The organism is Pseudomonas sp. KH_024_B2, from assembly GCF_057839965.1.
The window spans coordinates 3,610,904-3,668,156 of the sequence record NZ_CM174502.1 but is presented as its reverse complement, the minus strand read 5'-3'; the positions used below and the strand labels follow the sequence as shown (position 1 = coordinate 3,668,156).

At 57.2% G+C, this 57,253-nt stretch carries 53 protein-coding genes, 1 tRNA gene and 5 pseudogenes (2 of these 59 cut by a window edge); 33 read left to right on the top strand and 26 right to left on the bottom strand.

Going from position 1 to position 57,253, the window contains the following annotated elements:
- The 13 genes and pseudogenes from AC3I0A_RS17025 to AC3I0A_RS16965 form a co-directional block, all read left to right on the top strand.
- Positions 1-154: the end of a magnesium chelatase ATPase subunit I gene (locus AC3I0A_RS17025; protein WP_489373290.1), read on the top strand. It extends 854 nt beyond the left edge of the window; 154 of the gene's 1,008 nt are visible here — the last part of the coding sequence; its start codon lies beyond the left edge, outside the window; it ends in the stop codon at positions 152-154.
- A gap of 53 nt (positions 155-207) precedes the next feature.
- On the top strand, positions 208-819 hold the full coding sequence (locus AC3I0A_RS17020) for a vWA domain-containing protein (RefSeq protein ID WP_489378525.1): 612 nt from the start codon (positions 208-210) through the stop codon (positions 817-819).
- 226 nt (positions 820-1,045) lie between these two features.
- Positions 1,046-2,692: a phospholipase D-like domain-containing protein gene (locus AC3I0A_RS17015; protein ID WP_489373288.1), complete on the top strand. Its 1,647-nt coding sequence runs from the start codon at positions 1,046-1,048 to the stop codon at positions 2,690-2,692.
- Between the two features lie 264 nt (positions 2,693-2,956).
- A complete protein-coding gene (locus tag AC3I0A_RS17010; RefSeq protein ID WP_489373286.1) occupies positions 2,957-3,205 on the top strand; it encodes a type II toxin-antitoxin system Phd/YefM family antitoxin in 249 nt (82 codons plus the stop codon).
- Positions 3,195-3,477: pseudogene (locus tag AC3I0A_RS17005) on the top strand (type II toxin-antitoxin system RelE family toxin). The gene AC3I0A_RS17010 and the pseudogene AC3I0A_RS17005 overlap by 11 nt, the downstream one beginning before the upstream one ends.
- 287 nt (positions 3,478-3,764) lie before the next feature.
- Positions 3,765-4,614 (top strand): annotated as a pseudogene (locus tag AC3I0A_RS17000) (transporter substrate-binding protein).
- 54 nt (positions 4,615-4,668) lie between these two features.
- Positions 4,669-5,331 carry an amino acid ABC transporter permease gene (locus AC3I0A_RS16995; protein WP_489373284.1) on the top strand — a complete coding sequence of 221 codons (663 nt, stop codon included), beginning with the start codon at positions 4,669-4,671 and terminating at the stop codon, positions 5,329-5,331.
- A 12-nt stretch (positions 5,332-5,343) separates the two neighbouring features.
- Positions 5,344-6,006, top strand: a complete 663-nt coding sequence (locus AC3I0A_RS16990; RefSeq protein WP_489373283.1) for an amino acid ABC transporter permease — start codon at positions 5,344-5,346, stop codon at positions 6,004-6,006.
- Entirely contained in the window at positions 6,003-6,815 is an 813-nt protein-coding gene (locus tag AC3I0A_RS16985; protein ID WP_489373282.1) for an amino acid ABC transporter ATP-binding protein, read from the top strand. Before AC3I0A_RS16990 ends, AC3I0A_RS16985 begins: the two co-directional genes overlap by 4 nt.
- A 23-nt stretch (positions 6,816-6,838) precedes the next feature.
- Positions 6,839-7,228, top strand: coding sequence for a RidA family protein (locus AC3I0A_RS16980; protein ID WP_489373280.1), 390 nt, complete (start codon positions 6,839-6,841; stop codon positions 7,226-7,228).
- Between the two features lie 83 nt (positions 7,229-7,311).
- Entirely contained in the window at positions 7,312-8,076 is a 765-nt protein-coding gene (locus tag AC3I0A_RS16975; protein ID WP_489373278.1) for an IclR family transcriptional regulator, read from the top strand.
- A 39-nt stretch (positions 8,077-8,115) separates the two neighbouring features.
- The gene (locus AC3I0A_RS16970; RefSeq protein ID WP_489373276.1) at positions 8,116-9,333 is read left to right on the top strand and encodes an amino acid deaminase; all 1,218 of its coding nucleotides are present in this window, start codon (positions 8,116-8,118) and stop codon (positions 9,331-9,333) included.
- 173 nt (positions 9,334-9,506) lie between these two features.
- Positions 9,507-10,442, top strand: a complete 936-nt coding sequence (locus AC3I0A_RS16965) for a sugar kinase (protein WP_489373274.1) — start codon at positions 9,507-9,509, stop codon at positions 10,440-10,442.
- Between the two features lie 156 nt (positions 10,443-10,598).
- Here AC3I0A_RS16965 and AC3I0A_RS16960 read toward each other — a convergent pair whose 3' ends face one another.
- From AC3I0A_RS16960 to AC3I0A_RS16895, 14 genes and pseudogenes are all read right to left on the bottom strand, one after another.
- Entirely contained in the window at positions 10,599-10,874 is a 276-nt protein-coding gene (locus AC3I0A_RS16960; RefSeq protein ID WP_489361230.1) for a peptidylprolyl isomerase, read from the bottom strand.
- A 55-nt stretch (positions 10,875-10,929) separates the two neighbouring features.
- Positions 10,930-11,319, bottom strand: a pseudogene (locus tag AC3I0A_RS16955) (response regulator); the annotation flags it as partial.
- 12 nt (positions 11,320-11,331) lie between these two features.
- Positions 11,332-13,287, bottom strand: coding sequence for an acetoacetate--CoA ligase (locus AC3I0A_RS16950; protein ID WP_489373272.1), 1,956 nt, complete (start codon positions 13,285-13,287; stop codon positions 11,332-11,334).
- Between the two features lie 136 nt (positions 13,288-13,423).
- Positions 13,424-14,197 (bottom strand): 3-hydroxybutyrate dehydrogenase, encoded by a 774-nt coding sequence (gene hbdH, locus AC3I0A_RS16945; protein WP_489373270.1) that lies wholly within the window; start codon positions 14,195-14,197, stop codon positions 13,424-13,426.
- Between the two features lie 7 nt (positions 14,198-14,204).
- A complete protein-coding gene (locus AC3I0A_RS16940; RefSeq protein WP_489373268.1) occupies positions 14,205-15,596 on the bottom strand; it encodes a GntP family permease in 1,392 nt (463 codons plus the stop codon).
- Positions 15,597-15,910: 314 nt separating this feature from the next.
- Positions 15,911-17,326 carry a sigma-54 interaction domain-containing protein gene (locus tag AC3I0A_RS16935; RefSeq protein ID WP_489373266.1) on the bottom strand — a complete coding sequence of 472 codons (1,416 nt, stop codon included), beginning with the start codon at positions 17,324-17,326 and terminating at the stop codon, positions 15,911-15,913.
- A 17-nt stretch (positions 17,327-17,343) separates the two neighbouring features.
- Positions 17,344-17,583 (bottom strand): hypothetical protein, encoded by a 240-nt coding sequence (locus AC3I0A_RS16930; protein WP_489373264.1) that lies wholly within the window; start codon positions 17,581-17,583, stop codon positions 17,344-17,346.
- A 41-nt stretch (positions 17,584-17,624) separates the two neighbouring features.
- On the bottom strand, positions 17,625-19,214 hold the full coding sequence (locus AC3I0A_RS16925) for an ABC transporter ATP-binding protein (protein ID WP_489373263.1): 1,590 nt from the start codon (positions 19,212-19,214) through the stop codon (positions 17,625-17,627).
- 14 nt (positions 19,215-19,228) lie between these two features.
- Positions 19,229-20,251 carry an ABC transporter permease gene (locus AC3I0A_RS16920; RefSeq protein ID WP_489373262.1) on the bottom strand — a complete coding sequence of 341 codons (1,023 nt, stop codon included), beginning with the start codon at positions 20,249-20,251 and terminating at the stop codon, positions 19,229-19,231.
- Positions 20,251-21,309: a microcin C ABC transporter permease YejB gene (locus AC3I0A_RS16915; RefSeq protein ID WP_489373260.1), complete on the bottom strand. Its 1,059-nt coding sequence runs from the start codon at positions 21,307-21,309 to the stop codon at positions 20,251-20,253. Before AC3I0A_RS16915 ends, AC3I0A_RS16920 begins: the two co-directional genes overlap by 1 nt.
- Positions 21,309-23,177, bottom strand: a complete 1,869-nt coding sequence (locus AC3I0A_RS16910; RefSeq protein ID WP_489373258.1) for an extracellular solute-binding protein — start codon at positions 23,175-23,177, stop codon at positions 21,309-21,311. Before AC3I0A_RS16910 ends, AC3I0A_RS16915 begins: the two co-directional genes overlap by 1 nt.
- A 138-nt stretch (positions 23,178-23,315) precedes the next feature.
- Entirely contained in the window at positions 23,316-23,597 is a 282-nt protein-coding gene (locus tag AC3I0A_RS16905) for a peptidylprolyl isomerase (RefSeq protein ID WP_489373256.1), read from the bottom strand.
- Between the two features lie 140 nt (positions 23,598-23,737).
- Positions 23,738-24,619, bottom strand: coding sequence for an esterase/lipase family protein (locus AC3I0A_RS16900; protein WP_489373254.1), 882 nt, complete (start codon positions 24,617-24,619; stop codon positions 23,738-23,740).
- Positions 24,620-24,895: 276 nt separating this feature from the next.
- Entirely contained in the window at positions 24,896-25,987 is a 1,092-nt protein-coding gene (locus tag AC3I0A_RS16895) for a 3-deoxy-7-phosphoheptulonate synthase (RefSeq protein ID WP_489373253.1), read from the bottom strand.
- Positions 25,988-26,613: 626 nt separating this feature from the next.
- On the opposite strand from AC3I0A_RS16895, the gene AC3I0A_RS16890 reads away from it, so the two are divergent.
- Positions 26,614-27,372, top strand: coding sequence for a carbon-nitrogen hydrolase family protein (locus AC3I0A_RS16890; protein WP_489373252.1), 759 nt, complete (start codon positions 26,614-26,616; stop codon positions 27,370-27,372).
- Between the two features lie 11 nt (positions 27,373-27,383).
- Entirely contained in the window at positions 27,384-27,824 is a 441-nt protein-coding gene (locus tag AC3I0A_RS16885) for a GNAT family N-acetyltransferase (RefSeq protein WP_489373251.1), read from the top strand.
- Between the two features lie 28 nt (positions 27,825-27,852).
- On the opposite strand, the pseudogene AC3I0A_RS16880 reads toward AC3I0A_RS16885, so the two are convergent.
- Positions 27,853-27,939 (bottom strand): annotated as a pseudogene (locus AC3I0A_RS16880) (helix-turn-helix domain-containing protein); the annotation flags it as partial.
- 82 nt (positions 27,940-28,021) lie between these two features.
- Here AC3I0A_RS16880 and AC3I0A_RS16875 point away from each other — a divergent pair.
- The 6 genes and pseudogenes from AC3I0A_RS16875 to AC3I0A_RS16850 all read left to right on the top strand — a co-directional run.
- On the top strand, positions 28,022-28,387 hold the full coding sequence (locus AC3I0A_RS16875; RefSeq protein ID WP_489373249.1) for a helix-turn-helix domain-containing protein: 366 nt from the start codon (positions 28,022-28,024) through the stop codon (positions 28,385-28,387).
- Between the two features lie 141 nt (positions 28,388-28,528).
- Entirely contained in the window at positions 28,529-29,170 is a 642-nt protein-coding gene (gacA, locus tag AC3I0A_RS16870; protein WP_489373247.1) for a response regulator transcription factor GacA, read from the top strand.
- Positions 29,171-29,172: 2 nt separating this feature from the next.
- Positions 29,173-30,996: an excinuclease ABC subunit UvrC gene (gene uvrC / locus AC3I0A_RS16865; RefSeq protein ID WP_489373245.1), complete on the top strand. Its 1,824-nt coding sequence runs from the start codon at positions 29,173-29,175 to the stop codon at positions 30,994-30,996.
- Positions 30,997-31,029: 33 nt separating this feature from the next.
- Complete coding sequence (pgsA, locus tag AC3I0A_RS16860; RefSeq protein ID WP_489373243.1) at positions 31,030-31,590, top strand: CDP-diacylglycerol--glycerol-3-phosphate 3-phosphatidyltransferase; 561 nt, start codon at positions 31,030-31,032, stop codon at positions 31,588-31,590.
- Positions 31,591-31,653: 63 nt separating this feature from the next.
- A tRNA-Gly gene (locus AC3I0A_RS16855) sits at positions 31,654-31,729 on the top strand.
- Between the two features lie 214 nt (positions 31,730-31,943).
- A pseudogene (locus AC3I0A_RS16850) lies at positions 31,944-32,168 on the top strand (histone-like nucleoid-structuring protein, MvaT/MvaU family); the annotation flags it as partial.
- A gap of 69 nt (positions 32,169-32,237) precedes the next feature.
- Here AC3I0A_RS16850 and AC3I0A_RS16845 read toward each other — a convergent pair.
- The 10 genes from AC3I0A_RS16845 to AC3I0A_RS16800 form a co-directional block, all read right to left on the bottom strand.
- Positions 32,238-33,176, bottom strand: coding sequence for an ornithine cyclodeaminase family protein (locus AC3I0A_RS16845; RefSeq protein ID WP_489373242.1), 939 nt, complete (start codon positions 33,174-33,176; stop codon positions 32,238-32,240).
- Positions 33,163-33,804, bottom strand: coding sequence for a dimethylsulfonioproprionate lyase family protein (locus AC3I0A_RS16840; protein WP_489373240.1), 642 nt, complete (start codon positions 33,802-33,804; stop codon positions 33,163-33,165). Before AC3I0A_RS16840 ends, AC3I0A_RS16845 begins: the two co-directional genes overlap by 14 nt.
- Positions 33,805-33,943: 139 nt before the next feature.
- A complete protein-coding gene (locus AC3I0A_RS16835) occupies positions 33,944-35,095 on the bottom strand; it encodes an MFS transporter (RefSeq protein ID WP_489373239.1) in 1,152 nt (383 codons plus the stop codon).
- 43 nt (positions 35,096-35,138) lie between these two features.
- Entirely contained in the window at positions 35,139-36,230 is a 1,092-nt protein-coding gene (locus tag AC3I0A_RS16830) for an IS630 family transposase (RefSeq protein ID WP_489372455.1), read from the bottom strand.
- A gap of 152 nt (positions 36,231-36,382) precedes the next feature.
- Positions 36,383-37,417 carry a GlxA family transcriptional regulator gene (locus AC3I0A_RS16825; RefSeq protein WP_489373238.1) on the bottom strand — a complete coding sequence of 345 codons (1,035 nt, stop codon included), beginning with the start codon at positions 37,415-37,417 and terminating at the stop codon, positions 36,383-36,385.
- A 48-nt stretch (positions 37,418-37,465) separates the two neighbouring features.
- Positions 37,466-38,815 carry an MmgE/PrpD family protein gene (locus tag AC3I0A_RS16820; RefSeq protein WP_489373236.1) on the bottom strand — a complete coding sequence of 450 codons (1,350 nt, stop codon included), beginning with the start codon at positions 38,813-38,815 and terminating at the stop codon, positions 37,466-37,468.
- 85 nt (positions 38,816-38,900) lie between these two features.
- On the bottom strand, positions 38,901-39,884 hold the full coding sequence (proX, locus tag AC3I0A_RS16815) for a glycine betaine/L-proline ABC transporter substrate-binding protein ProX (protein ID WP_489373234.1): 984 nt from the start codon (positions 39,882-39,884) through the stop codon (positions 38,901-38,903).
- The gene (locus tag AC3I0A_RS16810) at positions 39,859-40,887 is read right to left on the bottom strand and encodes an IS30 family transposase (RefSeq protein WP_489372379.1); all 1,029 of its coding nucleotides are present in this window, start codon (positions 40,885-40,887) and stop codon (positions 39,859-39,861) included. Before AC3I0A_RS16810 ends, proX begins: the two co-directional genes overlap by 26 nt.
- A gap of 240 nt (positions 40,888-41,127) precedes the next feature.
- A complete protein-coding gene (gene proW / locus AC3I0A_RS16805) occupies positions 41,128-42,093 on the bottom strand; it encodes a glycine betaine/L-proline ABC transporter permease ProW (protein ID WP_489373233.1) in 966 nt (321 codons plus the stop codon).
- Between the two features lie 48 nt (positions 42,094-42,141).
- Complete coding sequence (locus tag AC3I0A_RS16800) at positions 42,142-43,179, bottom strand: quaternary amine ABC transporter ATP-binding protein (RefSeq protein WP_489373232.1); 1,038 nt, start codon at positions 43,177-43,179, stop codon at positions 42,142-42,144.
- A 261-nt stretch (positions 43,180-43,440) separates the two neighbouring features.
- Here AC3I0A_RS16800 and AC3I0A_RS16795 point away from each other — a divergent pair, with 261 nt between their 5' ends.
- Both AC3I0A_RS16795 and AC3I0A_RS16790 read left to right on the top strand, forming a co-directional pair.
- On the top strand, positions 43,441-44,469 hold the full coding sequence (locus AC3I0A_RS16795) for an IS30 family transposase (RefSeq protein WP_489372379.1): 1,029 nt from the start codon (positions 43,441-43,443) through the stop codon (positions 44,467-44,469).
- 274 nt (positions 44,470-44,743) lie between these two features.
- Positions 44,744-45,697: a LysR family transcriptional regulator gene (locus AC3I0A_RS16790; RefSeq protein WP_489373230.1), complete on the top strand. Its 954-nt coding sequence runs from the start codon at positions 44,744-44,746 to the stop codon at positions 45,695-45,697.
- A 162-nt stretch (positions 45,698-45,859) separates the two neighbouring features.
- On the opposite strand, the gene AC3I0A_RS16785 is transcribed toward AC3I0A_RS16790, so the two are convergent.
- Positions 45,860-47,095 (bottom strand): aromatic ring-hydroxylating oxygenase subunit alpha, encoded by a 1,236-nt coding sequence (locus AC3I0A_RS16785; RefSeq protein WP_489373229.1) that lies wholly within the window; start codon positions 47,093-47,095, stop codon positions 45,860-45,862.
- A 647-nt stretch (positions 47,096-47,742) separates the two neighbouring features.
- Here AC3I0A_RS16785 and AC3I0A_RS16780 point away from each other — a divergent pair.
- The 10 genes from AC3I0A_RS16780 to AC3I0A_RS16735 all read left to right on the top strand — a co-directional run.
- Complete coding sequence (locus tag AC3I0A_RS16780) at positions 47,743-48,456, top strand: GntR family transcriptional regulator (protein ID WP_489373228.1); 714 nt, start codon at positions 47,743-47,745, stop codon at positions 48,454-48,456.
- Positions 48,453-49,364 carry a dihydrodipicolinate synthase family protein gene (locus tag AC3I0A_RS16775; RefSeq protein ID WP_489373226.1) on the top strand — a complete coding sequence of 304 codons (912 nt, stop codon included), beginning with the start codon at positions 48,453-48,455 and terminating at the stop codon, positions 49,362-49,364. Before AC3I0A_RS16780 ends, AC3I0A_RS16775 begins: the two co-directional genes overlap by 4 nt.
- Positions 49,357-50,874: an aldehyde dehydrogenase gene (locus tag AC3I0A_RS16770; protein WP_489373224.1), complete on the top strand. Its 1,518-nt coding sequence runs from the start codon at positions 49,357-49,359 to the stop codon at positions 50,872-50,874. The genes AC3I0A_RS16775 and AC3I0A_RS16770 overlap by 8 nt, the downstream gene beginning before the upstream one ends.
- Positions 50,871-52,217, top strand: a complete 1,347-nt coding sequence (locus AC3I0A_RS16765) for an NAD(P)/FAD-dependent oxidoreductase (protein WP_489373223.1) — start codon at positions 50,871-50,873, stop codon at positions 52,215-52,217. Before AC3I0A_RS16770 ends, AC3I0A_RS16765 begins: the two co-directional genes overlap by 4 nt.
- A 68-nt stretch (positions 52,218-52,285) precedes the next feature.
- Complete coding sequence (locus AC3I0A_RS16760) at positions 52,286-53,137, top strand: glycine betaine ABC transporter substrate-binding protein (protein WP_489373221.1); 852 nt, start codon at positions 52,286-52,288, stop codon at positions 53,135-53,137.
- 75 nt (positions 53,138-53,212) lie between these two features.
- Positions 53,213-54,331 (top strand): quaternary amine ABC transporter ATP-binding protein, encoded by a 1,119-nt coding sequence (locus tag AC3I0A_RS16755; protein ID WP_489373219.1) that lies wholly within the window; start codon positions 53,213-53,215, stop codon positions 54,329-54,331.
- A complete protein-coding gene (locus AC3I0A_RS16750; protein ID WP_489373217.1) occupies positions 54,328-55,176 on the top strand; it encodes an ABC transporter permease in 849 nt (282 codons plus the stop codon). The genes AC3I0A_RS16755 and AC3I0A_RS16750 overlap by 4 nt, the downstream gene beginning before the upstream one ends.
- A complete protein-coding gene (locus tag AC3I0A_RS16745) occupies positions 55,173-56,021 on the top strand; it encodes an ABC transporter permease (protein WP_489373215.1) in 849 nt (282 codons plus the stop codon). Before AC3I0A_RS16750 ends, AC3I0A_RS16745 begins: the two co-directional genes overlap by 4 nt.
- Positions 56,022-56,033: 12 nt before the next feature.
- The gene (locus AC3I0A_RS16740) at positions 56,034-57,032 is read left to right on the top strand and encodes a 4-hydroxyproline epimerase (protein WP_489373213.1); all 999 of its coding nucleotides are present in this window, start codon (positions 56,034-56,036) and stop codon (positions 57,030-57,032) included.
- A 102-nt stretch (positions 57,033-57,134) separates the two neighbouring features.
- Positions 57,135-57,253: the 5' end (the start) of a GlxA family transcriptional regulator gene (locus AC3I0A_RS16735; RefSeq protein WP_489373211.1), read on the top strand. The gene runs 895 nt beyond the window's last position; only the first 119 of its 1,014 coding nucleotides appear in the window; the start codon lies at positions 57,135-57,137; its stop codon lies off the right edge, out of view.

The window sequence follows — 57,253 nt, the reverse complement described above, 5'->3', positions numbered from 1 at the left end:
GCCGCCTGCGCCAGGCCAGGCCAACGCGCCGCAGGCTCAATCCGCACAGAATCCCGATCCGAGCGAAGGCCAGGGCCAATGGGGCGAAATGCCCGCGCACGCGCTGCCGGTCGGCGCTCGACGTGAAGTCCCGAGCTGGCCAAAAAAGCCCTAGGCATTCGCCCTCGATCTGATGCGGGGGCGGATGCCAAACCCCGTGCGGGACGGCTGGACAATGGCAGGCAGGGCAAGAGTCATGCAGCGCGTGGCGGTTCGATCAACTGGCCGGGCACCTTGCTCAACGGACGGCCGCGCCAGCGCGAGGACTTGCTTTACCGCCTGCGCAGTCGTTCGCCCCATGAGCTGTGGCTGATCATCGTCGATGCCTCGGCTTCGACTCGTCGTCATCGGGCCCTGAGCGACGCCAAAGGGTTGCTGGCGCAGCTGTTCGATGATGCTTATCGCCAGCGGGCGCGACTGGCATTGCTGACTGCCAGTGGTCACTCGCCGAAATGGCAGGTGCAAGGCCTCAAGGCTGCAAAAGGCTTGAGCCGTTGGCTCGATGCTCTGGGCGCAGGCGGTGGCACGCCGTTGCTGGCTGCGCTGGATGAAGCGGTCGAGTGGTTGGCGTTCAGGCGAAAGCGTTTTCCCGCGGAGCAGCAGCGGGTGTTGCTGTTGACCGATGGCCGCTTGAAAGACTGGCCTGTATTACCGACGCTCAGTTGCCCGGGGTTGCTGGTGGATATCGAGAGAGGTCCGATTCGATTGGGGCGGGCCAAAGAGTTGGCAACCGGGTTGCAGACGGATTATCGGCATATCGATGATTTGCTGCCGGGTTGAAATCTCTGTTGTCTGTTATGCCCTCATCGCGAGCAAGCTCGCTCCCACATTGCGTTTTTGGTGTACATGAAATTTGCGGCAATCCAGATCCAGTGTGGGAGCGACGGTGCGGCGATCCGACCTGCTCGCGATAGCATCACCTCGGTTATAGATAAAACCCGACATCTGGATCCCTGCTTAACCCACAGCACCTATGCTGTTGAGCAATCAATCAAGGGAATGAACCATGCGCGTACTCGCCCGCAACAGTCAGGACGACTTTCGAGTCAAAGCCTATGCCGGTACCAATGGGGTGTTACTGGCCATGGACCTCACCGAGTCTCGCCGCAAAGGCTTGCTGGGGTTTGCCATCGAGAAGCAGCAAGGCAACAAGCCCTGGCTGTTTCTGTTCAACAGCCTGACCTTCCCCGGCAAGGCTCACACCTTCCCTCAGTACCACGCCACACCGAGCGATATCGCGCCGTTGCAGAAGTTTCGCTGGGCCGACTACGCGGTCAATCCCGGCACCACCATCCACTACCGCGTTTATCCGGCCTACGGTAGCGCCGATGCGCCGCAATTGGGCGAACCGCTGGAAGTGACCATCACCTCGGACAACGGTCAACCGCAGGGCCAGCGGGTCATCTTCAATCGTGCGGTGGCCGCCAGTCAGGCGTTCTCGCGTAAATTCGCCGATCTCGACGCACTGCTCAGCGCTAACAAGAACCTACCCATCGAAGCCTGGCCCGACGCACCGCGCCAATGGCTGGAAAACGGTTTGCTGGGAGCGCTTTTGGGTTTTATCGAGCGCGCCGTCGACGCTCAATGGGCGCTGGATATCGCCATCTACGAGTACCAGTTGCAGTCGATCATCGAGGCGGTCAACGCTGCGTTCGCCCGTGGGGTGAAGCTGCGAGTGCTGTATCACGCGCAGCCGGATGACGACGACACCTTGATAAACGAAGCCAGCCTGGAACAGATCCCCGCAGCCAACAAGCGTGGGCGCGTCACCCATAACATTTTTCATAACAAATTCATCGTGCTGAGCAAACTTAACCCGTCGAATGAGTACGAGCCTGAAGCAGTGCTCTGCGGCAGCACCAACTTCACGCCCAACGGTGTTTATCGTCAGGCCAACGTCGTGCATGTGCTGGACGACGCTCGCGTGGCCACCAGCTATCTGCAAGTGTTCGAGCAGATCTGGGCCGCGCCGGCCGATGTCGGTGCCACCCGTAAATGGCTCACGAAAAACAATCCTATGGCGCCGACACAAGCGTTGTTCGCCGGTTTTTCCCCGCGCACAGGGCAAGGCGACTTGCATGAGTTCGTCGAGATCATCAACGCCGCGAAGAAGGATGTGTTGTTCGCCACTGCGTTCGCGCTGCCGGACGAGATCCTCAATGCCTTGCTCGGTCAGCCCCACGATGATGTGCTGCGCTACGGCCTGCAGAACACCGCCAGCCGGATCAGCGGTTTTCATGCTGACCGAACGGCGGAGTTCACTGCCGTCGCGTTACTGAACACCGGTATCGAAGGTTGGCTCAAGGAAGGCTTGAAAGGTCAGAAGGGCAACCTGCTGGTGCACACCAAAGCGGTCATCAGCGACTTCACCAGCGATACCCCGGTGATCATCAGCGGCAGCCACAACCTCAGTGCGGCTGCCAGCAACGGCAATGACGAAAACTTCCTGATCATGCGCGGCGATACCGATCTGGCCGATCGTTATGGGCTGGAACTGCTGCGTTTCTACGAGCATTACCGGTTTCGTTACTACGCTAAAAAACTCGCGTTGAAGCAGGTCAAGCCGTTGGCCGTGGATGATAGCTGGAGCGATGAGTATTACCTTGAGGGCAATTTGCGGATGCTCTCCAGGTTGCGTTTTTCTGGACGCTAGATATCCCTTGTGGGAAGGGCCGGGCGACGCTTCGCTTGCCGCGAATGCGATAGTTGCCATTACACCTTCTTCGCATGAAATGGTCTCTGTTACTTACCCATCGCCGCGCGATCTGACGTGTGCGTTTGATACTTCGTTGGGCAGGTACGGCCGAAGCGACATAGCCCACAAGCGACACCGACTCGTATGACAAAGGGTAGAAGCCGGATTTTCTGAGAAGTGCTATTTCAAGCCCTCTTAAAAGCACTCCAAAGGAGCGGTGCCATGACCCATATTGTGCTATCGCAAGTCGTCGCGAGCATTTCCGAACTCAAAAAGAATCCAATGGGCACCGTTGCTGCCGGCAGTGGACTGTCGGTTGCGATCCTCAATCGTAATGAGCCTGCTTTCTATTGTGTACCGGCAAAAGAATACGAAGCCATGATGGACCGCCTTGAAGACATGGAGCTTGTCGCCCTCTGCCGCGAACGGGAGAACGATCCGACGATCAAGGTTTCTCTTGATGACCTATGAGCTGGAGTTTTCCGATAAAGCCTGGAAGGAGTGGCACAAGCTTGGGGCCACATTGAGGGAGCATTGTAAAAACGAAACTTCAGGAGCGGCTCAGTAATCCCCATGTCCCCGGAGATCGACTGAGCGGGATAGACAACGCTTACAAGATCAAATTGCGTAGCGCCGGGTATCGGTTGGTTTACCGGGTGGTGGATGAAGTGTTGGTGGTGACGGTTATTGCCGATGGAAAAAGGGAACGGGGAGATGTTTATCACGAAGCGGGCAAGCGGTAATGTCCGTTGCTGCCCTGTATTTTATGAAGAGCAACATTGCACCTTTCGGAACCACCCCACGCCCCCTTTGTGGCCCAACTACACGTGGCCTGTAGCCAACGGTAGCGCTCATCCTGTGTGCCTTTCGTAACGCATTCGGGCGCGTTCTTTCATCCCGTTGATTCAAAACACTTTTCAATTCCACCCGTATTTCTCCCGCAACCTGTGGCACACTTTCTGCTGTCTATTCCGTTGTTACATACTTAGTTCCGGTATAGCGGAATATACATCATCCTGGAGTGCTTGCCATGCATCGCCGACCTTCCTTGTTTAAAGCGTGTGTTTTTCTCCTCGCCGCTGTGGCCTCTGCTGTGGGTGTCGCGCAGGCGGCGGACAGCAAGCTCGATAGCGTGTTGCAGCGCGGTCGTTTGATTGTGGGCACGGGCAGTACCAATGCGCCGTGGCATTTCCAGGGCGCGGACGGCAAGTTGCAGGGTTTTGATATCGATATTGCGCGGATGGTCGCCAAGGGTTTGTTCAATGACCCGAGCAAGGTCGAGTTCGTGGTGCAGTCGTCCGATGCGCGGATTCCGAACCTGCTGACCGACAAGGTCGACATGAGTTGTCAGTTCATCACCGTGACCGCCAGTCGTGCACAGCAGGTGGCGTTCACCTTGCCGTACTACCGCGAAGGTGTTGGCCTGCTGTTGCCGGCCAACAGCAAGTACAAGGAAATCGAAGACCTGAAAGCCGCTGGCGACGGCGTGACCGTTGCGGTGCTGCAGAATGTGTACGCTGAAGAGCTGGTGCATCAGGCGCTGCCCAAAGCCAAGGTCGATCAGTACGACAGCGTCGATTTGATGTATCAGGCGGTGAACTCTGGTCGCGCTGACGCGGCGGCTACCGATCAGTCGTCGGTCAAATACCTGATGGTGCAGAACCCTGGCCGTTATCGCAGCCCGACTTACGCCTGGAGTCCACAGACCTACGCGTGCGCGGTAAAGCGCGGCGATCAGGACTGGCTGAATTTCGTCAACACCACCTTGCATGAATCCATGACCGGCGTTGAGTTCCCGACTTACGCGGCGTCCTTCAAACAGTGGTTCGGTGTGGATTTGCCTTACCCCCACCATCGGTTTCCCTGTCGAATTCAAATGATCTGGTGAGAGTGGGGGCGCCCAGCTTGGCGCCCCGCTCAAGGTACTGCTGACCATGAACTATCAGTTGAACTTTGCCGCCGTATGGCGCGATTTCGACACCTTGCTGGCGGGGCTCGGATTGGGCCTGGAACTGGCACTGGTGTCGATCGCCATCGGTTGCGTGATCGGCCTGATGATGGCGTTCGCTTTGCTTTCAAAGCATCGAGCGCTGCGGGCCATGGCATCGGTGTATGTGACGGTGATCCGTAACACGCCAATTCTGGTGTTGATTCTGTTGATCTATTTCGCCTTGCCGAGTCTGGGCATTCGGCTGGACAAGATCCCGTCGTTCATCATCACCCTGTCGTTGTACGCTGGGGCCTATTTGACCGAAGTGTTCCGCGCCGGGTTGCTGAGTATTCCCAAGGGCCAGCGCGAAGCCGGGCTGGCGATCGGTTTGGGTGAGTGGCAGGTGCGGGCCTACGTCACGGTGCCGGTGATGCTGCGCAATGTGTTGCCGGCGCTGTCGAACAACTTCATTTCGCTGTTCAAGGACACCTCGCTGGCGGCGGCGATTGCCGTGCCGGAGCTGACCTATTACGCGCGCAAGATCAATGTCGAGAGCTACCGGGTGATTGAAACCTGGCTGGTGACCACTGCGCTCTATGTTGCTGCCTGTTACCTCATTGCCATGCTGCTGCGTTACCTGGAGCAGCGTCTGGCGATTCGCCGTTAGGAAGGCCCCCATATGTACCAATCCCCTAGTTGGTTGCACGAATTGTGGGTAGCTCGCGAAGTCTTGTGGTCGGGCTTTTTGACCAGCGTGCAGAGTTCGGTGCTGGCGATTTTGCTCGGCACCTTGATCGGCATCGTCGCCGGGCTTGTGCTGACCTACGGCAAGTTCTGGATGCGCGCGCCATTTCGCTTCTACGTCGACCTGATACGCGGCACGCCGGTGTTTGTGCTGGTGCTGGCCTGCTTCTATATGGCACCGGCGCTGGGTTGGCAGATCAGCGCGTTTCAGGCCGGTGTGCTGGGGCTGACGCTGTTTTGTGGCTCCCACGTCGCGGAGATCGTGCGCGGTGCCTTGCAGGCGTTGCCGAACGGGCAAATGGAGGCGGGCAAGGCCATTGGCCTGACGTTTTATCAGTCCCTTGGCTACGTGTTGCTGCCCCAGGCGCTGCGGCAGATCCTGCCGACCTGGGTCAATTCATCGACCGAGATCGTCAAGGCTTCGACCTTGCTCTCGGTGATCGGTGTGGCCGAGTTGCTGCTCAGCACCCAGCAGATCATCGCCCGGACGTTCATGACCCTGGAGTTTTACCTGTTTGCCGGTTTTCTCTTTTTCATCATCAACTACGCCATCGAGTTACTCGGCCGGCATATTGAAAAGCGGGTGGCCTTGCCATGACTCACGCTCAAGTTTCGATTCAATCTCCGACAGATCCAAAACAAGCCCAGGCACTGCTGAGCATCCGCGGGCTGCACAAACAATACGGCCAGCTTGAAGTGCTCAAGGGCGTCGACCTGGAAATGCAGCGCGGCAACGTGGTCACGCTGATCGGTTCCAGCGGCTCGGGCAAGACCACGCTGCTGCGCTGCGTGAACATGCTCGAAGAGTTCCAGGGCGGGCAGATCATGCTCGATGGCGAGTCCATCGGCTACCACGAGGTCAATGGCAAGCGTGTGCGTCATCCGGAGAAAGTCATCGCCCGGCATCGGGCCATGACCGGCATGGCGTTTCAGCAGTTCAATCTGTTTCCGCACCTGAGTGCGTTGCAGAACGTCACCCTTGGGTTGCTGAAAGTCAAAAAGCTGCCCAAGGACCAAGCGGTCGCGCTGGCTGAAAAATGGCTGGAGCGTGTTGGCTTGCTGGATCGGCGTGACCACTATCCCGGTCAGTTGTCCGGTGGTCAGCAACAGCGCGTGGCGATTGCTCGGGCGATTGCCATGAACCCGAGCCTGATGCTGTTCGACGAAGTGACCTCGGCGCTGGATCCGGAACTAGTGGGTGAGGTGCTGAGCGTGATCAAGGGCCTGGCCGAGGACGGCATGACCATGTTGCTGGTGACCCACGAAATGCGCTTCGCCTTTGAAGTCTCGGACAAGATCGTCTTCATGAATCAGGGCCGTATCGAAGAGCAGGGGCCACCCAAAGAGCTGTTCGAGCGCCCGCAATCGCCGCGTCTGGCGGAATTTCTCAAGAACACCCGATTTTAATCTTCAACACAGGAGAAACACCCATGAGCATTACTCGTTACGGCACCGGTAGCACCGCCGGTGGCGGCCAGCCCCGTCCGTTTGCCCGCGCCGTTGAAGCCGATGGCTGGCTGTACGTGTCCGGCCAGGTCCCGGCGGTGGATGGCGAGATCATCAGCGGTGGGATCGTCGAACAGACTCATCAGACCATGCGCAACCTGATCGCCATCCTCGAAGAGGCCGGTTATGGCCTGGAAGATGTGGTGCGTACCGGCGTGTGGCTGGAGGACCCGCGGGATTTCTGGAGTTTCAACAAGGTGTTTTCCGAGTACTTCAAAAGCGAACACGCCCCGGCCCGGGCCTGTGTGCAGGCGAACATGATGGTTGACTGCAAGGTTGAGATTGATTGCGTGGCTTATAAGAAAAAGGCCTAGACCGCGCTGAATTCTGCGCGGCCTGACAGTCAAGCCAGCGTTCTGGCAATATCCCCGGCGAATCTGAATGGGAATCCACTGATATGACCAAAGACACCATCAAGCGCCGGGCTCGCGGGCTGGACCGGGCGTTCGATATCCTCGATTTCCTCAAGGAAATCGGCCAGCCGCTGCGCCCCAACGACATCGCCAGCGGCATCGGCAGCCCGAAATCCACGGTCTATGAATTGGTCGCGTCCTTGCTCGAACGACGGATTCTCGAACCGGTGGGCAAGGACGGTCATGTCTACCTGGGCCGTCAGCTGTACTTCCTCGGTCAGGCGCATTTGCGCCATTTCGACCTGAGCCGCGAGGCTGATCATGCCTTGCAGGAAATCGTCAGCCAGACCCGCGAGACCGCGCAGATGTGCCTGCTCAACGGGCGCAAGTACACGGTCGCGCTGATGAAAGAAGGCGAGCGGCATTTCCGGATTTCCTCGGATATCGGCGAGAACGCGCCGATTCCCTGGACCGCCTCCGGGCGCTTGCTGCTCAGTCATTTGAGCGATCAGGAGATTGTCGAGCTGATCGATGACGAGGACTTCATCCTGCCCGACGGTCAGCGCTTGCCGCTGGAAACCTTCCTCAAGGAAATTCGTCAGGCCGGGGTCGATGGCTTCTTTTCCTTCGACAGTGTGGCCGACACCTTTACCCATTGCTTCGCCGCGCCGGTGAAGGACGAACGCGGCATTTGCATTGCGACCCTGTGCATCGTCGCCCCACGGGCCGACGCCAAGAACAATTACAACGACTACCGCCGGGTGCTGATCGACAGCGCGAACAACCTGGCCCGTCGTATCAACGAATAACAGCGGCTGCTCGCGGCCGCGATTGTGAGGAATCAGATCATGCCTTCTGCCTTGAATATCGCTGCCGTGGAAAAGGGCGCCGCCCAACCCGGTGTCAACCTGGTGCGCGACGTCAGCCTGCCGGCCCTGGTGCTGCACCAAGGCGCACTGGAGCACAACATTCGCTGGATGCAGGACTTCGTCAGCAACAGCGGCGCGGAACTGGCGCCCCATGGCAAAACCAGCATGACCCCGGCGTTGTTTCGTCGTCAGTTGGCGCAGGGCGCCTGGGGCATCACCCTGGCCACTGCGGTGCAAACCCGTGCGGCCTATGCCCACGGCGTGCGTCGGGTGCTGATGGCCAACCAGTTGGTCGGCGCGCCGAACATGGCGTTGATCGCCGAGTTGCTGGCCGATCCGCAGTTCGAATTCCACTGCATGGTCGATCATCCGGACAACGTCGCCGACCTCGGGGCGTTTTTCGCCGGACGCGGTGTGCGCCTGAACGTGATGATCGAATACGGCGTGGTCGGCGGCCGTTGCGGCTGCCGCAGCGAGCAGGAGGTGCTGGAGCTGGCGCAGTCGATCAAGGCGCAACCGGCGCTGGCCCTGACTGGCATCGAAGGTTATGAAGGGGTGATCCACGGCGATCAGGCAGTGAGCGGGATTCGTCAGTTTGCTGACTCGTTGGTCCGTCTGGCGGTGGAGTTGCAAGACAGCGGCGCCTTCGATATCGACAAGCCGATTATCACTGCGTCGGGTTCGGCCTGGTATGACCTGATCGCCGAATCCTTCGAAGCGCAGAACGCCAGCGGACGTTTCCTCAGCGTGCTGCGCCCCGGCAGTTATGTGGCCCACGATCATGGCATCTACAAAGAAGCGCAATGCTGCGTGCTGGATCGGCGCAGTGATTTGCACGAAGGCCTGCGCCCGGCGCTGGAAGTCTGGGCCCATGTGCAGTCGTTGCCGGAACCGGGGTTCGCGGTGATCGCCCTGGGCAAGCGCGATGTGGCGTACGATGCCGGTTTGCCGGTGCCGCTGTTGCGTTACAAGGCCGGTGTACTGCCGGCCGAGGGCGACGACGTCAGTGCCTGCAAGGTGACGGCGGTCATGGACCAGCATGCGTTCATGACAGTGGCACCCGGTTGCGAATTACGCGTGGGGGACATCATCTCCTTCGGCACCTCCCACCCGTGCCTGACCTTCGACAAGTGGCGCACCGGGTGTCTGGTGGATGAACAGTTGAATGTCATCGAAAGCATGGAAACCTGTTTCTAGGCCGAAGACTGAGTCCTGCCGTTTTGCGACCGCTCCGCGATCGAACGCAGGCTTCGCCAGCTGCTACGAAAAGCACAAATGTCGCTCATCCGTAGCAGTTGCCGAAGGCTACGTCCGGTCTGGGCCGCATTCGGACGAAGCGGTCGTAATCCGGTCAACATAAGAGTCCCAGAATGAACAACATCAGCAGTCTCGGCCCCAATCCCCCGCGTATCGCGCTGATCGGCGAGTGCATGATCGAGTTGCAGCAACGCGCCGACGGCAGCCTGCAACAGAGCTTCGGTGGCGACACCCTGAACACCGCCGTTTATCTGTCTCGCGAACTGGGCGACGGGGCCACGGTGGACTACGTCACCGCCCTGGGTGATGACAGCTTCAGCGATGCCATGTGCCAGAGCTGGGCGGGCGAGGGCATTGGCCTGGGCATGGTCCAGCGTCTGCCGGGACGCTTGCCCGGTTTGTATTGCATCCAGACCGACGCCCAAGGCGAGCGACGCTTCCTCTATTGGCGCAATGAAGCAGCTGTGCGTGATTGCTTCACCACGCCTGCGGCCGCGCCGATTCTGGTGGCACTGCCGGATTACGATGTGCTGTATTTCAGCGGTATCACCCTGGCGGTGCTCGGCGTTCAAGGGCGAGAAAAGCTGCTTGAGACGCTTATTGAAGCCCGGCGGCGGGATGCGCGAATTGTCTTCGACAACAATTACCGGCCGCGTTTGTGGGCCTCGGTCGAAGACGCGCGGGCGGCGTATCGCGCTGTGTTGCCGTATGTCGACCTGGCCTTGCTGACAGTCGATGACGAGCAGGCGCTGTTCCATTTTTCCGATTGCGCAGCAGTGTTTGCCGCGTATGAGCAGATCGGTACCTCGGAAGTGGTGCTCAAGCGCGGCGCTGAGGCGTGTTTGATTCGTTGCGAAGGCGAGTATTTTGAAGTGCCGGCGCAGGTGGTCGAGCGAGTGGTGGATACCACGGCGGCGGGGGATTCGTTCAGTGCGGCGTATCTGGCCAGTCGGCTCGGTGGAGGGAGCCCGGTGCAGGCGGCTGAAGCCGGGCATCGATTGGCGAGTCGGGTGATACAGGTGTCGGGGGCGCTAATCCCTCGGGATTGAAATGCGGCCCTGTGGCGAGGGAGCTTGCTCCCGCTCGGCTGCGCAGCAGTCGTAAAATCGGCTGACGCGATGTAACTGACAAATCGCGATGACCGATTTTGGGCCCGCTTCGCGAGCCAGCGGGAGCAAGCTCCCTCGCCACAATGTCTTCCCTCATCAATCCCGATAAAACACCTGCACCAGGTGATAACCAAACTTGCTCTTGATCGGCCCATGCACAGTGCGCAGCGGTTTTTTGAAGATCACTTGGTCAATGGCGCCGACCATCTGCCCGGGCCGTACTTCGCCCAAGTCACCGCCGCGCTTGCCGGAGGGGCAGGTGGAGTACTTCCTGGCCAACACATCGAAGGCTTCGCCTTTGGCGATACGCTGCTTGAGTTGTTCGGCTTCTTCGGCCGTTTTCACCAGGATATGGCGGGCTTGAGCTTTCATCGGGCAGTTACCTTGAAGCGGTGGTGTCAGCGGGGCGCGGGATTATGCCCGAAACTCAGCTTTTCTGGCTGATCATCGTGCGAATCTTGTTGGCCAGCACGTCGATGGAGAACGGTTTGACAACCATGTCCATGCCCTCCTCAAGAAAACCCTGGCGTTCGAGGGCCTTTTCGGCATAACCGGTCATGAACAGCACTTTGAGTTGCGGGCGATACTGGCGGGCGATTTCCGCCAGTTGCCGGCCATTCATGCCCGGCAGGCCGAGGTCGGTCACCAGCAGGTCGACCCGCAGGTCCGACTCCAGCAGCGGCAGTGCGGTTTTGGCGTCTTCAGCTTCATGGGCGTGATAGCCCAATTCACCGAGCACATTGAGTACCAACATGCGCACCGCCGGATCGTCCTCCACCAATACCACTGTTTCACCCGCAATGGCTGGCGGCGTTTCCCGCCCGGTTCCTTACACTTGCAACTCCACTCTATCCCGAAACTGCTCCAGCGCCTCTGGATTGGCCAGTGCATCGGTGTTTTTCACCGCTACCCCATGCACTACATTCCTTACCGCCAGTTCAACAATCTTGCCGCTGATGGTGCGTGGAATATCGGTGACGGCAAGAATTTTCGCCGGTACATGCCGTGGCGTGGTGTTGGCGCGGATGACCTGGCGAATCTCTTGTTCGAGCGCTTCATTGAGCTCGACGCCTTCCTTCAGGCGAACGAACAGTACCACTCGCACGTCGTCCTGCCAGCTCTGGCCAATGGCGACGCTTTCCACCACTTGCTCGAGCTTTTCCACCTGCCGGTAGATTTCCGCAGTGCCGATGCGTACGCCGCCGGGGTTGAGCACCGCGTCCGAACGGCCATGGATCATCAGGCTGCCGTGGGGCAGCTGTTCGGCATAGTCGCCCTGGGCCCACACACCGGGGAACTGGCTGAAATACGAGGCGTGCAGTTTTTCCTGGGACGGATCATTCCAGAAACCGATCGGCATGGCCGGGAAGTGACGGGTACAGACCAGTTCGCCTTTCTCTCCGACAACCGGCTGGCCGGCGTCGTTCCACACCTCGATGGCCATGCCCAGGCTCTTGCCCTGCATCTCGCCACGGCGCACCGGTTGCAATGGATTGCCGATCACAAAACACGAAACGATATCGGTGCCGCCAGACATCGAGGACAAACACAGATCGCTTTTGATCTCGCGGTAGACGTAATCGTAGCTGTGGGGTGACAGCGGCGAGCCGGTGGACAGCAGCGCTTTGAGACTGCTCAGGTCGTGGCTGCGACGCGGCTGAACGCCGGCGCTTTCCAGGGCTGCCAGATATTTGGGGCTGGTGCCGAATACGCTGATCTGTTCGCTGTCGATCAGGTCGATCAACCGCGCAGGCACAGGGTGAAACGGCGAGCCGTCGAACAGCACCACGCTTGCGCCGACCGCCAGCGCCGAGACCAGCCAGTTCCACATCATCCAGCCGCAGGTGGTGTAGTAGAACAGCCGATCGTCACGCCCAAGGTCAACGTGCAGGCCATGTTCCTTGACGTGTTGCAGCAGTACACCGCCGGTACTGTGGATGATGCATTTCGGCACACCGGTGGTGCCGCTGGAATAGAGGATGTACAGCGGATGTTCAAAGGGCACGGCGACGAATTCTGGCTCGCCGCCGGCTTGATAGAAATCATTCCAGAGCGTCACGTTGGCCGCGGTCTGGAAGTCCTCGGCGCGAGTTTGAGGATTGGCATAAGGCACGATGATCAATTGCTGTAGCGATGGCAGGCGCTGGAGGATCTCGTTGACCTTCAGCGTCTGGCCGATCTCTTTGCCCGCATAGCGGTAGCCGGCGCAGGTAATCAGCACCTTGGGCTCGATCTGACCGAAACGGTCGATCACCCCTTGGGTGCCGAAATCCGGCGAGGAGCAGGACCAGATCGCCCCCAGGCTGGTGGTGGCGAGCATGCCCACCAGGGTTTGCCAGGTATTCGGCATGCACGCGGCCACCCGGTCGCCGAGACCGACACCGGCCGCTTGCAGGCTTTTTTGCAGGCCGGCGACATGGCTGGCCAGGTCGGCGTAGGTGAGTTGTTCGCGCTGACCGTTCTCGCGGATGGCGATCACCGCCGGACACTGGTCACGGCGCCGCAGCAGATGCTCGGCGAAATTCAGCGTGGCCCCGGGAAACCAGTGGGCGCTGGGCATCTGCGGGCCTTCCAGCAATACTGCGCTGGGTGCTGTATGAAATTCGATGTCGAAGAAATCGACGATGGCCTGCCAGAAATCTTCGCGCCGATCGATGCTCCATTGGTGCAGGGCCGGGTAGTCGGCGAGTTCAAGGTCGTGTCGGTGATTGACGAAACGCCGAAAGACCTCCATCCGGGTCTTGCTGATTCGCTCGGCGCTGGGTTGCCACAAGATTTCGGACATAAAGGGTCTCTTGTTGTGATCTCGAAGTCCATTCGCGGGCAAGCCCGCTCCCACAGGTTATGCACTGTCCTTGTGGGAGCGGCGGTGCGGCGATCCGACTTGCCCGCGAAGAACGATAACTCGGTCTATCGGCTGCTTACTGCGCCAACCACCCACCATCGACATTCCACGCCGCGCCACGCACCTGGCTACCGGCTTCACTGCATAAAAATAGTACCAGTTCACCCAACTGCGGTGGAGTGACGAATTCCAGTGACGGCTGCTTCTCGGCCAATAGATCATGTTGCGCTTGCTGCGGATCGGCGCCTCTGGCTACGCGATCATCGATCTGTTTCTGCACCAGCGGGGTCAGCACCCAGCCCGGGCAAATGGCGTTGCAGGTGACATTGCTGGTGGCGGTTTCCAGGCCGACCACTTTGGTCAGGCCGATCACCCCATGTTTGGCGGCGACATAAGCGGCCTTGCCCACCGAGCCGACCTGGCCGTGCACCGAGGCGATGTTGATGATCCGTCCCCAGCCTTTGGCGCGCATCCCCGGCAGGCTCAGGCGGGTACTGTGGAACACCGATGAAAGGTTGATGGCGATGATCGAGTCCCAGCGCTCCACCGGGAAGTCCTCCACGGCGGCCACATGCTGGATACCGGCGTTGTTCACCAGAATGTCGACGCCGCCGAATTCGCGTTCGGCATAGGCGATCATTTCGGCGATCTGCGCCGGGTCGCTGACATCGGCCGGGTGATGGCCGACCTTGGCGCCGAACTGTTTCACTTCGGCGATCACTGCACTGGCATCGCCGAAGCCGTTGAGGATCAGGTTGGCGCCGGCCTTGGCCAGGCTCAGGGCGATGCCCAGGCCGATGCCGCTGGTGGAGCCGGTGACCAATGCGGTTTTGCCGGTAAGATTCGTCATAAATGCCTCACACAATGCCAGTGGCGTAGAAGGTGCCGATCACCACGAAAACCGCCAGGGTCTTGATGATGGTGATGCCGAAAATATCTTTATAGGCTTCGCGGTGGGTCAGGCCGGTAACGGCCAGCAGGGTGATCACCGCGCCGTTATGCGGCAGGGTGTCCATGCCGCCGCTGGCCATGGCCGCGACCCGGTGCAGGACTTCCAGCGGAATATTCGCCGCATTGGCCGCCGCGATAAAGCTGTTGGACATTGCCGCCAGGGCGATGCTCATGCCGCCCGAAGCCGAGCCGGTGATACCCGCCAGCAGGGTGACGGTGATGGCTTCGTTGACCAGCGGATTGGGAATGCTCTTGAGCCAGTCGGCCAACACCAGGAAGCCCGGCAGCGAGGCGATCACAGCGCCGAAGCCGTATTCCGATGCGGTGTTCATTGCCGCCAGCAACGCGCCGCTGACCGCGCTTCTGCTGCCTTCGGCGAGTCTGCCGCGGATCGCCTGGAAGCCAAAGATCAGCACCATGATGATGCCCACCAGCAGCGCCGCCTGGACCGCCCAGATGGCCGTGAGCTTGGCGATTTCGGTTTGCACCGGCGCGGTCATGCCCGGCAGGCTGAGGCTGTGGGTCTTGCCGTACCAGAGTGGAATCCAGCGGGTGAACAGCAGGTTCATCAGGCCCACCAGCAGTAGCGGCGAGAGGGCGATCCAGGGGTTGGGCAGCTTGATATCTTCGGCGGTTTCCGGCTCGTTACGCAGTTCTGCGCCGTAGCCTTCACCCGAACGCTGGGCCTTGTTGCGCTGGCGTTGCAGATACAGCATGCCGACGCAGAAAACGAAAATCGCGCCGACCAGGCCAAGCCATGGCGCAGCCCAGGCGGTGGTATTGAAAAAGGTGCTGGGGATGATGTTCTGGATCTGCGGGGTGCCGGGCAAGGCATCCATGGTGAAGGAGAACGCACCGAGGGCGATGGTCGCCGGGATCAGGCGCTTGGGGATATTGCTCTGGCGGAACATCTCGGCGGCAAACGGATAGACCGCGAACACCACCACGAACAGCGACACGCCGCCGTAGGTCAGCAGGGCGCAGACCAGCACAATCACCAGCATCGCCTGACGGGTGCCGAGCAAGCGAATGGCCGCCGCGACGATCGAGCGCGAGAAGCCCGACAGCTCAATCAGCTTGCCGAACACAGCGCCAAGCAGGAACACCGGGAAATACAGTTTGATGAAGCCGACCATTTTCTCCATGAACACCCCGGTGAAGGCCGGAGCGACTGCAGAGGGGTCAGTCAGGAGCACCGCGCCGAGGGCGGCAATGGGGGCGAAGAGGATAACGCTGTAGCCACGGTAAGCAGCGAGCATCAGCAGCGTGAGAGCTGCCAAGGCAATGATCACACTCATGGTGTGTCTCCTGGATTGTTATTTTTGTAGGGTGAAGCTTTTGTGGCTGTAGGCTTAGCTAGTTTCGTGCCATTGCTTTAAGCTATTGAAATATATTGATATTTTTATAGATTTGAGTTGATTTTAGGATGTTTGTCTCTGATTAGAGATATTTTTAAACAGGAAGGGACCCTTCGCGAGCAAGCTCGCTCCCACAGGATTTGGTGGTGTACACAAAATTGGTGACCGACGCAGGCCACTGTGGGAGCGAGCTTGCTCGCGATGAGCGCGAAGCGCTCAAAAAAGATTTTCTCTATATGGAGATTCAAGTCTCTCTACTGAGACTCTGCAATCCCCAACGCCACCATCTTCTTGTACAGCGTAGAGCGCCCCAGCCCCAATCGCGCCGCAGCCTCAATCACTTTCCCAGCGCATTGCGCGAGGGTCGTTTCAATCAACTGCCGGTCAAACCGCTCCCGCGCGGCGCTGAAGGTTTCATTGGCCACAGGCTCTTGCGCAAAAGACGCAAGGCGCTCCACCGGACTGAAAGTGCCGATCGCCGCCCGGATATCCGCCGCATTCAACATCAGGTCATCGCTGAGCAACGCTGCGCGCTCCAGCACGTTGCGCAGTTCGCGGATGTTGCCCGGCCAGGCGTGCTGACCGAGCAGTGCCAGGGCTTCGCTGTCGAGTTCATGCTGGCTGCGCAGTTCTTCCAGGATCGCTTCGCTCAGCGCTGGCAGATCGTCGAGCCGTTCACGTAGCGGCGGCACTTGAATCGGCAGCACATTGAGGCGGTAATACAAGTCGGCGCGAAACTCGCCGCGCTTGATGGCGGCTTGCAGGTCGGTCGAGGTGGCGGCAATCACCCGCACATCGCTCTGAATCACTTCGTTGGAACCCACCGGTTCGAACTCTTTTTCCTGCAACACTCGCAGCAACTTGCTTTGCAGCGGCAGCGGCATGTCGCCGATCTCGTCGAGAAACAAGGTGCCGCCCTGGGCGATCTGCAGTTTTCCGCTTCGACCCTTGCGGTCCGCGCCGGTGAAGGCGCCGGGTGCGGTGCCGAAAAATTCGGCTTCCAGCAGCGCTTCCGGAATCGCCGCGCTGTTGATGCTGACAAAGGCTTTGTGCGCCCGCGGTGAAGCGCCATGAATCGCCTGGGCCAGCAGTTCCTTGCCGGTACCGGTTTCACCCAGCAGCAGTACCGGCGATTCGGCGCTGGCGCTGCGCCGGGCGCGGCGTTTGACTTCCAGGCTGGCAGCGCTGGTGCCGATAAAGTGCGCGAAGTTGTACTTGGTCTGCCGCGCCCGTAGCAGCGATCGGGTTGAGGCCAGCTCCTCCTGCATGCTCATGTAACGCTTGAGCATCGGTGACAGGCTGCGCAGTTCATCGAACAGGGCAAAGCCGATGGCGCCGATGACCGTGCCGGCAGCGTCATGGATCGGCAGGCGCATCACCACCAGCGGTTCTTTCGGGGTGTCCTGCATGTCCAGCAGGATCGGCCGGCCCGTGCGCACCACTTCGCGCAGCAGACTGCCGGGGATCACGCTTTCGCAAGGCTTGCCGATGGCCACCTCGGCCGATTCGAGGCCGAAGCGTTTGGCATAACGTTCGTTCATCCAGACGATGTTGGCGTCACGGTCGACGATCACCGTGCCTTCGCTGGACTGCTCGATGATCTCGAACAACGAGCGGATCGCCAGCAGGCGAACGCGCTGGTAATCCTTGAGGCTTTCGGTGTCGTTCATGGGCGGTCTCAGATGCGTTATTTTTTCCGGGCAGCGGCCTCGGCCGCCAGACACTCGAGGGCGAACTGCTCGGTATAGGTCATCTGGATCAAGGTGGTTTCGCCTTTGACGGTTCGCGAGCCTTCCAGGATGTAGCGAATACGCTTGTCGGTGACGCCGATGCGCTTGGCGATCCAGGTGGGGGTCTGGCCGATGCGTGTGATCAGCTTGTCGGCGTAGTCGGTGGAGGGGTTATAGAGTTCTGCGTTAGGGCTCATGTGACGTCCGGATAAGGAATGAGGTTGTGATGCACCCAAGGTTACAGGGTCGGCGGCGAATGCGGGAGCGCGGCGGCCAGGAGTTCTTTGGTATAGGGATGCTGCGGCGCATCGAATACCTCATGGCTGGCGCCGCTTTCCACCACTTTGCCGTCCTTGATCACGATCATGTCGTGGGCCAGGGCGCGTATCACCGCCAGGTCATGGCTGATGAACAGGTAGGTCAGGCCATGTTTTTCCTGCAGCTGACGGAGCAGGGCGACCACCTGTTTTTGCACCGTACGGTCCAGCGCCGAAGTCGGCTCGTCCAGCAGAATCAGTGCCGGCTTGAGCACCAGGGCCCGGGCGATGGCGATGCGTTGGCGCTGGCCGCCGGAAAATTCGTGGGGATAGCGATGGCGGCTTTGTGGATCGAGGCCGACTTCTTCGAGCACCCGAATGACCTGGGCTTCGCATTCGGCAGCCGTCGACTGGCTGTGCACTTCCAGGCCCTCGCTGATGATCTGCGCCACTGACATGCGTGGGCTGAGACTGCCGAACGGGTCCTGAAACACCACTTGCATCTGCTTGCGCCAGGGCCGCAGTTGCTTCTGGGTCAGGCCATCGAGTGCTTGCCCTTGAAAGCGGATGCTGCCTTCGGAATCGAGCAGGCGCAGGATCGCCTGACCGAGGGTGGACTTGCCGGAACCGGACTCGCCAACAATGCCCAGGGTCTTGCCACGCTGCAGGCTAAGGCTGATGCCGTCGACCGCACGCAGCCAGGTCTTGCGCTGAAACAGTCCGCCGCTCAACGGGAAGACCACGCTGAGGTTATCGACCTGCAACACCGCTTCACGCTCATCCCGAGCCAAGGCTTCACCTTCCGGTTCGGCGTTCAGCAGTACGCAGCTATAGGGGTGTTTCGGGTGAGTGAAGAGTGTCTCGGAATCCGCCTGCTCGACGATTTCTCCGGCGCGCATCACGCAGACCCGTTGCGCGATGCTGCGCACCAGGTTGAGGTCGTGGCTGATCAGCAGCAACGACATGCCGAGACGTTTTTGCAGGGACTTGAGCAGCAACAGAATCTTGCGTTGCACCGTCACGTCCAGCGCGGTAGTCGGTTCGTCGGCGATCAGCAGTTCCGGTTCGCAGGCCAGGGCCATGGCGATCATCACCCGTTGCCGCTGGCCGCCGGAGAGCTGATGCGGATAGGCCTTGAGCCGCTCCAGGGGTTTATGAATGCCCACCAGTTCCAGCAATTCGATGATCCGTTGTTGTGCCGCTTTGCCGCCCAGGCCTTTGTGCACCAACAGGGTTTCGCCGATCTGCTTTTCGATGCTGTGCAGCGGATTGAGGGAGGTCATCGGCTCCTGAAAAATCATCGCAATGCGATTGCCGCGAAGCTGTCGCAGCGTGCCGGAATCAGCCCCCAACAGTTCCTGGCCGCGATAGCGAATGCTGCCCGATGTGTGCGTGCCGGATTCGGGCAGCAATTGCAGGATCGAGTGGGCGGTCACCGACTTGCCCGAGCCCGATTCGCCCACCAGCGCCAGGCATTCTCCGGGACGGATATCCAGGTACAGGTCGCGCACCACGGTCTGGCCGCTGAAGGCCACACAGAGGTCGCGGATTTCGATCAGGTTGTCACTCATATCAACAGTCCGTTTCAAGATCGCGGATCGAACGCATCACGCAACGCCTCGCCAATAAACACCAGTAAAGAAAGAATCAACGCCAGGGTAAAAAATGCGGTCAGACCGAGCCACGGTGCTTGCAGATTCTGCTTGCCCTGGCCGATCAGCTCGCCCAGCGAGGCGCTGCCGGCGGGCATGCCGAAGCCGAGGAAGTCCAGCGCAGTGAGGGTCGAAATCGCCCCGGTCAGAATGAACGGCAAGTAGCTCAAGGTGGCATTCATGGCATTGGGCAGGATGTGCCGCACTATCACTTTACGGTCGGTCAAGCCAAGGGCGCGGGCGGCTTTGACGTATTCCAGGTTACGCCCGCGCAGAAACTCGGCACGCACCACGTCCACCAGCGCCAGCCAGGAAAACAGCGCCATGATGCCCAGCAACCACCAGAAATTCGGCTCGACGAAGCCTGACAGGATGATCAGCAGGTACAGCACCGGCAGCCCCGACCAGACTTCCAGCAGCCGCTGACCGAGCAGATCGACCCAGCCGCCGTAGTAGCCCTGCAAAGCGCCGGCGGCGATGCCGATCAGCGCGCTGATAAAGGTCAGCGCCAAGGCAAACAGAATCGACACCCGGGCGCCAAAAATCACCCGCGCCAAAACATCACGCGCTTGATCATCGGTACCGAGCCAGTTCACTTTCGTCGGCGGGCTGGGGGTTGGCTGATTGAGGTCGTAGTTGGGTGTGTCATCGCTGAACGGAATCGGCGGGAACAGCAGCCAGCCGCCGTCCTTGCGAATCAGTTGCTGCACGTAGTCGCTACGGTAGTCGGCCTGGAACGGCAACTGACCACCGAATTCCTGTTCGGTGTAGCGCTTGAACACCGGGAAATACAGCGAGTCCTGATAGCTGACCACCAGCGGTTTGTCATTGGCGATCAGTTCACCGCCCAACGTCAGGATGAACAGGCCGATAAACAGCCACAGCGACCACCAGCCACGGCGGTTTTTCTTGAAACGGTCGAAACGTCGACGACCTAGCGGCGAAAGTCTGAACATCAGGCATTCCTCGCGGCAAAGTCGATACGCGGGTCGACCAGCGTGTAGCAGAGGTCACCGATGAGTTTTATCAGCAGGCCGAACAGGGTGAAAATGAACAGCGAGCCGAACACCACCGGGTAATCCCGTGAAACCGCCGCTTCGTAACTCATGCGACCCAGACCGTCGAGAGAGAAGATCACTTCGATCAACAGGGAGCCGGCGAAAAACACACTGATAAACGCCTGAGGAATTCCGGAAACCACCAGCAGCATCGCATTGCGGAACACATGGCCGTAAAGCACCCGACGCTCGCTCAGCCCTTTGGCGCGGGCGGTGACCACGTACTGACGGGTGATTTCATTGAGGAACGAGTTTTTCGTGAGAATGGTCAGCGTGGCGAAACCACCAACTACCAGCGAGGTGACGGGTAGCACCAGGTGCCAGAAGTAGTCAGCGATTTTGCCGATAGTCGATAGCTGATCGAAGTTCTCCGAAACCAGACCGCGCACCGGGAACCAGTTCAACGAGGTGCCGCCGGCAAAGACTACGATCAAAAACATGGCGAACAAAAATGCCGGCATGGCGTAGCCGAGGATGATCGCGGTGCTGCTCCAGATGTCGAAGTGGCTGCCGTGATGGACCGCCTTGCGAATTCCCAGCGGGATCGACACCAGATAGGTGATAAGCGTCGCCCAGAGTCCAAGAGAGATGGTCACTGGCATCTTGTCCAGAATCAGCTCGGTGACCGTGGCGCCGCGAAAGAAGCTCTTGCCGAAGTCCAGCCGGGCATAGCTTTTGAGCATCAGCCACAGGCGTTCATGGGCCGGTTTGTCGAAGCCATATTGCTTTTCGATGTCCTTGATCAGTTGCGGGTCGAGGCCGCGACTGGCCCGCGAGCCGTGGCTAATGGCGTCGCTCGAAGCACCGATGCCACCGCCGCCAATCCCTTGCAGGCGCGCAACGGCCTGTTCCACCGGACCGCCGGGCGCCGCCTGGACGATGACGAAGTTGACCAGCAGAATCATCAGCAGGGTCGGGATGACCAGCAGCAAGCGCCGCAGTATGTAAGCCAGCATCAATGCGGCCCTCCGGGTTTGCCACGGCGGATGCGCTCAGCGGCCATCTGCTCGTTGGTCAGTGGTACGGAGCTCATTTCCCACCAGCTCTCGATGGCTTCATCATTGCTGGCTTGCACCGCCGGAATACCGAAACGGTTCCACCACACTGTGGCGGAGCCCGGCGGGTAGTAGTTGGAAATCCAGTAGTAGTTCCACTGCAGCACGCGATCCAGTGCATGGGCATATCGCAGCATCTCTGGCTGAGTGGTGGCCTTGACCAGCCCGCTGATCAGCGTGTCGACCGCCGGATCCTTCAGGACCATGTAGTTATTGGAACCAGCGTCATTGGCCGAGGCCGAGCCGAAGTAGTTATACAACTCCATACCCGGCGAGGTGGTGACTGGATAGCCAGTGACGATCATGTCGTAATCACGGGCCATCAAGCGGTTGATGTATTGCGAGGAGTCGATGCGCCGTATGTTCAGGGTGATGCCGATCTGCGCCAGGGTGCGCTTGTAGGGCAGTAGCAGACGCTCGATCCCGCCCTGGGTGTTGAGGAAGGTGAAACTCAGTGGTTGCCCCGCAGCGTTGACCAGTTGGTCGCCGTGCGGTTTCCAGCCGGCTTCTTCCAGCAAGGCCAGGGCCTGCAGTTGTTTATCGCGGATCAGGCCGCTGCCGTCGGTTTTCGGCGCTTCGAATACCTGAGTGAAGACTTCATCGGGAACCTGCCCGCGCAACGGTTCGAGAATCGCCAGTTCGCCTGCATCGGGAAGCGCCCGGGCCGCCAGAGAGGTGTTGGAAAAGAAGCTCTGCTGGCGCACATACAGGTCCCGCATCATTTGCCGGTTGCTCCACTCGAAGTCCCAGAGCATGGCCAGCGCCTGCCGCACGCGGCGGTCCTGGAACATCGGGTTTTGCAGGTTGAACACATAGCCTTGGGCCGGTTGTGGTGCTTGCTTGGCCAGGTGAGCCTTTTGCAGACGGCCATCGCTCAGGGCCGGGCTGTCGTAGCCGATGGAGTAAGCGGTGGCAGAGAACTCTCGATTGTAGTCGTAGGCGCCGCCACGCAGCACCTGGCGGGCAACATCGGTGTCGCCGAAGTACTCGATGCTGAAACGATCGAAGTTGTAGAGCCCGCGGCTGACGGGGAGATCTTTGCCCCACCAGTCGGCGTTGCGGACAAAGGTAATGCTGCGCCCGGAGTCGATCTTGCTGACTCGATACGGGCCGCTGCCCAGCGGCGCTTCATAGCCGCCGCCATTGGCGAAATCGCGGGTCTTCCACCAGTGTTCGGGAAGCACCGGCAAGGTCGCAAGGTCCAGGGGCAGGGTGCGGTTTTCATTGCTTTTGAAGTCGAAGCGGATGGTGCGCGCTGACTCCACTTCGACGCCCTTGACGTCGGCGAACTGGGTGCGATAACGCAGGCTGCCCTGGGTCATCAGCAAATCGTAGGTGTAGCGCACATCCTCGGCGGTGATCGGCGTGCCGTCGGCGAAGCGGGCCTTGGGGTTCAGATAAAAACGCAGCGACAAACCGTCGTCGGCCCGCTCCATTTTTTGCGCCACCAGGCCATACACCGTGTAGGGCTCATCCAGCGAGCGCTGGGCCAGCGGCGAGTAGATCAACCCATCGAGTTGCGACACTCCGATGCCCTTGTCGATATAAGGCAGCACATGATCGAAGTGGCCGATCTCCATCGCCGAGCGACGCAGGCTGCCGCCCTTGGGGGCCTGCGGGTTGGCATAGGCAAAGTGACTGAAGCCGGCGGGGTATCTGGCGGGTTCGCCATACACAGTCAGCGCATGTTGCGGTGCGGCATTCGCAGCCGTGGCATTCAGCAGCAGGGCCAGTGCGGTGAACATCAATAAGGGGAAAACCAGTCGCATTGTCAGCCTTAAAAGCCGGGTGATCGATGAAGACAATTTGTACGCTACCCGCGTATCGCTCGCCAGCCACAATTATGCAACTCAAACGCAACGGCCCACCAAAAGGCGGGCCGTTGTTTAAACAAAATCGCGGATGGATCAGTCCTGACGGCTGGTCACTTCCAGCAGGTGATAACCGAACTGGGTCTTGACCGGACCTTGCACGGTGTTGACCGGTGCGCTGAAGACCACGGTGTCGAATTCCTTGACCATCTGGCCTGGGCCGAACGAGCCCAGATCGCCGCCCTGACGGCTGGACGGGCAGGTGGAGTTGGTTTTGGCGATTTCAGCGAAATCAGCGCCGCCTTCGATTTGTGCTTTCAGTTCGTTGCACTTGTCTTCGCTGGCAACGAGGATGTGACGGGCAGTGGCTTTGGCCATGGGGAAGTACTCCATTGAGCTTTCAATAAAGTGCTGAGCCTACCGGATTCCGTGGGCTATTTCTCGCCAAAGTTCCATGACCGGACGTACTGCCGGTGCGCCAGCTCTGGTCCGAGCGTTTGGACGCGTGCATCACGGCATTACAATCCAAGGTTTCTCAGGCGTTCGGCATGCTCGACATAGAGCTCAACCGGATCGACATCTTTGCGCACCAGGCCAGCTGTCTGATTGATGGTGTCCATATGGTCCAGTGGGTAGTCGGAGCGGATTACCGTGCCCAGGTGCGAGCTGTAGCGGCCGACCAAACCGTCGTTTTCCTCAGGCTCGGTGGTGAAGTACCTGGAAAACGCCCGGCATACGCCGTGAAGCGGATCGAGCAGGTCGGGTCCTTCGGCGAGAAGGTTGCCTTTGAGGATGCCGCTCCAGGAGAAATAGCGCACCCCATTGACCCGTTCTTTGCCCATGCCGCCCCAGGTGGTGGGCAGACCTTGCGGATACTTGTCGTTGAATGCGCCGACGCCTTCAGTGGTCAGCGCGTTGAGTGCTGCAACAGCGTTCTGTGGGAGCTGTGGGTTGCCGCTAAGCAGCGACAGGAATTCGCCGAAAAGGCTGGCGATGGCGGCCGCCACGTGCTCCGGCAGGCGACCAGGGATCAATGCCAGTCGCAGGTAATCGGCGAGCTCGGAGCCATGATTCGGCCCGCTGACGGAGGTGACCGAGGCGATCTTTTTCGGTTGCATCGCCCCGGCATAGCGGGCGGCCAGCGCGCCCTGACTATGACCGATCAGGTTGACTTTGGTCGCACCTGTTCCGATCAGTATCCGGTCGATTTGCGCCAGTAATTGCTCGCCGCGCAGTTCGTTGCAATGTGCCGCCGACAGATAGGGGATGAATACCCGAGCTCCGGCCTGTCTTAGGGCTTGCTTGATGCCGTAGAAGAAGTCGATGTTGCCAATGCTCTCGAAGCCGAAAAGTCCGTGGACCAGGAGGATTGGGTATTGAGTCGTCGCATTCCGTTGCATGTTGATTTCCTTTCTTCAGTAAGGGAGGTGTCCCGGATTTGCCTCCTCACTCTAGTGCAGCCGGATAGGGCGAATGCGTGGGAAATAGCCGCGGTATCCCGAAGAAAATGGAGTAAAAGTAGTTTGTTCAGCTGTATGGAAGGTAGGGGGCAGTTTCAATGGGTGTGCGTTGCGCATGGGTGAAAGCACTTCCGCCTGCTTTGCCAAGGTGAAGGGACGACGGGGTCCAGTAATATTTCAGACCCCGGGCTTGGATCGCAATCCGCGTCGCGACCTTCAAATGCTCGCTTGCCGAACCCTTTCGGATGAGCGCAGCCGGTGCGCCGCCTGACGCAACAGTTGCTCGGTTGCATCCCAGCCGAGACAGCCATCCGTCACTGAGACCCCATAACGCAGGGAGTTGCTCAAGGGCTGACAACCTTCGAACAAGTGGCTCTCAAGCATCATGCCGATCAGCGAATGGTCACCTTGCAGGCGTTGCTCGAGCACATCGGCGAACACTGCCGGTTGACGCAAGGGGTCTTTGCCGCTGTTGGCGTGGCTGCAATCGACCATGACCCGCGCCGGGATCGCCAGTTTTCTCAGATCGCTGTGCACCTGGCTGACAGCCTGACGGTCGTAGTTCGGTCCGCGATGACCGCCGCGCAGCACCAGGTGGGTATCCGGGTTGCCCTGAGTCTCGATGATCGCCGGATGCCCCTGGCTGTCGACACCGAAGTGACGATGAGGGTGAGCCGCCGAACGCATGGCGTCACAGGCGATGGCAACGCCACCGTCGGTACCGTTCTTGAAGCCGACCGGCATGTTCAGGCCACTGGCCATTTCCCGGTGGATCTGCGACTCGGTGGTGCGCGCACCGATGGCAACCCAACTGAGCAGGTCGTCGAAGTAGCCAGCGGCCATCGGCTGCAGCAATTCGGTAGCAATCGGCAAACCCAGGCGCAGCATTTCGCGCATCAACTCGCGGGACAAGGTCAAACCGCCTGCCATGTCATCGCTGCCATCCAGGTGTGGGTCGTAGGCCAGGCCTTTCCAGCCGACGGTAGTCCGGGGCTTTTCGACGTAGGCGCGCATCACCAGCAGCATTTCATCGCTGACTTCGGCCGCCAGGCTGGCGAGATTGCCGGCGTATTCGAGTGCCGATTGAGGATCGTGGATAGAGCAGGGGCCGACAATGACCAACAGACGGGAGTCTTCACCGTTGAGGATCGCGCGCACCGCTTGACGGTGATTGGCGACTTGCTGGGTCAGGGCTGTGTTGAGCGGCAATTGATGCTTGAGCGCCAGTGAACTGGGCAGACGCAGGGTCAGCGCTTCATTGGCAGAGGTCAGGCTGGACAGCGGCAGAGCGCAGATGGACGAGTTCATATTCGGGCTTCCTGGGCTGGCGGCGGGTTTGTTCCCGCACGCTCGGCCCTACTGGGGTGTTCGACAATTGGCCGGATTGGCTACGAGTGTGTGCTTGCCACCTGTGGGTGACCGATCGGAGGCGGCAGGCTGTCCCGAGCGGAGGCTGGTAAATCGCCAGGCGGTAAAGGTGTCGTAGCGGTAATAGGTGGCGTAGTTCATGTCGTGATTCCTCGATTCGTTTTGGGTGACGCTAAAAATGTAGGGGGCTGAAAAAACAAAACCCCCGGTCGGGAAGCCGACCGGGGGTTGAGAATTCTCAAGTGGCGACCCGTAGAAGTGGGCGCCGTGTGGGTATCAGGCGCGCCAGTGGCTAAACCAATACCCAAAATAAAAGCTGACCGGTGCACAGACGTTGCTCACACGGGTAGCCGCAACCGAGCGCAGGGCGCTGGCGGTGTGACGAAGCGGTGAGAGGGTGTGCAACATGGTGTGTCTCCGATGAATGCGCCGAGCTTACTAGAGGCGGGGGCAGGGGTTCAATCGGAAAATGCTATGGAGCGGTGAGTGGGGTTCTATGGCTTAAGTGGGTTGATGCTTTGTGACACACTCAATTTCTTCCAGAAATCTGTCACCAGGGACGAAGCATGCCGACATTGACCATCGCCGCCGCTCAATCGATCTCCATTGCCGGTGATCTTCAAGCCAATATCGCCCGGCATAGGCGCTTCATCGAGATCGCCGCCGAGCACGGCGTACAGCTGTTGGTGTTTCCCGAATTGTCGCTGACCGGCTACGAGCGCAGCCTGGCCGCCGAATTGGCGGTGCTGCCGGACGATGCGGTTCTGCAATCTTTGCGCGACTTTGCCCGGGAAGTCGGGGTGACCACGGTCGTCGGTATGCCGATTCGCTTGTCCGCCGGTTCTGAGGTGTTGATCGGCGCATTGGTCCTGGCCGCCGATGGTTCGTTGGGGATTTACAGCAAGCAGCATCTGCACCCGGGCGAGGAGGTGGCGTTTGCCCCGGGCTCGGGTGGCTCGATGCTGACCATCGGTGGCGACAAGGTCGCTCTGGCGGTCTGCGCCGATTTTTCCCATGCCAGCCATGCGCAGCAGGCTGCGGATTCAGCTGCAGACCTCTACGCCGCGGGCGTGTTGATCACGGAAAACGGTTATGTCCCGGATACAGCCTTGTTGCAGGGCTACGCTTGCGAGCATTCGATGACGGTATTGATGGCCAACCACGGCGGTGCGACTGGCGGCTGGGAATCGGCAGGACGTAGCGCTATCTGGGCACCGAACGGCGAACTGATTGCCGTCGCGCCCGGTATCGGCGATGTGCTGGTGGTCGTTCGCCGAGACGTCGATGGATGGATCGGCCAGGTCGTGGCTGTGCCGGATGCCTGAGGGAACTGGATATGGACTTTGAGCTACGTCCTGCCTCGGCAGCAGACCTGCCCTTCGCTCGAGCACTGACCCGCGGCACGATGCTGCGCTATTACATTCAGCACGATTTATTGTGGCTGGACGAAGCCTTTGATGTGGCGTGGGCCGGTCGGGAGAACTGGCTGATTTGCCGAGGCGAGTCGGTGCTGGGGTTTCTCAGCCTGAGTCGCGATGCGAAGGCTGTGTACATTCGTGAGTTGCACGTCATCGAGGGCGAGCGCTGCAAGGGGGCGGGAAGCTGGGCGATCGAACGGGTGTATTCGATGGCCTGCAAGGAGCGGCGGTCTTCGCTGCGTCTCACCGTCTTCAAGAATAATCCGGCGCAAGCCCTGTATCAGCGGATGGGATTGAGTGTTGTGGGTGAAGAGGACTGTTTTTTGAGGATGGAGCGAATGTGCTCCGCTGCGCCGTAGCTGCTTGATACTGCAAGGTTTCTCAGCGTCCCTGCTCACGAGCAAATGGTTGAACGGATTTACCTTGATGTTCCAGCCAGGCCTTGGCTTGTGCGCCAGTGCGAATACCGGGCATAGTTCAAAACCGTTCAAAAAAGTTCAACGAGCACTAGGTGTAACACCCTTTAGGGGTGTATTAAACAGGATCATGCATCCAAATGAGTGTAATTGGTTCGCGGTTGAGGCAGGAAAGAGAACGGCTTGGTTTGTCGCAGAAAGTTTTTGGCGAAATCGGAGGCGTTGAAGCTAACGCGCAAGGCAAATACGAAAGTGGCGGACGCGTGCCCAAAGCAGATTATTTGTCCCGAGTAGCCGAGAGAGGTGTGGATGTCCTGTTTGTATTGACGGGAAATCCGACGCCGACGCTGATCGAAAATCTCAGCCAGATGGAGGCGAAGGTCTTGGGCAGCTATCGGGCGCTCTTCAAGGAAGATCAGGACGCAATTCGCCGATTGACCACCACGCTGGCAGAGTTTTCCGTTGCCCATGCCTTGAACAACAAGATTGAGTCATACGAGCGCTGATCGACCAGGGACCCGCGCCTGTCGCTCGACGGGCGCTCATAGCGTATTGATACTCTTTAATGACGCTTCTAACTAGGTCTGCCCAGCGGTTTTTTGCTAAGGTGTCCGACAACCAATAAGACCATATCGCGAGGTGTCTGCTTGATTAGGGTGCTAGTGGTCGATGACCATGATCTCGTTCGTACAGGCATTACACGGATGCTGGCCGATATCGACGGGCTGCAAGTGGTCGGCCAGGCCGAATCGGGAGAGGAATCCCTGATCAAGGCGCGGGAATTGAAGCCCGATGTGGTCCTGATGGACGTCAAGATGCCCGGGATCGGCGGTCTGGAAGCCACGCGTAAAATGCTGCGCAGCCATCCGGATATCAAAGTCGTCGCCGTCACCGTGTGCGAAGAGGACCCGTTCCCCACGCGCCTGTTGCAGGCGGGTGCCGCAGGTTATCTGACCAAGGGTGCTGCCCTGTCGGAAATGGTTCAGGCAATTCGCCTGGTGTTCTCCGGGCAACGCTACATCAGCCCGCAAATTGCCCAGCAGCTGGCGATCAAATCGTTTCAGCCAACCAGCGACTCCCCGTTCGATGCGCTTTCAGAGCGGGAAATCCAGATCGCGTTAATGATCGTCGGTTGTCAGAAAGTGCAGATCATTTCCGACAAGTTGTGCCTGTCCCCCAAAACCGTGAATACCTACCGTTACCGCATTTTCGAGAAGCTCTCGATCAGCAGCGATGTCGAGTTGACGCTGTTGGCGGTCCGACACGGCATGGTTGATGCCAGCCTCTGAAAATGACTGACCCGTTCGATCCAGGTGCTTTTCTCTCGACCGTTACCGGGCGCCCCGGTGTGTATCGCATGTTCGACAGCGATGCGCGCTTGCTATACGTCGGTAAAGCCAAAGACCTGAAAAAACGCCTGGCGAGTTATTTTCGCAAAACCGGCCTGGCGCCGAAAACCGCCGCTCTGGTGGGTCGCATCGCTCAGATCGAAACAACGATCACCGCCAATGAAACCGAGGCGTTGCTGCTTGAGCAGACGCTGATCAAAGAGTGGCGGCCGCCCTACAATATCCTGTTGCGCGACGATAAATCCTATCCGTACGTTTTCCTTTCGGATGGCGATTTTCCGCGCTTGAGCATCCATCGTGGTGCCAAAAAACAGAAGGGCAAGTACTTCGGGCCGTACCCGAGTGCCGGTGCTATCCGTGAGAGCCTGAGCCTGCTGCAGAAAACTTTTTTCGTGCGCCAGTGTGAAGACAGTTTTTACAAGAACCGCACGCGGCCATGCCTGCAATACCAGATCAAGCGTTGCAAGGCGCCTTGTGTCGGTCTGGTCGAACCGCAAGTGTATGCCGAAGACGTGCGCCATTCGGTGATGTTCCTCGAAGGCCGCAGCAATGCCCTGACTGATGAATTGTCCAGTGGCATGGAGCAGGCGGCGAGTACGCTGGACTTCGAGCGCGCCGCCGAACTGCGTGACCAGATCTCCCTGTTGCGACGGGTTCAGGATCAACAGAGCATGGAAGGCGGTACCGGTGATGTGGACGTGATCGCCGCGTTCGTCAATCCGGGAGGCGCCTGTGTTCACCTGATCAGCGTGCGCGGCGGACGGGTACTGGGCAGCAAGAACTTCTTTCCGCAAGTCGGCATTGAGGAGGAGGTGGCCGAAGTCATGGCGGCGTTCCTCGGCCAGTATTACATCAGCAGTCCGGAGCGGGACTTGCCGAGCGAGTTGATCGTCAACGTCGTCCATGAAGACTTCCCGGCCTTGATTGCCGCCATCGAAGAGCTGCGCGGTCGTGAGCTGACCATCAGTCACCGGGTTCGCGGCACCCGGGCGCGCTGGCAGCAACTGGCCGTGACCAACGCCGAACAGGCATTGAGCGCGCGTTTGGCCAACCGCCAACATGTCGCTGCGCGGTTTGAAGCGCTGGCTGAAGTTCTTCATCTGGACGAGCCGCCGCAACGGCTCGAGTGTTATGACATCAGTCACTCCAGCGGTGAGGCGACGGTGGCCTCCTGCGTGGTCTTTGGTCCTGAAGGCCCGATCAAGTCCGACTATCGCCGTTACAACATCGAAGGCGTGACGCCGGGTGATGACTATGCGGCGATGCATCAGGCACTGACGCGGCGTTTCAGCAAACTGAAGGACGGCGAGGGCAAGCTGCCGGATATCCTTCTGGTGGACGGCGGTAAAGGCCAGCTGTCCATGGCTCGCGACGTGCTCAATGAGCTCGCGGTGCCAGACCTGATCCTGTTGGGTGTCGCCAAAGGGGCGACGCGCAAGGCCGGCTTCGAAACGCTTTACCTCAATGACGCTGCCCATGAATTCACCTTGCGTGGCGACTCCCCGGCACTGCATCTGATTCAACAGATACGTGACGAGGCTCACCGGTTCGCCATTACCGGGCACCGCGCGCGACGCGGCAAAACCCGTCGTACGTCAACGCTTGAGGGGGTCGCAGGGGTAGGTCCGAAACGTCGACGGGATCTTCTGAAACATTTTGGTGGATTACAGGAGCTGTCTCGTGCCAGCATCGAAGAGATCGCCAAAGCACCAGGGATCAGTAAAAAGCTCGCGGAGTTGATTTATGCAAACCTGCACAGCGAGTAGAATGCCCAACTCACCTCGTAGCCAGTTGTGCCGATGAATATCCCTAATCTGATCACCGTCTTACGCGTCCTGCTCATTCCGATTTTCATTTTGCTGTTTTACCTGCCGTACCACTGGAGCTACCTCGCGGCCAGTTCAGTCTTCGCATTCGCCGCCGCCACGGACTGGCTGGATGGGTACCTGGCTCGTCGCCTGGAACAAAGCACACCCTTCGGCGCTTTTCTTGATCCGGTGGCCGACAAGCTGATGGTGGCAGTGGCATTGGTGCTGTTGGTACAGGAACACGGCAATCTTTGGCTGACGTTGCCGGCAGCGGTCATCATCGGTCGCGAAATCGTGGTTTCCGCCTTGCGCGAGTGGATGGCCGAGATCGGAGCCCGCGCGCATGTTGCCGTTTCGAACATGGGCAAATGGAAAACCGCCGCACAGATGCTGGCGCTGGTTATCTTGCTGGCCAACCCCTCGGACTTCAGCTTCTGGGTGTTGGTGGGCTATGCGCTGCTGCTGATTGCCGCGGGGCTGACGTTGTGGTCCATGCTGCAATATTTGCGAGCGGCCTGGCCGCATCTCAAGACCACCCCGGAAAAGAAATAAAACTTTTTTGAATCAAGGGGTTGACGTGGCATCTGGATTCTATAGAATGCGCCACACCAAGACGCGGGAATAGCTCAGTTGGTAGAGCACGACCTTGCCAAGGTCGGGGTCGCGAGTTCGAGTCTCGTTTCCCGCTCCAAATATTGCGCTGCAGAGTTCCACTGAATTCTGTAAGCGATTGAAATCAGGACCTTCGGGTCCTTTTTTCGTTCCGGCGGGAAATACTGAAATCCAGCACTATCCGGTGCGTTTAAGTCCTGAATTGAGTCCCGAATGAGAGTCTGGAACTCGGACGCGCACTGAATCGGTTTGTTGCTGGAGCAGCTTGGATAGCGAGATGAGCATCTGGTCCTGGTTACAGCTTGAAAGACGTGGTGAACCTGCTTGATCCTCAGGTGGGTCGCCATGCACCTAGTGCCCAGCAGCAATCCGGTAGCCGTAAGCCTCGCCAAGTGAAGGTCTACAAAAACCCTCTTACCGGTGAAGTAGGCGAAACCAAAGGCGGCAACCATAAAACATTGAAAGAATGGAAAGCTAAACACGGCTCCGACACGGTCGAGTCCTGGCTGGCCAAGTGATTTCGTTTTGAGTGCAAGAAAAGGGCCCTTCGAGGGCCTTTTTTGTTCGTGAGTTCCTGGGTGCGCCGCTTACTCAATACCCAATCGTCTCGCCAGTAGTTGAGCCGTAAACAGGTCAAGGTGGGCTCCCCCGGCATTCTTGAACACAGTGATTTGATCTGTCGTGAAGCGAGGCGGAGCACAACCGCACAGATCAAAGAGATCGCCAAATATATCGTCGACCGAGATAACGCCTGACGCTAACGGAAGTTGGAGTTCGCCACTTGCCAGGGCAGTCGGTCGAAAGTCCACATAGAGTTGGCCGCGAATCAGGACATCGTTATCGGCCTCACGCATGTGCGGCTGCCAACTACCCACCAGATTGACATGCGTGCCAGGAGCAACCTGGGCGCCACGGATCAAAGGCTGGTCGCTCATGGTTGCGGCGCAGATAACTTCAGCCGCAGGTAATGCCGCGTCTAGATCATCGACAACAGTGAGTTCAACGTCGGGGATTTGAAGGTCGGCAGCCAGCTTCTCTGCGCGAGGTCGCGTGCGGTTCCAGATAAAAACCTGGCGCAACGAGGGTCTCAACGCGGTGAATGCCTCGATCAGTGGGCCCGCCATGTCACCGGCACCGATCATCAGCATCGTTCGGACATCCTGGCGCGCAAGCAGATCAAGTCCCAGGGCCGAGTCGGCAGCAGTCTTGCGGGCCGTAAGGGCCGCGCCATCAGCAACGAATATAGGGGCGCCGGTGATGCCATCAAACGCGACATAGACGCCTTGTATCGAAGGGGAGGCCGGGTGTCGGTGCTGGTTGCCAGGAAACTCGGTGGCAAGCTTCACTCCCACCATTTGCCGTTCGCTCCAAGCGGGACGCAACATGAAACGATCAGCGCTACCAGGGTGCTCAAGGCATAGATCGGCGATGACGGGCAGCGGCTCTCTATGTGCCTGGGCAAAAGCGGCACATAAGCTTGGATAGTCGAGCAGTCTGCTGATTGTCGGTGCATCAATCCACTGCATGAGAAAGTCCCCACAGTGCCAGCAGCGGCTTGTCGATAGACCTCATGGAGTGGACAGCCGAAGGTGGGTTGAACACCACGCCGCCTGGCCCGGGATTCCACCAGCCAACATCTTCCCGGTACCAGTAACCTTCCGATAAGACGACATAAAACTCTGCCGGAGGATGCATGTGGTACGGATAGCAAAGTTCGGGCTCCATTACCGCCAACCCCACTGTCAAAGTCGAACATTCAAGCAGTGCGCCCTTGCCGAGAATCAGCGCATGTCGGTGCTTTTCTTCAAAAGCATCATCGTCCCCTTCTGAAGCGGATCGCTTTATCCAGCGACTACTGGACAGCAGGGTCTCAAGAGCCGATAGCAGAATCTTGAAGTCCCGATCCGTTCGGGGAGCATCAGCCAATGCCCGCGCTACCGTGGGCTCCAGGCAAGCGGGCAGGGAAGTGCCCGAGAACGGAGGCAAGCCGATGTCCAGGCGCGCATTGCTCAATGAGCGAACACAGATTTTTGTATCCATGCCATCAACACCACTCACTTGAGAATGCCGGGCCAGGATTCGCACAAGTGCCTCCCGCATCACCACTCCCTGTATCAGGAGTTCTTGTTCCGACATCTGTGGGTACGACTGCATGACCTTTTACCTCTTGAACATACCAGGCAGATCACTTTGAGAATTCAGTGATACATCCATCGAGCTGTCTCTTGGCTTTCTGAACGATTGAGCTCGATTCGCAATGGCCAATGCTGGAATCGCGCCTGAAACGATTCGGTTAATTGCGAAGTAATCGAGCTGTCGCACTGACAAAAACCAGCAAAACACTCACGCAGCCAAGAGCGAATGACAAGGTGCTCAGATGGGCGACCGCCCCAATAAATACGGGACCGATCAGAATGCCCGCGTAGCCCATAGAGATGACAGCGGGGATGGCTACCGCCTGTGGCATACGTTGCTGGCGGCCTACAGCGGTAAAGAGCACAGGGACAATGTTTGAGCATCCAGCACCGACCAGAGCGTAGCCAATCAAGGACGCGACCCAACCTTCGATCCCAAGCGACACGACCATGCCTGCGGCTGCGCAGAGCCCGCCTAGCGCAACGACGCGCACGCCGCCTAGTTTGCTGACGATGGCATCTCCTGTCAGGCGGCCCACCGTCATCGCAGCGGCGAAGGATGCGTAGCCCAAACCGGCGATGCTCGGCTCTAACCCTCGGCTCGAGACAAGGAAAACCGCGCTCCAGTCGAGTATTGCACCTTCAGTGAGGAAGACGATGAAACAGAGCGCCCCTAAAAACAGCACGATACCCCTGGGCACCGCGAACAATGGCCCACCCCGTTCAGTGCCATAGGTCAGCAAAGCAGGCGCAGCCTTGTAAAGCGATCCCAAAACGGTGGCAACGATACAGAGCGCCGCAATCAGTGGATCCAGCCCTAAGGTCAATAAAGCGGTCATGGCCCCGGCGCCCAATATGCCTCCGACGCTGTAAAGGCCATGGAAGCCGGACTGAAGTGCCTGCCCGCTGTTTTTTTCGACGATGACGGACTGTATGTTCATGGCGCAATCAAGCATGCCCATACTGGCACCGAAGATAATGACAGCTATGACCAGGCCAGGCAGCCAGACCACGGTGCTCAACAGCGGAAGAACGGCACACAAGACAATCGTCGCCCAGATTACGACTGGGCGGCATCCATAGTGTGCAGTGAGATATCCAGCGAAGGGCATGGCCACGATAGATCCACCGCCCAGGCCGAGAAGCAGCAACCCCAGACCACCATCGTCCAGGCCAGCGCGGGCTTTAACCAATGGAACCAGAGGCGCCCAAGCGGACATGAGTAAGCCCGCGATAAGAAAGGCGATGCGTGTGGACATCCGCTCGCTGTGGTTAGCCGTGGGTATCAACACTGGCGATGGAGCATTCATAATTCTCGGTAATCCTTATTGATGATGCTAGTGGCCTGTACGGTTAATTCATTAATCTATTTTTTATCGCCCCCAGCTTTGCCTTATGCACCGAACTGATGATGGTCTCAGCGGTTTTGTTCCACTTGAATGGTTTCGCTGAGTGCTCGTTGTGCACTTCAATAAACTGGCGGATGGTTGCCTTCAAATCGGTGACGCTGGTAAACGCCCCTCGATACAGGGCTCGTCTTTCCAGTTGAGCGAACCAGCCTTCCACGGCGTTCAACCATGAGGCGCTGGTCGGCGTGAAGTGCAGCTTGAAGCGGGGATGCTTCTCCAACCACTGCTTGATCGCGACGGTCTTGTGGGTCGAACTGTTGTCCAGGATCACATGCAGATCCAGTTCGGCGGGCGTACTGCGATCAATCTGTTGCAGGAAGGCCAGAAACTCCTTGGCCCGGTGACGCTGGGTAATCCGCCCGATGACCTTGCCCGTCAAGATGTCAAAAGCAGCGTACAGACTTGCCGTCCCGTGGCGTTTGTAATCGTGGGTTCGACGCTCGATTTGGCCCGGACGCAGTGGCAACATCGGTTGAGTACGATCCAGTGCCTGGATCTGGGTTTTCTCGTCAACCGAGAGCACCAAGGCGTTATCCGGCGGGTTCAGGTAAAGCCCGACCACATCGACCACCTTGTCGGCAAAAAGGGGATCGTTGCTGATCTTGAACGTCTTCAGGCGATGCGGCTTGAGGTCGGAGGCGGCCCAGACCTGCCGAACTTGCCACGTGGTGACCTGCGCGTACTTGGCCATCAGGCGCACACTCCAATGCGTCGCCTCACGAGGTACGCGCTGGGTGGTCAGCGTCAGAATTTCCTTCATCTTTTGGGCGCTGAGCTTATGCGGCTGGCCGCTGCGAGGCAGGTCGGTCAACCCTTCAATCCCGGCCTCCAGGTAGCGCTTGCGCCATTTGAAAACCGTCGGCGGCGTTACCTGCATCTGTTCGCTGATCGTTTTGGGTGTCAAACCATCGGCCAGGAGCAGCAGGATTCGCGCGCGTTGTGCGAGGTTCTGCTTCAAGGTGCCCATCCGTAGCCAGCCCTGCAAAGTGGCGAGATCGGAGGAGGTTAGAGCAAAGGGAGAAGTGGGACGGGCCATGCGCATAATCAATCCATGACGTTGGGCCCGCAGTATATCTCCACTGTTCATTTAGATAAATTAATTATCCGCACGGAACACTAGCCATCATTTGCTCGGCTTAGACAGTGCGGGTTTCTTGTGTTTCTTTGCGTGCCTGGGTTTCGGAAAACTTAGCGCCTGCGCTCATACGTCGCTCTATAACTACTGGGCGCTACGCCAAAGAAGTCACGAAAACGCATATGGAAGTTGGCGAAACTGCAAAAGCCGGTTGCAATCGCGATATCGGTAATCGGCCGATTGCTCTGCAGAATAAGCTGTCGCGCTCGAGTCAAGCGCAGCTCAAGGTAGTAACGCGTGGGCGTGGCGCCGACAAAACGGCAGAAGCGACGCTCCAATTGTCGTCGGGAAATGTTCACACAATCAGCCAGTTCATCGATCGATAGCGGCTCTTCGATGTTCTGTTGCATAAGTTCTAAAGCGAACTTTAGGGTTTGTGGCAAGGTGGGGTCAGAGTCAACTATGACAGTCGATATCCCAGAGACTTCGGAGGTTTGATCGCAGCTGAGTATCTCCTCTACAGCATGGGTCAGCGACACGCCTTGTTTAGCGGTGATGAGCTCCAGCATCATTCGTAACGAGCTACTGGCGCCGGCGCATGTGATACGGTTTCTATCTATAACGTGAGTTCGACAGGAGACCAGGACTTTGGGGAAAACATCCTCCATCATCGCTCGCCCATCTGGATGGAAAGCGCACTCGAAACCGTCCATTAGCTGAGCTTCCGCCAGGAAAAATGCGCCGTTCCACAAACCGCCCATGGTCGCGCCAAGAGAGGCGACGTTACGTAGCTTGCGCCGTAATAGTGGGTCGCTGATCAGTTTGACCCGTAAACCACCGGCGACGATGAGAACGTCGATACGATCGGGTAATTGTGATAGCTCCAGGTCTGCTGAAATTGCAATTCCCAGATCGCTCATTACCAGACGGCTCTTGATGCCGACAGTAAGCACCTCAAACGCCGGTGTCTCGCTAATCAGGTTAGCGGTCACCAGCGCATCGATAGCGCCGGTGAATGACATCATCGAGAAATTGTTCAAAAGCACGAAAGCTACACGAGTCACCGCCTGCGGCTTCAATGGTTTCTCAGCCGTATAGGAGTACCCCATATTCTTGTCTTTAAGCACGCTCTCGAATACGAATGGCATAAATCCTCTTTGACACCTGAACGAATAGCCAAGAAACCGTTGCGGAATCTAGACAGCGATTTTTGGAGCGGACAGCAACAAATCAAAGAATGATTGGCAGTCATCACTGCCGGGCAATGCTTCAACACTGTTCTTGATTGCATTGCTGAGCGTGGTTCCCAAGCTGTCATCAGCCAGTAAATGGTATTTAGCTGTGAGTTCTTCACTCGACATAGGGTTGCCGGGGTCGCCCTTGGCCGTCGCCGTTGGGCTCGTAAGACGCGTGCCGTCTTTCAGGGTAACGGTCACGCGAGAGAGAATTTCCTCCGGGAACCTGGCGGAAAGGTCAGGCGCCTCATGAAGGGTTATCTTCCCGCTGATGTTCAAGATGTCCGGCGCATGAATCGAATCCCCGGTGACTTCGTTAGGGCCCAGCTTTGCGCGAACGATCAAGGCGGCGAGTGGGAACGCTAGCGCATACTGGGCCTCGTCCGCATTCTTCGGAAAGTGCCCCTGCAAGCACACAGACTCGTGGAATGTCTCGACATCTATGGTCTCGATCAACTCAGCAGTGATGACTGGATGTGCTCGCATCAAATCGGTCATGGCCGTGAGTGCCGGTTGCGCCCAGCGACATACCGGCCACGGTTTGAAATATTGCTCATCGATCTCCCAGCGGGTGCCGATGTCCTGCCAGAAAGTGGAAATCTCCAGAGGTTCAACGGTGGCGGCTGGAGCGCCAGTCACACCCATCTGCGCCATCAATAGGGCGTTGAGTCCAGCATACGCCCCGGCGCCGTGGGCATCACGCAACATCGTTGGAAAGCTCACGAGGCGCATCATCGGACACCTCGGGCCAAAGTATTCCGCGATACCCAGAGCATGACGGAACGTCGTTTCATCAAGCTTCAGCAGGCGGGCTCCGGCGCAAACTACCCCGATCCCGGAAAATGCACCTGAGGCATGATATTCCGGGGCGGTGGCCATCAAGGCCTGGCCCGCACGCAAGGCGGTCTCGTACCCGATGCACAGTGCGCTGAGGAATTCCTCACCGCTGATGTCTTTGCCTTGACTGCGATACGCGTCTACCAATGCAACAATGGCCGGGACAACGGTTGCACCCGCATGCCCCTTGGAGGTGAAGTGACCTTCATGTGCATCCAGGCTATCAACGCAAAAACCGCCTGCATACGCGGCACCCAATGGATGTACGGCCCTGCCGTCGAACCAAAGGCGGCTGGACAGCTTGTTGGCAGAGTAGTGGGTGTCAGCGTAGGTTTTGAGCATCACGCTGGTTTGATTGTCGCGGGCTCCGGCGGCCACACCAATGATGTCAAGCAGGCAAGTTTTAACCAGCTCGCGTGTATGCAGAGGCGCGTCCATGTAATTGAAATTCTGGACGAATGAATACAACTGCATTTCATGATTCCTGAATGATGAATGCTGAAACGGATAAAAGTTGCCCAGTGAAGGGCAACTTTTTACGCAGTTTTAGAAGAACAGATTATTTCTTCGCGGTGGCGGCATTAGCCGCGGCGCGCGCGTCCGCCAGCCAGCTGTCGTACTTCGCGCGATGGGCCGCGATCCACTCTTTGGCGTGCCGCGTAATGTCAGCTGCACTTTTTTCACCATTGTGCATTTTGAGATTTTGCGCGCTTTCATCGTCGGTAGTGATCTGCATTTCAGACAGGAACTTCACGGCGACTGGGTTTTTCTCGGCGAACTCTTTGTTAATAACCGCTTTGACACTGTCTACCGCGAAGCCAAGGTTTTTACCATTAAAGGTAGTGTTGGTATCGTTTTTGCCACCTGGAAGATCCGTACGCGGCACGGTTAGCCACACAACATCTTTACCTTCGACCAGAACACCGGAGATCCACTGAGGCACCCAGGTGTAATAGAGAATCGGCTTACCTTGTTTATAACGGGCAATGGTGTCAGCCATCAAAGCAAAATAAGAGCCCTGGTTATTGGTAACGGTCTTCATCAGGTCATAGGCTTTCATATGGTGCGCAATGACGAGCTCGCAGCCCCAACCCGGGTTGCAACCAGTGAGGTCAGCTGTACCGTCACCATTAGCATCGAACAGTTTGGCAATTTCCGGTTTCTGCAAATCTGCGATAGACGTGATGTGGTGTTCATCGGCAGTTTTTTTGTCAATCATGTATCCCTGCAACACACCCGGCATAATATCGCCGGTTTTAACCATCGTCTCATCACCGCCGGCCTTTTTGTAGAAGGAGTCGTGCAGTGTCTCCCACAAATGCACCGAGAAATCAGCGTCACCATTGGCAATCGCAACCATCATGGTGGAGTACTCGGTTTCCTTAGGAGTCTCAACGTCGTAGCCCAATTCCTTGAGGCCCGCCATTGCAATCTCTCCGCGAAATCGCTCTTCGGCAATTGACGGGAAAATTGGGGTGATTGATACTTGGCGGATGCAGGAGCTGAGTGCAACACGGTTATTGAATTGAAGCCGGGGCATCATGCCGCATAGCCATGGCCTCTTGCATCACTTGGCCCATCACTTCGATTGGACATTTGAAATCGAAACGCTTACGTGGGCGCATGTTCAGTTGCAGCGCTATGGCATCGAGCTCTTCCTGGCTGTGGACTGACAAGTCAGTCCCCTTGGGCAAGTACTGGCGGATCAGCCCGTTGATATTTTCGTTGCTGCCGCGCTGCCAAGGGCTGTGCGGGTCACAGAAATAGATGGCCACACCGGTCTTCTGGGTAATTTCGACGTGCCGCGCCATCTCCCGGCCCTGGTCGTAGGTCATGCTTTTACGCATCGCCAGCGGCATGCGATTGAGCGCCGCACTGAAGCCCTCCATCGCAGAGGTCGCCGTCGCATCATTCATTTTCACCAGCATCAAGTAACCACTGGTACGTTCCACCAGGGTGCCTACAGACGAGGCGTTGGCTTTGCCCTTGATCAGATCGCCTTCCCAATGTCCCGGCATCAACCGGTCTTCAATCTCGGGTGGGCGCACGTGAATGCTGACCATTTCGGGGATCTGGCCTCGCCGATCCACTCCACCAGAGCGAGGCCTACGGGCCGTTTTGCCTTGGCGCAGGCAGATGATCAGCTCCTTGCGAAGCTCACCGACCGGCAGGGCGTAGATCGCGGTGTAGATCGTCTCGCGGCAGACGTAGGCTTCTTTGAGGCTGGGTATGTTCATGCTGCGTAGCTTGCCGGCAATTTGCTCGGGAGACAAACGCTCACGCAGCATATGAGTCACTAACTCGAAACGTTCGCTGCCCGGCAGCAGCTTACGTTTGGGTCGACAGCTGCGGCGGCGAACCTGCATGTAGTGCTGGGCAGCACGTACCGAATAGCGGCCACAGGCTTCTCGGTTGCGGCGCAGCTCCCGGCTTACCGTCGAGGGCGCTCGGTTGATCAAACGGGCGATCCTTCGCTGACTAAAGCCTTGGGCTTGGCCGAGCTGGATGGTGACGCGTTCTTCGACGCTGAGTTCGTTATAGGACATAGGGGCAACACCGTACCGGAAAGGTCAGGTGTTGCACTCAGTTTTTGCGGCCGCCCCCCTTTTCCGGGCTCCTGCGCCGTGGCGGCTGATGCGAAAACAGGTGAAACCGCTAGTACTAAAAGCGCCACAGAATGAATGAATTTCTGTTTTATTCCGAATGTTGTGAAGTTCATTATCGTTTACCTTGGCTGGGTTAAGATGTTGGCAGTTCTTTTGGTTCCCGACGCGCCGCTAAGCGGGTTAGCTTTCTTTGGGACTAACTTCTATTGTTCTAACGGTATTTTTTCTTTTCATGCGATAAAACACACCCACAGGGCCTGTTTGGTACCAGTGCTCACCTTTGGTTGCTCTGTTACTGCGCTCGCCCATCGCTTGTGTCAGGCGGTCAAGGAAAATCGCCAGCAATACCAGGCCCACGCCACCGACGGTTGCCAAGCCCATATCAAGGCGGCCAATCCCACGAAGCACCATCATTCCCAACCCGCCAACCGAAATCATTGATGCGATCACCACCATCGAAAGTGACAACATTAATGCCTGATTCAAACCCGCCATGATCGTCGGTGCAGCTAAAGGAAGTTGAACTCGCCTCAGCATTTGGCGCGGAGTACATCCGAAAGCCCTGGCGGCCTCAACCTTATCTTCCGGCACTTGCCGAATTCCCAGGTTAGTGAGCCTGACAAGTGGTGCCACCGAAAAGATGATCGTGACCAGCACACCCGGTACATTCCCGATACCAAACAGCATTACGACGGGTACCAGGTAAACAAATGCAGGCAGCGTTTGCATTGCGTCGAGTACCGGGCGAAGAAGCATCTCCAACCGGTCACTACGGGCACACAGGACACCCAGCGGTATGCCAATAACCGCGCAGAAAAACAGTGAAGTGAGCACCAGAGCGAGGGTGATCATGGCGTCATTCCACACTCCGATCACTCCTAATAGAGTGAGGGTAACGAAGCAAAGGATACCTATTTTTTTTCCACCCACCTGCCAGCCAAAGAGCATCGCGATAATAATAAATATCGACGGAGGAATAGACAGCAAACCGTACTGAATGCCATTAAGAACTTGATCGATAGGCCATCTTATCGAACGAAATATTTCGCGAAAATTATGGACCAAATAATTCAGGGCAACTTCTACCCATTGGCCCAAAGGGATGTTGATGGATTGAAACGGGTCTAGAAGACTGAATTCGTTCATGCTAACCACCTGAATGTCTGAGCCTGGCAAGCCAGCGAGTAGAGACCATTAGTGACGACTCATTGTCTGGAGCAGTAGGCTCTTGGAGATCGTGCCTTTGAAAACACCCTGGCGATCCAGCACGGCAACCGGGTTAACGGCATTGGCGACGATGTGAAAGACGTCATGAAGTGGAACGTCAGCCTGCAGCGTGGGTGTGGACTGATCCAAGGCGTAGGGGTGCTCCGCACAAATCTTGGCAACATCGCCAGCCTTCAGGATCTTCGAGGCATCGAAACCTTTGAAGAAAGCTTTGACGTAATCGTTCGCCGGGTTGCAAAGTAGCTCTTGAGGCGTACCGATCTGTACCACCCGTCCACCCTCCATAATCGCAATGCGATGTCCGATGCGAATCGCCTCGTCAATGTCATGCGAGATAAAGATGATGGTGCGATGTTGTTCTGCCTGCAGGCGGATCAATTCGCCTTGCATTTCGCTGCGAATCAATGGGTCGAGAGCAGAGAAGGCTTCGTCCATCAGCAGGATGGCGGGGTCATTGGCCAGAGCTCGGGCTAGACCCACGCGCTGCTGCATACCGCCAGACAGTTGGTGCGGATAGCTGTAGGCGTGCCCCTCGAGACCCACCTGTTTGAGTGCCTCAAGTGCACGTTTATGACGCTCGCTCTCCTCGATACCAGAGATTTCCAGACCGAAAGCAACGTTGTCGATCACATTCATGTGTGGCATCAGTGCAAATGACTGAAACACCATGCTCATGTCTTTGCGACGAACGCTAAGAAGATCAGCGTCCGACAGACCAGTGATTTCTTGTCCGTTAAGATGGATCGTTCCGGAGGTTGGCTCGATCAGTCGGTTGAACAACCGCACCATCGTCGACTTTCCAGAACCGGAAAGCCCCATGATGACGAAAATCTCTCCACGTTTTACGGAGAAACTGGCATCAAAAACGCCAACGACTTGACCGGTTTTGCTGAAAATTTCATTCTTGTCAGCACCGCGAGCCAGCATCTCCATCGCGAGCTTCGGCTGAGGGCCAAAGACTTTGTAAATGTTTTTTACCGAGAGTATCTCGTCACCAAGACTCATAACCCCTCCTGCTGCAATTACGGCGTAAGATCAAGAATTTAGGTGTACGTGTCTTGATCAGTTAAGACAGTGCTTTTGGGGGCAGTCAAGCTGGGAGAAGGGTTGGGAATTAGTCATTGTGACCATCCTCTTTATTATGTGATGTTTATTATTTTTGTTTTATCGGCGCTGAATTGAGCAGCACCTTGAGAACCAAGTTATTACTTGGCGGCCGCAAAAACTGAGTGCAACACCTGACCTTTCCGGTACGGTGTTGCCCCTATGTCCTATAACGAACTCAGCGTCGAAGAACGCGTCACCATCCAGCTCGGCCAAGCCCAAGGCTTTAGTCAGCGAAGGATCGCCCGTTTGATCAACCGAGCGCCCTCGACGGTAAGCCGGGAGCTGCGCCGCAACCGAGAAGCCTGTGGCCGCTATTCGGTACGTGCTGCCCAGCACTACATGCAGGTTCGCCGCCGCAGCTGTCGACCCAAACGTAAGCTGCTGCCGGGCAGCGAACGTTTCGAGTTAGTGACTCATATGCTGCGTGAGCGTTTGTCTCCCGAGCAAATTGCCGGCAAGCTACGCAGCATGAACATACCCAGCCTCAAAGAAGCCTACGTCTGCCGCGAGACGATCTACACCGCGATCTACGCCCTGCCGGTCGGTGAGCTTCGCAAGGAGCTGATCATCTGCCTGCGCCAAGGCAAAACGGCCCGTAGGCCTCGCTCTGGTGGAGTGGATCGGCGAGGCCAGATCCCCGAAATGGTCAGCATTCACGTGCGCCCACCCGAGATTGAAGACCGGTTGATGCCGGGACATTGGGAAGGCGATCTGATCAAGGGCAAAGCCAACGCCTCGTCTGTAGGCACCCTGGTGGAACGTACCAGTGGTTACTTGATGCTGGTGAAAATGAATGATGCGACGGCGACCTCTGCGATGGAGGGCTTCAGTGCGGCGCTCAATCGCATGCCGCTGGCGATGCGTAAAAGCATGACCTACGACCAGGGCCGGGAGATGGCGCGGCACGTCGAAATTACCCAGAAGACCGGTGTGGCCATCTATTTCTGTGACCCGCACAGCCCTTGGCAGCGCGGCAGCAACGAAAATATCAACGGGCTGATCCGCCAGTACTTGCCCAAGGGGACTGACTTGTCAGTCCACAGCCAGGAAGAGCTCGATGCCATAGCGCTGCAACTGAACATGCGCCCACGTAAGCGTTTCGATTTCAAATGTCCAATCGAAGTGATGGGCCAAGTGATGCAAGAGGCCATGGCTATGCGGCATGATGCCCCGGCTTCAATTCAATAACCGTGTTGCACTCAGCTCCTGCATCCGCCCTTAATAGAGTCAGCGTCTAACAACATTTCTTCTGGCCAATCAATAACGCTATGTTATCGATCCTGTACTGATATCCAATTTCGACGCCGCAAGCGCTTCTTATTAAGCAAAGCGCCGTCCCCCCTGTCGTAGACCCTCCCTTTCAGCTACTCTCAAGCGTGCGCTATAGGTGGAACCCTCCCGCCGATCTCATCTCTCAAGGCCCTCCCAGTGGCCCCGAACCGGACATTCAATACTCTAGGTTATGGTTAAGCACATCGATCCAGACATGACGCTGCTGAAAATGCCGTCTCTGAAAGCCGTGAAGTCATTCGTAGCAGCTGCCAAATATCAGAGCTTTACGCGTGCGGCAGAAGCACTTTGCGTTACTCAAGCGGCAATCAGTCGTCAGATTCGGGAGCTGGAGGCATACCTTGGGGTGGATCTCTTCAAGAGGGTGGGTCGAGCGGTCGAGTTGACGGAAGCCGGAACCATATTTTTTGATGCTGCACAGATATCTTTCGTCAACATTTCCCAGGCTGCGGAGCGTATTCGCACCAATAATTCAGGCAAGCGCACCCTGACACTGTGCTGTTCTCCAGCGTTTTCAGCCCTCTGGCTCGCAGCCAAGCTACCGGGGTTTTTCACGACGAACGCAGACATCGATCTCAACTTGGTGACCACTCAAAACTTTTTGTCGATGGAACCGGGTGTAACTCCGGACATCTTCATCACCAAGATGGCCAGGATTCAGGATGGCTACCGTAGTTATCCGCTGTTTCATGACGTCATCTACCCGGTGTGCACACCTCGTTATAAAGAGGAGCATCCTGAGCTATCCAGCCTGGAAGCATTACGCGACGGGGTTTTGCTAAACCTCAGCCCCTATGGCAGATCCCAGGTAGCGGAGCACGTTGACTGGGGCGTTTGGTTGGCTTATCACGATGTTGATATCGAGAAACGGCCCCACGACAGCCCTCACGTTTTCAACGCGAATGACTACAACCTCGTGATAAGCATGGTGTTGACCCATCAGGGCGTAGCCCTCGGATGGAATCACCTGGTCGCAAACCTGATCGAAAACGGCACGCTGATTCGTCCGGTCGAAGAGGAAGTGGTCTTCCATGAAAGCCAGCACTATCTGACATTTCGTGAAGACCGGGTCAATGACGACGCTTGTTGTCGGCTACGTGACTGGATTCTCGCCCAGTTTTCCTGAGCCGTTTAGAAGAAAGGAACGCTGGCAGAGGCTGAGCAGTGACTTGGGTTGCGGGGAGGGGAGTATGACGGGACGCCCACGGCTAACGGGTATTCTCCAAGGAGAACTTAAAGGTGTGCCGGTGGTGATCATTCGTGGTTCTCACCACCGGCAGTTTTGCACTTAGCCGACAGATCTTAACGGGATCGTGTCATTGAGCTGCTCAAGCATCGTTTTGCAGTACCAATCATCAAACTGACACACACCAATTTCGCTGGCCACCGATAACGGGCCTGGCTCGTAAGCAGGAGAGTTAACCCCTACCTGCGCACCTTCCACCAAGGTGCGGTCTTGGTCATTGGTTGCAAGCCAAACCTTAGTGAGTCGATCGATGTCGTAGTCGACACCTTCCTGTGCGTCCTTCTTGACAATCCATTTTGTAGTGACCAACGTCTCGTTCGGACCGATAGGCAGAACGCGGAAGCTCAACGCGTGATCGCCCAGGAAGTGGTTCCAGGTTGATGGGTAGTTGAAATAAAGCAGCGCACCGATGTTGGCTTCACCCGTTGTGTCCAACCGGCCAGCGACCGCAGGCTTGCCATCCATTGTGTAGCTGACGGCCCCCGAAAACAGTGGGATGCGAGTCATTCGGAAGCGACCATCATCGTCCATGACCAATCGGCTAGGCAGACCTGCCGCTTCGCAGCGGTCCCAATGCTCTTTAAGTTCGAGATCCTCATCACCGCCAGCGCCGCCCACTGATGGGTTGTCCACGAATGAGTGCATCAATTCCGGGTGAGTACAATCGCAGTGGTAGCACTCACGGTTGTTCTCGAAAACCAGTTTCCAGTTGCCTTTCTCGATGATGTTCGACTCAAACGCGACTTTGCAGTCATCCAGGTTATGAGGCGCAACGAAAGGAGTGACGGATTTTCTGAATGAAGAAAAGTCAGGGGCGACGTCAGCGACGCACACATAGATGTAGGTTTCGACGACCTCACAATGCACGGGTTTCAAACCATGCTGAGACTTGTCGAAATCGTCCCCCATGTTCCCGGCGAAAAGCAGTCTGCCATCCAGCTCGAATGTCCATTTGTGGTAAGGGCACACCAGCTTGGCGACCTTGCCGCTTGCTTCCGGGCACACCTTGGAGCCGCGATGACGGCAGGAGTTGTGGAACGCGCGAATCTGTTTATCTGCGCCACGGACGACCGCGACAGGGTAATCGCCGACTTGCAGCGACAGGTACTGACCCGACTTCTCCAGCTCAAATGTGTGCCCTGCGAAGATCCAGCTTTTGTGCCAGATCTGTTCCAGATCCTGCCTATAAACATCTGGGTCGCTATAGAGGGCACCTGGCAGCGCGTGGTCAGGCTTGCGCTGCGCGATAAGATTTGAAACTGCCGATTTAGTGCTCACGGTCAACACACTCCAAAATACCAAGGGGGGCGACACGTTCAGCCTGCTCAGCGAGATGAGGCTAAACGGTCTTGAGTTCGCAGTACCGTCTGTGGATGCAAGCCCATCAAACCGTGCTGCTTCTATCCGCGAACCGGAACGGTTTGCCACGTCCAGGAAGCGCCTTACGAAAAATGTGCCTTCTTGGATGGTGGTGCCATCCGTGCACTCATTTCGTTTCTGAGTCCTTACTAATGCAGACAATTCTTTAATGCCGAGGTTTGCATCAATAACAATATTTCTACAGCTCCTTCTTCGAGCCCGGGCAAACGGATCCTAACTAATGGGACGAATGTGCGAGAAATCTTCTTCTCCAATTCGTCGGTAGAATATCGGTGTTGTAAGGCTACGACGGCAATCATGCATCAACAAGAAACATTTACTCTTATCAATGCATAAACAAATGTTATCGATTGACGTCGCGGCTCCGGCGAGGAAATCTTAAATCCTTGAATTTCAAGGAAAAATTATTTTTTATGATGAGTGATGCGCCCATTTAGAAATGTATACGCCAGAAATACACTCTATTGACCGCGTTCTTGGCCCATGCCAGTCTGGATTCAACAGTTAACCGTACTAGTCGGTAAAACAACCTCTGGAGGTCATTTGTGAAAGGCAGCAAAAGTGCTCTTTACGAAGACTTGAAACGTCAGATTCTGACAATGGAACTTGATCCAGATGAAGCGCTGGACGAGGTTGTTATTAGTGAGCGTTATGGTCTCTCGCGAACGCCTGTCCGTGAAGTTTTCAGACGTTTGGCTGGCGAAGGTTATATAGACATTCGAGAGAATCGAGGCGCCCGGGTCATTCCCATGAATTACGCGACTCTTCGAAACTTTTTTCTGGTAGCGCCAATGATCTACGCAGCTATTGGCCGCCTGGCGGTACAAAATTTCAAGCCACGTCAATTGATTGAGTTAAAAGAAACCCAGAAACGCTTTCGCACAGCCACCGTTTCAAAAGATGCACTTGCGATGGTTGTCGAGAACAATCGGTTTCACGCCATCATGGGCGAAATGGCTTGCAATCATTACCTGGAACCTAGTCTGGGAAGACTGCTTATTGATCATGCTCGTATCGGCAATACGTTTTTTCGCCCTCAAAACGGGGACATGGAGAAACGTCTCGAGCAATCTGCCGGACATCATGACGCTTTTATTGAAGCCATTGAATGGCGTGATGAAAGTGCCGTAGTTGATCTCGTGTTTGAGCATTGGGAACTGTCCCGTGAAAACATGGAGATTTTTATCGCGCCTCAAGGCATCAAGGCTGACGCGCTCGTTGATCTTCCACCTAACTCGCATTCGGAGCATTTATCTTGAAATTTGAAGGTATTTATACGCCAGCAGTAACTCCTTATAACTCTGATGGGGAGATTGACTGGAATGTGTACTCGGAAGTTTTGGAGTCGCTGATTGAGGCGAAGGTGCACGGCATTATTATCGGCGGGTCGACCGGCGAGTATTATGCGCAGACTTCGGAAGAACGCACCGAGTTGGCGGCCTACGCCAAAGATGTGATCGGCACTCGGGTGCAACTGATCGTCAGTACCGGGGCGATTCGTACCGAAGATGCGGTTCAGTACGCCAAGGATGCCAAATCGATCAAAGCGGACGCCATTCTCGTCACGTCCCCGCCTTACGCGCTGCCAACCTCCCAGGAAAACGCGATTCACGCGCTCACTATCGATCGCGCAGCGGACTTGCCGATCATGCTTTACAACTATCCGGGGCGCATGTGCGTTTCGATGGATGAAGAATATTTTACGCGTGTCAGCCAATCGAAAAACGTCGTCGCCATCAAGGAAAGTTCCGGCGACATGGGCCAGGTGCATATGCTGGCCAGGCAGTTCCCCAACATTGCCTTGTCCTGCGGATGGGACGACCAGGCCCTCGAGTTTTTTGCCTGGGGCGCCCGCAGTTGGGTGTGCGCAGGTTCCAACTTCCTGCCCAAGGAACACGTAGCGCTTTATGAAGCTTGCGTGATCGAAAAGAACTTCGACAAAGGTCGTCAAATCATGTCGGCGATGATGCCGCTGATGAATGCCTTGGACGGCGGCAAGTTCGTGCAGTCGATCAAATACGGTTGCGAGGTTGCCGGACTAAAAGTAGGTGACGTGCGCTTGCCGCTTCAGCCACTTGAAGCAGAAGAAAAGCAAAGCCTTGCATCGGTCATCGCCGAACTTAAACGCAACGTAGCCAACATTACTTCGGGAGCCAGCCATGGGTGATCTTCTGAGCAAGGCCGAATATGCCGCTCTGGCTAAAGACATTTCGTTGCCATCCAACGCGTTCATCAATGGCGCGTTCAAGCCCGCGATCTCTGGCAAAACCTTCGCCACGAACAACCCGGCGACGGGTGAGTTTTTGACTAGCGTCGCTGCCTGTTCGTCTGAGGATGTCGACTTTGCGGTCGCTAATGCTAAAGAGGCTTTTGAGGATGGGCGCTGGAGATCGATTTCGCCCCGGGAGCGCAAAGCTGTTCTGCTGAAGTTTGCGAGCCTGCTTGAAAGCCATCAACACGAACTGGCCGTCCTCGAAAGCCTCGATAGCGGCAAGCCTGTGAGTGAATGTCAGCTGGTCGATGTGCCGGACACAATCCACACCTTGCGCTGGCACGCGGAACTGATCGACAAGATTTATGACAACACCGCTCCGGTGGGCAGCGACGCGCTGACCATGGTGGTCCGGGAGCCGATCGGCGTGGTGGGCTGCGTATTGCCCTGGAACTTCCCGCTACTGATGCTGGCCTGGAAAATCGGCCCGGCACTCGCTGCGGGCTGTTCGGTCATCGTCAAACCTGCCGAACAAACGTCGCTGACCACGTTGCGCGTTGCTCAGCTGGCGTTTGAAGCCGGTATACCCGCCGGTGTCCTCAACATTGTGACCGGCACGGGCAAAGAGGTCGGCGAGCCGATTGGCTTGCACAACGACGTCGACATGGTGAGCTTCACCGGTTCCACCGCGACCGGCCGCCGTTTCCTGCATTACGCAGCCGATTCGAACCTGAAACGCATCGTCCTTGAGTGCGGCGGAAAAAATCCGGCGGTGGTGATGGACGATGCCCAAGATTTGGATCTCGTCGCTCAGCATGTCGTCAATGGCGCGTTCTGGAATATGGGTGAGAACTGCTCCGCGACCTCGCGTCTGATCGTCCATGCGTCTGTTAAAGACGAGCTGCTGGAGCGCATGGGCGCCTACATCCGCGAATGGAAGATGGGCGACCCACTCGATCCGGAAAACCGCGTAGGGTCGCTGGTCAGCCCTGAACATTTCGCAAAAGTGAGGTCGTACCTTGAGCACGCCACCGCCGGGAAGCTCGCAGTCGTGTACGGCGGCGCAACCAAAGACGGTGCCTTCGTAGAGCCGACGGTGATTGACGGCGTGGATCGGAACAACCGGTTGTTCCAGGAAGAGATCTTCGGCCCGATTCTTTCGGTCACCACCTTCAACACGCTCTCCGAAGCCATTGCGCTAGCCAATGACACGGTATACGGCCTGGCGGCCTCGGTTTATACCGGCAGCCTGCGTCGGGCGATCAAGTTGTCGCGAGAAATCCGCGCCGGCATCGTCACCGTCAACTGCTTTGGCGAAGGCGATGCGTCGACGCCTTTCGGCGGCTACAAGGAATCAGGGTTCGGCGGTCGGGACAAATCAATTTTTGCCCATGACCAGTACACCGAAATCAAAACCATCTGGATCGATGTGTCTGATCGGTCGGATGAAGAGACCGAAAAATGAGCACCCATACCATCAAGCGCCTGCCGGTAGACACCGGGGTTTCAGGTTGGGAGGCGATTTCCGCACGCACTGCGCCTGTCCGCATGCTTGATGGAAACGTGACGGCGGATTGGCTGATTATTGGTGCCGGTTTTGCCGGCCTTTCCGCCGCTCGCAGACTTTCACAGCTGCACCCGGGTGACAGCATTGTTGTGGTCGATGCTCATGAAGTCGCCAAGGGGCCGGCAGGCAGAAACTCTGGCTTCATGATCGATGTGCCGCACAGTCTGTCGTCCGGGGAGTACTCCGTTGCCAGTGAGTCTGCGACGGCTCTGGAAATCACGCAAAATCGTTTCGCGATTGATTTTGCCGCGCAAGCCGCACGCGAGTACGGCATGTCCGCAGACACCTTCGATCCTTCAGGGAAGATCAACGCTGCCGCCACTGAGCGGGGATTGAAGCTGAACGTCAATTACGCCAAATCCCTTGAGCGCATTGGCGAAAAGTTCGAGATGTTGGATACAGCGCAAATGCGTGAAATCACGGGGTCCACCTATTACCAAGGTGGGATCTATACCCCCGGCGCAGTGTTGATTCAACCTGCGCAATACATCAGAGACCTTGCAGCGGGGCTGGAAGGGGAAATCACTCTCTATGAGCGCTCTCCAATTATTGAGTTGTCCAGGCAGGGTAGCAGTTGGACTGCTCGGTCTCATAACGGGGTGGTGCGCGCACCCAAGGTCATTCTGGCGGTCAACGGCCACATTGAAGACTTTGGTCATTATCAAGGACGCCTGCTGCACGTGTTTACGTACGCCTCCATGACGGCAGCGTACAGTGATGATGAATTCAGGAAGGATGTACCGGGCAAAGCCCGGTGGGCCTTGTTGCCGGCTGATCCAATGGGAGCGACCGTTCGCAAGATCTCTTCAGACGGTCTCTCGCGTATCGTCATCCGGACAAAGTTCACCTATGACCCGAGTATCCAGGTCACTCCAGAGCGGGTAGCTGCGGTAGCCAAAGAACAGCGACATTCCTTGGATGCCCGCTTTCCCGAATTGAAATCCACTGCGTTGGAATTCAGTTGGGCCGGCCGTCTGTGTCTGAGTCGTAACAGCGCCGCTGCATTTGGCGAGATTGAAGAAAACCTGTACTCGGCTTGCTGCGAAAATGGACTGGGTACTGTGAAAAGCACCCTGGCAGGTGTGATGGCTGCGGAGTTGGCATCGGGTACGCGTTCGGAGTTTCTCGATAGCTTCAGTCACGCACCAGGCCCCAGCAAGCTACCACCCAAGATAATAACGAAACTGGGCGTCAGTTCGGTTATTCGCTGGCATGAGTTTTGGGCCGGGCGAGAAGGTTAACAAGTTTAAGTTGTCGGCTTTTCCTATAAAGGCCGTTTAATAAGTCACTAATAAGAACGGAACAATCCATGAAGAATATTTGGAAGGCATTCTGCGCGCTCGCGCTTGTGGGCATGATGAGTTTGCAGGCACACGCTGAAGAAAAAAACATAGTAATGGGCACCATGTCTTGGGAGGACTTGGTGCCTATCAGCGGCATTACCAAGAAGGTACTCGAGAACGCTGGATATACCGTAAAAGTAGTGGAGTTTTCCGAGTGGGGTATCGCCTACGCTGCACTCAGCAAAGGGGATATTCAAGTGTTGGCATCCCAGACTGATTACGCCGCCGCCGATTATTGGAAAAAGAACAAGAACAAAATCGAGAAGCTGTCACCGGTCTCCTTTGGTCTTTATCAGGGCATGGCAGTACCCAGTTACGTAGACATCGACTCCATCGAACAGCTGAATGCAAACGCGGACAAACTGGGGAACAGAATCATAGGCATCGAACCTGGTTCGGGTTTGATGAGTGACGCGAACAACGTGGTCAAAGCGTACGACATCAAGCTGAAGCTGGTCGAAGGCAGTACTTCCGCAATGACGGCGGCTTTAAAGTCGGCAGTCGACCGCAAGGAATGGGTGGCGGTCACTGTTTGGGATCCTTCGTGGATGACCAAGAAATTTGATCTCAAATTCCTGAAAGATCCAAAAGGGGTCTTCCCGCCATTGCAGGGTTATTACTGGATCGGACACAAAGGCTTCGCTGAAGCCAATCCGCGTGCGCGTGAACTGATGGCCAGTGTTTATGTGCCTATCACGGATATCACCGCGATGAATGCTGAAGTCAAGGATGGCAAGACCATGGATGAGGCTATCAAGGATTGGATAGACAGCCATACAGATCTTGTAAGTCGTTGGGGAAATATCAAGAACTATTGAGTTTTGTTTGTTTGCCACTGCCGCCCTTTGATTAGTTAGAGAAACCAGTAAACAACTGGTTCGATGGATTACGAAATGACAATGGCCACAATTAATACTGACGAAGTGCTGGTAGATTGCCAGTCGGTTTGGAAAATCTTCGGTAAAAGTGCACCTGCAGCCATGGATGCGGTTGTTCAGCAGGGTCTTTCAAAGACCCAGATCCTGCAAAACTACGGCTGCGTGGTCGGGGTTTCCGATGTCAGTCTCCAGGTTCGCCGGGGGGAAATCTTTTGCATCATGGGTTTGTCCGGCAGTGGCAAATCCACCCTTATAAGGTTGCTCAACAAGCTGATCACCCCTAGCTCGGGGAAGGTGCTGGTCAAAGGCAAGGACGTTTCATCCTTGTCGCCCGCACAGCTGCGAGAGGTGAGGGCGCGTCACATCGGTATGGTCTTTCAGAGCGTTGCCTTGCTGCCTAACCGTACGGTTCTGGAGAACACCGCGTTTGGCCTGGAAGTGCAGGGTGTGGGCAAGGCTGAACGTTACAAAGTGGCCGAGCAGGCGCTGGCGAAGGTTGGATTGAGCGAGTGGACTTCGCGCTATCCCAGCGAGCTGTCCGGGGGCATGCAGCAACGGGTCGGACTGGCCCGTGCACTGACTGCCGATCCAGAAGTGATTTTGATGGATGAGCCGTTCAGCGCGCTTGATCCGCTGATTCGCCGACAGTTGCAGGATGAGTTCCGCCAGCTGACCAAGGAGCTGGGCAAGTCCGCGGTCTTTATTACCCACGATCTGGACGAGGCTATCCGCATCGGTGATCGCATTGCGATCATGAAGGATGGCGCCATCATTCAGGTGGGCACCGCCGAGGAGATCGTGCTCAATCCGGCTGACGATTACGTGGCGGAATTTGTCGCCGGCATTTCCCGACTGCATCTGGTGAAGGCTCACTCGGTCATGACGTCGGTCCAGGCCTACAAGGCAGCACACCCGACGTGCGACATCTCCAGGCTCACCAAAACCTCGCTTGACGCCGATATCAATGAACTTATCGGATTGACGATGAAGTCCGAGCGCGACGCGCTTGCCGTCGTCGATAACGGAACAGTGGTGGGGATCATTACCCCCCGTGATCTGCTGCGGGGCGTGCAAGGTATTCCCAATGAATTGGCGCCCGTAGCAACTGCCAATGCGATGGAGGCGTCCGCATGAGCACGCCGGATTTTTCCAGTCAGTTTGATGCATCCATTGATACAGGGCTGGAATGGCTTTCGGATAATGGCGAGTTCGTGTTCGATGCCGTCAATGCGGTGCTGAAGGGCATTTACGAAGGCGTGCTGTGGTGTATCGCTTATCCGCCGCATTACATCGTAGCGATTGTCATGGCGTTGATTGGCTGGCGTGTTGTCGGCGTCCGCTTCGCGATTCTCTCAGGTCTGGCATTGTTGCTTTGCGACATCATCGGTTTGTGGCCAGAGACAGTCAGTACGCTAGCACTTGTGCTCACCGCTACCTTGTTGGCATTGGCTGTCGCCATTCCGCTGGGAGTCGTCGCGGGTCTGGCGCCTGCCTTTGATCGTGTGGTTGATCCTTGTCTGGATTTGATCCAAACGATGCCGCCCTACATCTACCTGCTACCGGCCATTGCGCTGCTCGGCTACGGCCCGGCCACGGCGCTGTTGGCGACTTTTATCGTCGCGCTTCCCCCGGCTCTACGACTGACCTCTCTGGGTATACGCATGACGCCCAAGGAGTTCATTGAATTGGGAGATGCCAGCGGCGTGACTGGAATGCAGATGTTTTTCAAGATCCGCTTACCGTTCGCCATGCCCAGCATCATGGCCGGCGTTAACCAAAGCCTGATGATGGCATTCGGCATGGTCGTCATCGCCGGCATTGTAGGTTCGGGCGGTTTGGGCGAGGCGATTTACGGGTCCGTTCGTACATTGGATATCGCCAAGTCGATCAACGCAGCCATCGCTATCGTCATTCTGACCATGATTCTGGATCGTCTGGCGCAGAGCGCCGCACGGACGCGGGTGGGGGCTTCTCAATGACAACGCACATTCAATTTTCTCCAGGCGATTACCTGGCTCCTGCCGTTGATTGGCTGAACACGAATTTACATGGCCTGTTCAAAGGGATCAGTCAGGTCGTTGAGGCGGTACTCGGTGCAGTGGAAGGAGCGCTGCTTGCTCCCCATCCGTATTTATTCATCGGTATTGTCGTCGTCGCGGCCTTCTTTTTTGCCAATAAGCGGGTCGCTGTTTTCGCTGCGGTGATGTTGGCTTTTTGTTTGTTCGCTGGCCTTTGGGTCGCGTCCATCCAGACGATCGCGCTCGTCAGTGTGTCGGTCCTGATCTCGGTGGCCATCGCTTTCCCGCTGGGGGTTTTGGCCGCCCGGGTGAAGCGTGTAGATGAAGCGTTGCTGCCGATTCTGAACATCATGCAAACCGTGCCGCCCTGGGTATACCTGATCCCCGCAGTGATGCTGTTCAGCTTGGGACGGGTGCCCGCGATCATCGCAACGATTGTTTACGGCATCCCGCCGATGCTCAGATTGACGACCCTGGCCTTCAAGCAGCTGCCCAAGGATCTCCTTGAGTTGGGCCAGGCATCCGGTGCTTCACCTAAAGACATTCTGTTCAAAATTGAACTGCCGACTGCTGCACCCACGCTGTTGGTAGGCCTGAACCAATGCATCCTCATGTCGCTGGCGATGGTCGTGCTGGCCGGTCTGGTAGGGGCAGGCGGTCTGGGGGCTGAAGTTACCCGTGGCCTCTCCAGGATGGAGATGGGCCTGGGGCTTCGAGCGGGCCTGGCCATTGTCGCTATTGCGCTGCTGTTGGATCGACTGTCACGGGGCGCGTTGCAGCGTCACTCCCCCAGCAAACTCCTTTGAAAGGGCATCAGTATGAGACGCAGCTTTTTTTGCATTGATTCGCACGCGTGCGGCAACCCGGTTCGGGTTGTAGCGGGCGGAGCACCACTGATGCCCTCCGTATCGATGGTGGAGCGTCGCGATATTTTCGTGCGTGACCACGACTGGGTACGCACCGCATTGATGTTCGAGCCCCGGGGACACGACATCATGTCCGGCGTCATCATCTATCCATCGGTACGTGATGACTGCGACTTCGGTGCGCTGTTTATCGAAGTCAGCGGCTGCCTGCCGATGTGTGGAGCGGGCACCATCGGATTATCGACCGTGGTCATTGAAGAGGGCTTGGTGACACCTCGTGAGCCGGGAAAACTCGCCATTGAAACACCGGCAGGACGTGTCGATGTCGAATACACCATGGGCGGCGAATTTGTTGAGTCCATTCGCTTGTTCAACGTAGCCAGCTACCTGCACAGCGCCGATGTGGTGGTGGATGTGCCAGGTGTCGGCACGTTTACGGTGGATATCGCCTACGGTGGGAATTTCTACGCGGTGGTCGAACCACAGGAATGTTGGACTGGACTAGAAGGGCAGACGACGGCCGACATCGTGGGGTTGAGCCAGAAGCTGCGCGCAGCTCTCTCGGATATTTGTGACCCTGTGCATCCGGAGAACGGCAGGATCAGTGGTGTTCACCACATTATCTGGTGTGACAAACCACACAGCAGAACCGTGCATGGCCGCTGCGCAGTGTTCTACGGTGATAAAGCTATTGATCGTTCTCCCGGTGGTACCGGTACTTCTGCCCGGATGGCTCAGCTCTTTGGAAAGGGGCGTCTGAACGTCGGCGACATTTACCGACTTGAAAGCCTGATCGGTACGATTTATGAAGGAAAGGTTGAGGCGCCGGTAAAAGTCGGAACCTTCGACGGCATGAAGCCGAGTATCAGCGGCTGGGCTGAGGTGATAGGTCACAATACCATTTTCGTCGATGACAAAGACCCTCTGGCTCACGGGTTCCAGCTCGCATAAACAGTTTGGTCACGGCGCCAGCGGTTGATTCTTCGGATGCGCAGATTCAACCGTGGTTTTCACAAAGGCTGCGTTCGTTAGTGTAAAGAAGCGAGGCGTACAGTGATCGAACGACGAGATTTCAGCGGGTGTATGAAAGGTAAAAACCTGCGCTATCTGGAAGAGACTCGGAGTGAGCCGACGGCTCATGCTCGGGCAGGATTTTTACTGCTCGAGCACTT

Coding starts and splice junctions, on each gene's coding strand:
- AC3I0A_RS16840 (WP_489373240.1), bottom strand. CDS start 33,804: ATGCAGTCGTACCCACAGATGTCGGAACAAGAACTCCTGATACAGGGA.
- AC3I0A_RS16760 (WP_489373221.1), top strand. CDS start 52,286: ATGAAGAATATTTGGAAGGCATTCTGCGCGCTCGCGCTTGTGGGCATG.
- AC3I0A_RS16835 (WP_489373239.1), bottom strand. CDS start 35,095: ATGAATGCTCCATCGCCAGTGTTGATACCCACGGCTAACCACAGCGAG.
- proX (WP_489373234.1), bottom strand. CDS start 39,884: ATGATGCCCCGGCTTCAATTCAATAACCGTGTTGCACTCAGCTCCTGC.
- AC3I0A_RS16845 (WP_489373242.1), bottom strand. CDS start 33,176: ATGCAGTGGATTGATGCACCGACAATCAGCAGACTGCTCGACTATCCA.
- pgsA (WP_489373243.1), top strand. CDS start 31,030: ATGAATATCCCTAATCTGATCACCGTCTTACGCGTCCTGCTCATTCCG.
- AC3I0A_RS16825 (WP_489373238.1), bottom strand. CDS start 37,417: ATGCCATTCGTATTCGAGAGCGTGCTTAAAGACAAGAATATGGGGTAC.
- AC3I0A_RS16950 (WP_489373272.1), bottom strand. CDS start 13,287: ATGTCCGAAATCTTGTGGCAACCCAGCGCCGAGCGAATCAGCAAGACC.
- proW (WP_489373233.1), bottom strand. CDS start 42,093: ATGAACGAATTCAGTCTTCTAGACCCGTTTCAATCCATCAACATCCCT.
- AC3I0A_RS16915 (WP_489373260.1), bottom strand. CDS start 21,309: ATGCTGGCTTACATACTGCGGCGCTTGCTGCTGGTCATCCCGACCCTG.
- AC3I0A_RS16900 (WP_489373254.1), bottom strand. CDS start 24,619: ATGCAACGGAATGCGACGACTCAATACCCAATCCTCCTGGTCCACGGA.
- AC3I0A_RS17015 (WP_489373288.1), top strand. CDS start 1,046: ATGCGCGTACTCGCCCGCAACAGTCAGGACGACTTTCGAGTCAAAGCC.
- AC3I0A_RS16990 (WP_489373283.1), top strand. CDS start 5,344: ATGTACCAATCCCCTAGTTGGTTGCACGAATTGTGGGTAGCTCGCGAA.
- AC3I0A_RS16940 (WP_489373268.1), bottom strand. CDS start 15,596: ATGAGTGTGATCATTGCCTTGGCAGCTCTCACGCTGCTGATGCTCGCT.
- AC3I0A_RS16985 (WP_489373282.1), top strand. CDS start 6,003: ATGACTCACGCTCAAGTTTCGATTCAATCTCCGACAGATCCAAAACAA.
- AC3I0A_RS16810 (WP_489372379.1), bottom strand. CDS start 40,887: ATGTCCTATAACGAACTCAGCGTCGAAGAACGCGTCACCATCCAGCTC.
- AC3I0A_RS16750 (WP_489373217.1), top strand. CDS start 54,328: ATGAGCACGCCGGATTTTTCCAGTCAGTTTGATGCATCCATTGATACA.
- hbdH (WP_489373270.1), bottom strand. CDS start 14,197: ATGACGAATCTTACCGGCAAAACCGCATTGGTCACCGGCTCCACCAGC.
- AC3I0A_RS16905 (WP_489373256.1), bottom strand. CDS start 23,597: ATGGCCAAAGCCACTGCCCGTCACATCCTCGTTGCCAGCGAAGACAAG.
- AC3I0A_RS16975 (WP_489373278.1), top strand. CDS start 7,312: ATGACCAAAGACACCATCAAGCGCCGGGCTCGCGGGCTGGACCGGGCG.
- AC3I0A_RS16910 (WP_489373258.1), bottom strand. CDS start 23,177: ATGCGACTGGTTTTCCCCTTATTGATGTTCACCGCACTGGCCCTGCTG.
- AC3I0A_RS16925 (WP_489373263.1), bottom strand. CDS start 19,214: ATGAGTGACAACCTGATCGAAATCCGCGACCTCTGTGTGGCCTTCAGC.
- AC3I0A_RS16755 (WP_489373219.1), top strand. CDS start 53,213: ATGACAATGGCCACAATTAATACTGACGAAGTGCTGGTAGATTGCCAG.
- AC3I0A_RS16965 (WP_489373274.1), top strand. CDS start 9,507: ATGAACAACATCAGCAGTCTCGGCCCCAATCCCCCGCGTATCGCGCTG.
- AC3I0A_RS16890 (WP_489373252.1), top strand. CDS start 26,614: ATGCCGACATTGACCATCGCCGCCGCTCAATCGATCTCCATTGCCGGT.
- AC3I0A_RS16790 (WP_489373230.1), top strand. CDS start 44,744: ATGGTTAAGCACATCGATCCAGACATGACGCTGCTGAAAATGCCGTCT.
- AC3I0A_RS17010 (WP_489373286.1), top strand. CDS start 2,957: ATGACCCATATTGTGCTATCGCAAGTCGTCGCGAGCATTTCCGAACTC.
- AC3I0A_RS16885 (WP_489373251.1), top strand. CDS start 27,384: ATGGACTTTGAGCTACGTCCTGCCTCGGCAGCAGACCTGCCCTTCGCT.
- AC3I0A_RS16740 (WP_489373213.1), top strand. CDS start 56,034: ATGAGACGCAGCTTTTTTTGCATTGATTCGCACGCGTGCGGCAACCCG.
- AC3I0A_RS16970 (WP_489373276.1), top strand. CDS start 8,116: ATGCCTTCTGCCTTGAATATCGCTGCCGTGGAAAAGGGCGCCGCCCAA.
- AC3I0A_RS16770 (WP_489373224.1), top strand. CDS start 49,357: ATGGGTGATCTTCTGAGCAAGGCCGAATATGCCGCTCTGGCTAAAGAC.
- uvrC (WP_489373245.1), top strand. CDS start 29,173: ATGACTGACCCGTTCGATCCAGGTGCTTTTCTCTCGACCGTTACCGGG.
- AC3I0A_RS16935 (WP_489373266.1), bottom strand. CDS start 17,326: ATGAACGACACCGAAAGCCTCAAGGATTACCAGCGCGTTCGCCTGCTG.
- AC3I0A_RS16830 (WP_489372455.1), bottom strand. CDS start 36,230: ATGGCCCGTCCCACTTCTCCCTTTGCTCTAACCTCCTCCGATCTCGCC.
- AC3I0A_RS16895 (WP_489373253.1), bottom strand. CDS start 25,987: ATGAACTCGTCCATCTGCGCTCTGCCGCTGTCCAGCCTGACCTCTGCC.
- AC3I0A_RS16765 (WP_489373223.1), top strand. CDS start 50,871: ATGAGCACCCATACCATCAAGCGCCTGCCGGTAGACACCGGGGTTTCA.
- AC3I0A_RS16800 (WP_489373232.1), bottom strand. CDS start 43,179: ATGAGTCTTGGTGACGAGATACTCTCGGTAAAAAACATTTACAAAGTC.
- AC3I0A_RS16980 (WP_489373280.1), top strand. CDS start 6,839: ATGAGCATTACTCGTTACGGCACCGGTAGCACCGCCGGTGGCGGCCAG.
- AC3I0A_RS16920 (WP_489373262.1), bottom strand. CDS start 20,251: ATGTTCAGACTTTCGCCGCTAGGTCGTCGACGTTTCGACCGTTTCAAG.
- AC3I0A_RS16795 (WP_489372379.1), top strand. CDS start 43,441: ATGTCCTATAACGAACTCAGCGTCGAAGAACGCGTCACCATCCAGCTC.
- AC3I0A_RS16995 (WP_489373284.1), top strand. CDS start 4,669: ATGAACTATCAGTTGAACTTTGCCGCCGTATGGCGCGATTTCGACACC.
- AC3I0A_RS16960 (WP_489361230.1), bottom strand. CDS start 10,874: ATGAAAGCTCAAGCCCGCCATATCCTGGTGAAAACGGCCGAAGAAGCC.
- AC3I0A_RS16875 (WP_489373249.1), top strand. CDS start 28,022: ATGAGTGTAATTGGTTCGCGGTTGAGGCAGGAAAGAGAACGGCTTGGT.
- AC3I0A_RS16930 (WP_489373264.1), bottom strand. CDS start 17,583: ATGAGCCCTAACGCAGAACTCTATAACCCCTCCACCGACTACGCCGAC.
- AC3I0A_RS16820 (WP_489373236.1), bottom strand. CDS start 38,815: ATGCAGTTGTATTCATTCGTCCAGAATTTCAATTACATGGACGCGCCT.
- AC3I0A_RS16745 (WP_489373215.1), top strand. CDS start 55,173: ATGACAACGCACATTCAATTTTCTCCAGGCGATTACCTGGCTCCTGCC.